The sequence below is a fragment of the Novosphingobium ovatum genome (assembly GCF_009909235.1).
In the GTDB taxonomy this organism is placed as follows: domain Bacteria; phylum Pseudomonadota; class Alphaproteobacteria; order Sphingomonadales; family Sphingomonadaceae; genus Novosphingobium; species Novosphingobium ovatum.
Genome location: NZ_JAAAPO010000004.1, coordinates 57672 through 114991, shown reverse-complemented (window position 1 = coordinate 114991; position 57320 = coordinate 57672). Strand labels below are relative to the sequence as shown.

Below are 57320 nucleotides of genomic sequence, written 5' to 3'. Positions count from 1 at the left end.
TGCCGGGCTCTATTCGCTGGTGGCCTTTGCCGCGATGGGGGCGATGGTGGTGGCGTTCCGCGCGGTGGGTCCGGGCGGGGCGATGCTGTGGGATGGCACCGGACCGGCGGTCTGGGCGCTGGCCAGCGGGCTGACGCTGGTGGGGATCACGCTGGTGCTGGGGTCGCTGCGCGGCAATCCGGCGCTGCCCAATACGCCGGTCGAAACGGTGGCGCAGGCCCGCGCCGCCGGAGTCTATGCCGTGACGCGCCACCCGATGATGTGGGGCATCGCGTTATGGGCGGCCGCGCATGTGCTGGTGGCGCCCACGCCGCGGGTGATCGTGCTGATGGGCGCGATGGCGGTGCTGGCGCTGGTGGGCGCGGCGTTGCAGGACCGCAAAAAGGCCGCGCTGATGGGGCAGGCGTGGGCGGCGTGGGCGGCCCGCACCACCTATGGCCTGAAACTCGCCCGGCTGACGCAGGTCTCGCCCATGCTGTGGGGGATTGCGCTGCTGGTGTGGCTGGCGGCGACCTATGGCCATATCCATGCCAACCACATTCTGGCGGGCGTCTGGCGCTGGGTGCTGTGAATCAGACCTGCGCCCAGCGCCGCAACAGGTTGTGATAGACAAAGGTCAGCCGGTCGATATCCGCATCGTCGCGCGCCCGGCCCACCGATAACGCCTGAATCGACTGGTCCAGATCATACAGGATCGAGCGCTGGCCCTCGTCGGGCACGAGACTTTGCAGCCAAAAGAACGAGGCGATCCGCCGCCCGCGCGTCACCGGCGTCACCTGATGCAGGCTGGTCGAGGGATAGAGCACCATGTCGCCCGCAGGCAATTTCACCGCCTGCGCGCCAAACGGGCCCTCGATGGTCAATTCGCCGCCGTCATAGTCGTCAGGATCGTTCAGGAACAGCGTGGCCGACAGATCGGTGCGCAACGTCACATCCGCCCCCGGCACCCGCATCACCGCCGCATCGACATGCACGCCATAATGGCCGCCGTCCTGATACAGGTTGAACTTGGGCGGATAGATCTTCTCGGCCAGCGCGGCCGAGATGAATTGCGGATGCCCGCCAATGCGGCGCAGGATGCGGTTGCCCAGATCGATGGCGATGGGCGCGTCCTCGGGCATTTGCAGGTTCTGTTTCACCGCGATCGAGCGGCTCCCCGCCGTGCGCGCGCCATCCTCCCACGCGGCCGACAGCAGCGCTTCGCGCATTTCGGCCACTTCGTCGGGGGTAAAGAGGTTTTCGATCACGATCAGCATGGTCGCCCTTTCACACAGGCATCAGCGCGGCGGGCGTGATGCTGGCGATGGTCGGGCATCCGGCCAGCACCATGGTCAGCTCCAGCTCCTCGCGCAGCAATTTCAACATATGGGCCACGCCCAGCGATCCCCCCACCGCCAGCGCATGCAGCTGCGGGCGGCCAATCATTACCGCATTGGCGCCCAGCGCCAGCGCGCAAAACACATCGGCCCCGGTGCGGATGGCACCGTCCAGCAGGATCGGCACGTCCGGCCCCAGCGCGGCACGCATCGCGGGCAACAGGCGCAAGGGCGCGGCCACCGCCGCCAGTGCCCGCCCGCCATGGGTGGACAGCGCCACCGCGTCCCAGCCCAGGTCGATCAGCCGCCTTGCATCATCGGGATGGGCCACGCCCTTGGCGATCAGCGGCAGGTCGGTCACTTCGCGCAGCCAGCGGGCGTCATCCCATGTCGGCGCGGCGGCGGTCAGGGGGTTGAGCACCGGATTGTACCAATGCCCCGCCACCGGCGCTGGCGCGGTGATGCCGTCCAGATGCACCGCCCGCACGCCCTGCGGCATGGCAAAGCCCGCGCGCATCGCCGACAGGCCCGCCGGCTGTACCGGCGTGTCAAGCGTCACCATCAGCGCGCCGCAGCCGGCCGCCTCTGCCCGGCGGATCAGGGCCAGCGTGTCCCCGCGCGAAGGTTGGGTGTATAATTGAAACCACACAGGCCCTTCGGCCACGTGGGCGATATCCTCGACCGGGCGGGAGGCCATGGTGGACACCGTCAGCACCGTATCCAGCGCGCCTGCCGCCGTGGCCAGTTCGCCCTGTGGATGGACCAGCGCGTGATAGCCCACCGGGGCCAGAATCACCGGATGCGCCAGATCATGGCCCAACAGCCGCAGCCGCGTTGATCCGCCCGCCGCATCAGCCAGCACGCGCGGCACGATTGCGTGGGCGGCCAGTGCCTCGGCCTCGCGCTTGCGGGCGCTCAGGTCACCGCTGCCACCCTCCAACCATGCCCAAACCCCCGCCTCTACCCGGCTTTTTGCCCCTTGCGCATAATCGTCAAGGCATAGCATGTGGCCGGGCAGGACGGGGGATTGGGTCATGTCAGTCTTTCCTTGGGCCGGGATCGCCCGGCCCGCCCATCAGGCTCAGAACTTGCCCGACAGGGTAAAGGTCACGCGGCGCTTGTCACCGATATAGACAAAGGTGCCGCTGCGATAGGCCGCCAGATAATAGTCGGTGTTGCCGACATTCTGGACGTTCACCCGCGCCTCGAAATGGCTGTTGACCTTGTACGTGGCGAAGGCGTCAAAGGTGGTATAGGCGGGCAACTGATAGCTGTAGGTGCCAAGCGTGGTCGAATAGACCGCCGCCGTGTCGGGCTGACCTGCCGCCATGCTGGAACGGTGGTTGACGTTGCCGCCAATGCCCAGCTTGTCGGTCAGCTGGTACTTCAGCTGCGCGTTGATCTGCACATTGGCAAAGTTCGACAGCTTCTTGCCCACCTCGGCCGCCGTGGTCGAGGCCAGCACGCGGCTGCGCAGGAAACTCATGCCGATCTGGGTCGACAGGCGGGGGGTGATGTTGCCCACCGCGCCCAGTTCGATGCCTTCAACCTTGTACCGCCCGGTGTTCAGCGTGCCCGAGGTCGAATAGCTGTCACCCGTCGCGGTCTGGAACACGCCATCCTTGTACAGCTTGAACGCGGCCGCCGTCAGCATCAGCGTATGCTTGAAGATTTCCCACTTGGTGCCGATTTCAAAATTGGTCGTCTTGACCGGGCTGCCGTAATAATTGGTGCCCGACACGGTGCAGAACCCGCCATAGCCACAGCTGGTGCCCACATCCGATTCACCGCCATTGATGTTGGTCGCGGTGCCAAAGCTGAAATAGAACTGGCCGTCATGCACCGGCTTGACCGACAGGCCTCCGTGGAAGTTCCACAGATTGCCCGAATAGCTGTAGGGCGTCTGGGTCGTGCCGCTTTGCGTCACCAGCTTGTAATCGTAATTGTCCAGACGCGCGCCGCCAAACAGCGTCAGCCACTTGGTCAGGTCCACCGTGTCCATCAGATAGACCGAGCGCGTGTCCACCTGCCAGTCGACGTTCCATGCGCCCTGCACATAGGACTTGCCCTGCACGGTATCGATGTTGGCAACGCCATTGCCCACGCACCACGCGTTCAGCGTCGTGGAGGTGCCGGTGGCGCAGTTATACGCACCCGAACGGGTGAGCGTATAGGTGCCGTTCAGTACCTTGTTGTGCGAAAGTTCGCCGCCGATCAGAAAGCTGTGCTTCATCCCCAGCAGCTTGGCATCGGCAAACAGGTTCAGCTGATCAACCAGATATTCGATCCGCTGCCAGCCCTGATGGCCGGTGTCCAGCACCGTATCGACCGCCCCCGGCGCCGTGGGGTCAGAGGCCGAACGGGTGGCCAGACGCGCGCCAGTGTTGACGAAGCCGTTGTGCGCCGTGCCATAGCGCGCCGCGTTTTCCAGACGGAAGCCGTCGGCGATGTTCCACTTGATCTTGGCCGTCAGCGTGTTGACCGATGAGCGGACGAAATCGCCCTGCTGGGTATAGACCGGCACATTCTTGACCGGGGTGCCACCGGCCGCGCTGAAATAGGTGCCCAGATCGGGGTAGTCATTGGCGGTCAGGTGGTAATAATCGACCGTCATGCTGAAATTATGCGCCGGCTTCATCAGCGCCGAGAGCGAGGTGCCAAAACGCTTGCGGTTGGCCGGGCTGCGCTCGGGCACGTCCTCGCGGCTGTAGAGCACGTTGCCGCGCAGGGCAAAGCTGTCGGACAGCTTGATATTGGCATCGGTGGTCAGGCGGGCATATTCGTCCGTGCCGCCGGTGACATCGGCGTTGACGAAGTTGTATTCTGTGCTGGCCTGTTTGGTGATTGCGTTGACCGCGCCGCCCGACGACCCACGACCTGCAAAGGTCGAGGAGGGCCCCTTGGTCAGTTCCACCTGCTCGACGTTGAAGCTTTCGCGGATGGTCATGCCCGGATCGCGCAGGCCGTCGACAAACACGTCGCTCTTCAGTTCCTGCCCGCGCAGGACATAGCGGTCGCCAAACTTGTTGCCGTTTTCGCCCGTGCCCACGGTCACGCCCGGCTGCAACGCCAGGATCGAGCGCAGATCGGTGCGGCCCGATTCCTTGATCTGGGTTTCGGTGATGACGGTGATGGTCTGCGGCGTTTCAGCCAGGGGGCGGGTGCGGCGGCTGTCGCCCGACACGCGGGCCTTGTACGGCGCGCCTTCCTGCGCATAGGGGTTCACGTCAGCCGTGCGACCCTGAATCTTCAGCGTGTCCAGCTGCACTTCCTGCTCGTCAGCGGGGGCGGGCTGAGCGGCAGTCTGGGCAATGGCGGGGGTGGCGATGGCAGCGGCCGCGCTCAGGCCGGCGGCAAGAGCAGCGCTGCGCTGACGCAGGCTGGCGGGGCGGATGATGCCGCGATTGGTTCGCATTAGCAATTCCCTGTTAAAGCAAACACCTGTTTCCACAGGCATTCTTATTTGGAGGTGAGAGAATATTCGATCGGCAAAGACAGCGTGATGCTGTCGCGCCGCATGTCGCGGGGGATCGGCGGAACCGGCGAGACCCGGCGCAGCAGCGCCAAAGTCGCGCTATCCAGCACGGCAAAACCACTGCCGCGCTTGATCGTTTCGCCCGAAATATTGCCATTCTGGTCGATGGTGAAACGCACTGTGACCACGCCCTGCTGACGTGCCTGACGCGCTTCAGCGGGGTAGTCCTTGCGCCGAGCCAGATAGGCCATCAGTTGCTGGTAATAATTGGCCTGCGCCTTTTGCGCCCGCGGATCATCCCCGATCGAGGGCGAAGGCACACTGGCCTGCGCCACGGCGGGCGGCGCCGGAGGGGCGGGCACGGGCGCGGGGGCAGGCGCGGGTTGCGCCACCGGGGCGGGCTGGGGCGCGGGCTGCACCTGCGGCTGGGGCGCGACCTTGGGCGGGACGGTCACGGCATCGGCCGGCAAAGGCATGGCGATGCGCGGTGCCTCGACCGGGGTGGACTCGGGCTGATCGGGCGGCGTCTGCGGGGCAACGGCCTGCGCCTGTGCCACGGCCTGCGCCATGGCGGGCGGCAACGGCGGCAGCTCGACCAGGATGGCCGGCTCCTCGGGCTTGGGCGCGGCGTGATAGCCCAGCCACAACACCCCCGCCAAAGCCACCGCATGGCCCGCCGCCGCCATGCCCAGCGCGCCGCCCCAGCGGGTTGGCACCGGATCAGAGGCCAGCGCTGCGCTCACTGTGCCGCCCCGCCTTCAAGGCCCACCAGCGCGATCTGCAAATAGCCCGCAGCGCGCAAGGCATTCATCGCCTCGATGATCTTTTCATACGGCACCTTGCGGTCGGCGCGCAGGAACACGCGCTGACCATCGGGGCTGGACAATCCGGTCACCTGACGCACCTGCGCGCCAATCGCCGCCACTGGCACCACCTGCTCGTTCACCAGCGTCGAACCATCCTCGCGGATGGTCAGGTACACCGGCTTGTCCGGGCGGGGCGCGGGTTGGGCATTGGCCACCGGCAGGTCAACCTTGATGTCGACCGTCGCCAAAGGCGCGGCCACCATGAAGATGATCAGCAACACCAGCATGACGTCGATAAAGGGCGTGACGTTGATGTCGTGATTGACCGGCAGATCGCCGTCATCGCTGGCGTTGAAACGAAAGGCCATGGCGGATTACTCGGCCACCTGGACCAGACGGGCGGCATTGCCCGCCGCGCCACGCGACAAATCGCGCGAGACCAGATTCATCACATTGGCCGCCACATCGCCCAACAGCGCGCGGACATGCGCCACCTTGCGCGAAAAGTGGTTGTAGATCACCACCGCCGGGATCGCCGCGATCAGACCGACAGCCGTGGCCAGCAGCGCCTCGGCAATGCCGGGGGCGACAACGGCCAGATTGGTCGTCTGCTTTTCCGCGATGCCGACAAAGGCGTTCATGATGCCCCACACCGTGCCGAACAGCCCGACAAACGGGGCGGTCGCGCCGATCGTGGCCAGCAGGTTGACGCCCTTGGTCAGGTTGCGGGCGGTCTCTGCCTCGATGCGGGAAAAGCGGGTGGCGATGCGTTCCTTGACGCCATCGGTGTCGTGCAGCGCATCGCTGGACAGGCGCAGTTCGGTCAGCGCCGCATCCAGCAACGGCGAGGCCAGTTCTGCATGGCCGCGCACCGTCTCCAGCCCGCGCGCCTGTGCCAGCGTGTCGCGCAGCGCGGTATATTGCGCGGCGGCGCGGGCCAGTTCGCGGCGCTTGGCCCCGAACACTGTCCATGTGGCCACCGATGCCGCGCCCAGCCCGGCCATCACCACCTTGACCACCCAATCGGCGTTCAGGAACATTTCGGCGACCGACAATTTGGCCGGAACAACGGGGGCCGCGGCCTGCGCCAAAGCAGGGCTGGCCACACCCAGAGCAAGGACAGTGGCAGCGGTAAGCTTGGCAAACGAGACGCGCATGGGAGGCCCCTTGATTCGTGATCGATGAGGTCCTGCTAACGCTAATGAGAACTGTTCGCAATTGATTTGTGTCAAACATGCGTCTTTTTTGATGCAGAGGCCTGCGCCCCCGCATCGTAAACACACATCCATGAACGCAATCCGCCCCCGGCGTTCACCCGCCGTACAGCGCCCTATCCCCGGTACAGCGCGTCCAGACGCTCGCCATAGCGCTCTTTCAGCTTGTGGCGGCGGATCTTCAGGCTGGGGGTCATTTCGGCATTGTCGATGCTGAACGCCTCGTCGGCAAAGGCGAACTGGCGCACCTTCTCGATCACGGAAAGATCGACGTTCACCCGGTCCACTGCCGCGCGCACCGCCGCGCGAAACGCGGGCAGCGCGCAAAGATCGGCCCATTCGCCCGACACGCCCTGCGCCCGCGCCCAATCGCGCATCCATTCGGCGTCCGGCACGATCAGCCCCACGACATAGGGCCGCCGATCGCCCATCACCATCGCCTGCGCGATCTCGGGTTGCAGCGTCAGCATCCCCTCAACCTTCTGGGGCGAGATATTGTCGCCCTTGTCGTTGACGATCATGTCCTTCTTGCGGTCGGTAATCAGCAAGCGGCCCACAGCGTCCAGATGGCCGATGTCTCCGGTATACAGCCACACCCTGCCACCCGCATCGGGGATCAGCACCTTGGCCGTCTCGGCCTCGTTGCGCCAATAGCCGTGCATCACCAATTCGCCCGCGATCAGGATCTCGCCATCCTCGGCAATTTTCAGATCGACGTGACGCATCGGCGGGCCAACCGTTTCCATCCGCACGCCGGCGCTGGGCCGGTTGACGCAGGCGATCGGCGCGCATTCGGTCTGGCCATAGCCCTGCAACAGCGTCAGTCCCATCGCCTGAAAGAACAGCCCAACGTCCGGCGTCAGCGGCGCCCCACCCGACACCAGCGCCTTGACCCGACCGCCGAAACGGGCGCGGATCTTGGGTCGCAACAGTTTTTCCAGCAACAGGTCCAGCGGATAGTCCAGCAAGCGCAGGCCGCCCGCCATCCGCCGCCCCTCCAGCGCGATGGCCTGTTCCATCATCCAGACAGCCGCGCCGCCCTGTTTCTCGATCTGCTTGATGATCCGGCTGCGCAAAACCTCGAACAGGCGGGGGACGACGACCATGATCGTCGGGCGCGTGTCCTCGATATTGCCGGCCAGTTTGTCCAGACCTTCGGCGTAATAGATCTGCGCGCCCATGCCGATCGGCAGGAACTGGCCCGCCGTATGCTCATAGGCGTGGGACAGCGGCAGGAACGAGAGAAACACCTCCTCGCCCCAGCCGAAATCCTCGACCACGACATGCGCCGCGCCACCCACATTGTGCAACAGCGCGCCATGGTGTTGCATCACGCCGCGCGGCGCGCCGCCCGTGCCGCTGGTATAAATGATGCAGGCCGTATCGCCCCGCCCGATGCCCGCCCGGCGCGCATCCACCGCCGCACGAGCCGCCACCGGATCGCCGGTCAGCAGGTCATCCCAATCGTGATATTCCACCGCGCCCGCCTGCGCCATGCCCAGCGGTTCGATGCCGATGACATGCGCCGCCACGCCCGATCGGATCACCGCAGGCAGCAATGGCTTGGCCAATTTGGCATTGGAGACGATCACCCCGCGCGCGCCGGAATTCTCCAGCACATGGGTGTGATCGCGTTCGGTGTTGGTGGTATAGGCCGGCACCGTGACACAGCCCGCCGCCATGATCGCCATATCGGCAATCAGCCATTCGGGGCGGTTTTCCGATACCAGCAGGATCCGGTCGCCCGGCGCAAAGCCCAGCCGCACCAGCGATTGCGCCAACAGGCATACCCGCGCCGCCACCTGCGACCAACTTTGCGATTCCCACGCCCCGTCCTGCTTGGCCCACAAAAACGGCACATCGCCGCGTTCATCGGCGCGGGCCAGGAACAGGTCGATCAGGTTTGCACAAGTGTCGAAATCAGAAAGCTGCACGCCGTTGTCCCCTGCCCCCGGTCAGCCGTTGCGACGGTCATGTCTGCCGCCCGGCTCCCCCCAGAGCGCCAGTTTAGGCCCGCCCGGCCAGCGCGGCAAGCGCCGACATCTTTACGCGTCCACGCCCACCGCATCGGCCACTTGGGCAAAACCATCGCGCGCCAGCAATGCGTCCAGCCCATCGGCGATGGCGCGGGCGATGCCGGGGCCTTCGTACACCATGGCCGAATAGACCTGCACCAGATTGGCGCCGGCGCGGATGCGGGCATAGGCATCATCGGCATTGGCAATCCCGCCCACCCCGATCAGCGGGATGTCACCGCGCGTCTCGCGATAGAAATCACCGATGCGCCGCTGTGCCAGATCGCGCAAAGGCGCCCCCGACAGCCCGCCGGTTTCCCCGCCATGCGCACTGGCCAGCGGCGGGCGGCTGATGGTGGTGTTGCTGACGATGATGCCATCGATCCCGTGGCGGCGCACGGCGGCCACGATGCGGGCGGGGGCCTCGTCATCCAGATCGGGCGCGACCTTGAGGAAGATCGGTGGATCGCCCGCCGCACGCGCGGCGGCCACGGCGCTCAACAATGCCTCCAACTCGGCATCGCCCTGAAGGTCGCGCAGGCCCGGCGTATTGGGGGACGAGATGTTGATGGTGATATAGTCGGCCAGCCCCTTCATCGTGGCGATGCCGGTGACGTAATCCCCCACGCGGTCGGCGGTTTCCTTGTTCGCACCAACGTTGATGCCCACAACGCCACGCCGCGCCCGCGCCGCCAGCCGCATATGCGCCGCCTGCAAACCGCCATTGTTGAACCCCATGCGGTTGATCACCGCGCGGTCCTCTACCAGACGGAACAGGCGCGGTTTCGGGTTGCCCGCCTGTGGCAAGGGGGTGATCGTCCCCACCTCGGCAAAGCCAAAGCCAAGGCCGAGCAGCGCGTCAGGCACCTCGCCATCCTTGTCAAAGCCGGCGGCCATGCCCACCGGATTGGCAAAGGTGATCCCCGCCACGGTGGACACCAACCGCCCGGTTGCGGGCACGGCAGGCGCGGCCCCACCCCACAGCTTTAGCCCGGCGATCGCCAGCCCATGGGCGGTTTCGGCGTCGAATCGATACAGGAACGGCTTGATCAGGTCGTACAGCATGGCGATCCGCCTATGGCATCGGCCCGGCAATGTCGACCTTTGCCGCAGTGATTCGCCCAGGCCGGACGCGACGGTCAGGTCCCGCGGTTATGCAATCGTTCTGCATGGCAACATGGCTTTACGACACTTGTCCCACCCGTGCCCAAAGTTACGCATTTTCCCGCGAAAAGCGTCTTTTGCTGCGCCGCGGTGGCGAATCTCTACAATTTTTATGCCGCCTTGCTGCGTAAGAGATCCCTGCGACCCGAAGGGCTCTAGGCTGATGTCTAAGAGTTCTGGAAACTCAGGCGGTGCCCTCCCAATGGGGCACCGCCTTTTTTAACGCCCGCGCCGCCGGTCGGTTTTCGCCCCCCCAACAGGCGTGCTTTTGCCCTGTCAGGCGATTGCCATTCTTGCGCAATCAGCCTAGAGGGCCAAATCAGAAGAAATTGATCTGATTTGTCGCCAACCCCGTTTTTCCCACCGCTGATCCTTTTGGGAGCCGCCCGCCTTGCGATTGTCGAGTATGGCCGATTACGCCGTCGTCACGATGATCGCCGCCGCAAGCCATTGCGGGGGCACGCCCAACTATGCGCTGGAAGGGCGGCGGTTGACGTTGAACGCGGGACTGTTGGCGCGTGAGACCGGGCTGCCCACGCCCACCGTGCAAAAGCTGGTCAGCCGGCTGGTGGGCGCGGGGCTGTTGCACAGCGCGCGCGGCATTGGTGGTGGATTGCGGCTGGCGCGCCCGGCCGCCGCGATCAGCCTGGCTGACATTGTCGAGGCGGTGGAGGGGCCAATCGCGCTGACCACCTGTAGCGACAAATCGGGCGATGATTGCGCGCTGGGCGCGTGCTGTTCGATGCGGTCGCACTGGCCGATGGTGAATGAGGCGCTGCGCAAGGCGCTGGCCGAGGTCAGCCTGAGCGCGCTGGCCGCCAATGGTCGCCCGGCGACCCCTGCCCTGCCGTTAAGCGCGGGCGGTGACGAGATGATGGAAGCAATGCAATGAGCGACGATATCGAGATCAAGGATCAGGCCGCCCGTGACGCCGCCGCAAAGGTGGCGGAATACGAGCATGGCTGGGTGGCCGATATCGAGCAGGAATATGGCCCCAAGGGCCTGTCCGAGGATACCGTCCGGTTCATCAGCGCCAAGAAGGACGAGCCGGAATGGATGCTGGAATGGCGGCTGAAGGCCTATCGCCACTGGCTGACCATGCCCATGCCCGACTGGGCCAAGCTGAACGTGCCGCCGATCGACTATCAGGAAGCCTATTACTGGGCCGCGCCCAAGAAGAAGGACGGGCCCAAGAGCCTCGACGAGGTCGATCCCGAAATCCTGCGCGTGTACGAGAAGCTGGGCATCCCGCTGTCGGAACAGGCAGTGCTGGCCGGTGTCGAGGGCGCGCGCAAGGTGGCCGTGGACGCGGTATTCGACTCGGTTTCGGTCGCCACCACCTTCCGCAAGGAGCTGGAGGCGGCAGGCGTCATCTTCCGCTCGATCTCCGAGGCGATCCGCGAATACCCCGATCTGGTCAAGCGCTGGCTGGGCCGGGTGGTGCCAATGCACGACAACTATTTCGCGGCGTTGAATTGCGCGGTGTTTTCGGACGGAACGTTCGTTTACGTGCCCGAAGGCGTGCGCTGCCCGATGGAGCTGAGCACCTATTTCCGCATCAATGCCGAGAACACCGGCCAGTTCGAACGCACGCTGATCGTCTGTGACAAGGGCGCCTATGTCTCGTACCTGGAGGGCTGCACCGCCCCGCAGCGCGACGAGAACCAATTGCACGCCGCCGTGGTCGAACTGGTCGCGCTGGACGATGCCGAGATCAAATATTCCACCGTCCAGAACTGGTATCCCGGCGACGCGCAGGGCAAAGGCGGCATCTACAACTTTGTGACCAAGCGGGCGCTGTGTCAGGGCAAGCGGTCGAAGGTGTCGTGGACGCAGGTGGAAACCGGCTCTGCCATCACGTGGAAGTACCCCTCTTGCGTGCTCAATGGCGAGGACTCGGTGGGTGAGTTCTACTCGGTCGCGGTGACCAACAATTATCAGCAGGCCGATACCGGCACCAAGATGATCCACAATGGCAAGGGATCGCGCAGCACCATCATCAGCAAGGGTATCAGCGCGGGCCACAGCCAGAACACCTATCGCGGCCTTGTCCGCGTGGGGGCGAATGCCGATGGCGTGCGCAACTTTACCCAGTGCGACAGCCTGCTGCTGGGCAAGACCTGCGGCGCGCATACCGTCCCCTATATCGAGGTGCGCAACCCCACCGCCACCATCGAGCATGAGGCCACCACCAGCAAGATCAGCGACGACCAGCTGTTCTACGCCATGCAGCGCGGGCTGGATCAGGAAGCGGCGGTGGCGCTGATCGTCAACGGTTTCGCCAAGGAGGTCTTGCAGCAACTGCCGATGGAATTCGCGGTGGAAGCGCAGAAGCTGCTGGGGATTAGCTTGGAAGGGAGCGTGGGGTGAGCATCGATTTTTATGCCATTTTAGCTCACGACACTTGGCCAACCACCATAGCTGTCGAGAAATGTCTCGCAAATCAGCATTTTCCTGTTTTGATTAAGCGATTCCCGGTCTTTGCGCCCGCAAAGGTCGTCACCAATGGCGCCTTAGTAACGGTTGATGGCAAGGACGCCTATCTTGAGGGCGAATTGTATCCAGCGTCGCTGGCACCTGCGGATGTGGCCGATATCAATGAGCGTATCGGCAATGCTGGCGGCACTTTTCGCATTGCCCCCAATGATATCGTGATCTCGATGCGAACGCGAACGCCTGCTGAAGCGCGTGCCGCCACCTATACAATCGCAAGCCTGATCATTTGTTTTGATGCCTACGGATTTGAGCCGCAGGGCAACACCCATGGTCGTGGCCATTTTGCCAAATCTCTCGTTGCCGGCGCAGAAACGCTCAAGGGCCTTTAAATTATGCTCACCATTGAAAACCTCCACGCCTCCGTCGCGGATAAGCCGATCCTCAAGGGTCTGAACCTCACCATCAACGCGGGCGAAATCCACGCGATCATGGGGCCGAACGGCGCGGGCAAGTCGACCACCGGCTATGTGCTGGGCGGGCGTCCGGGCTATGACGTGACCGAGGGGACCGCGACCTTTGACGGGCAGGACCTCTTCGCCCTCGAACCGCATGAGCGCGCCGCCGCTGGCCTGTTCCTTGGCTTTCAATATCCGGTGGAAATCCCCGGCGTGTCGAACCTGCAATTCCTGCGCGAGGCGCTGAACAGCCAGCGCAAGGCGCGTGGTGAGGAACCCCTGTCGGGCGGCGAATTCCTGAAGCTGGCGCGCGAGAAATCGGCCCTGCTGAAGATGGACATGGAGATGCTGAAGCGTCCCGTGAACGTCGGTTTCAGCGGCGGCGAAAAGAAGCGCGCCGAGATGGTGCAGATGGGCATCCTCAACCCCAAGCTGGCGATTCTGGACGAAACCGACAGCGGCCTCGACATCGACGCGCTGCGCATCTGTGGTGAGGGCATCAACGCCATCATGCGCGCCCCCGACAAGGCGGTGCTGCTGATCACCCACTATCAGCGCCTGCTGGATTACGTGAAGCCCGACTTTGTCCATGTTCTGGCGGGCGGCCGCATCGTCAAATCGGGCGGCCCCGAACTGGCGCTGGAGCTGGAAGAGGGCGGTTACGAGGGCGTCGCGGCGTGAGCACGCAGACCCTTGCCCCCACCTCCAAGGCGGAGGATTGGCGCTATGCCGATCAGGCGGCGGTGGCGCAGCTGTGGCCGGTCGCGGCCGAACAGATCGCCGTGGCCAGCGGTGACAGCCGCGCCCTGTCGATCATCGCGCGTGAGGGCGAACACCACGCCCGCGAAATCGCCATTGACCTTGCCGATTACGCCACGATGGACCTGCGCATCCTGAATGCGGGCGGGGCCTATGGCCGGGTGGCGGTGTCGGTGCGGCTGGGTCGCGGGGCCAGCTTTACGCTGGGCGCGGCGCAGGTCGCGGGGGCTGGCGCCACGCTGGAGATCGTCACCACCGTGACCCACACCGCGCCTGACGCCATCAGCCGCCAGTTGATCCGCAGCGTGGCAGGGGCTGGCGCCACGGTGAGCTATCTGGGCCGTGTGGCGGTGGAGCAGGGCGCCGATGGCACCGATGGCGAACAATCCGTGCGCGCCATGTTGCTGGACCGCAGCGCACAGGCCAACGCCCGGCCCGAGCTGGAGATTTACGCCGACGACGTGAAATGCGCCCATGGCTGTGCGGTGGGTGAACTGGACGCCAACGCATTGTTCTATCTGGCCCAGCGCGGCTTGCCGCCTGCCGCCGCCAAGGCGCTGATGCTGCAGGCCTTTGTCGCGGAAGCCTTTGACGGCGCGCAGGACGAGGACCAGTTGCGCGCATTGGCGCAGGCGGCGCTGGAGGCAGTCCTGTGACCACTGCCGCCATCACTGCCACGCTGGACACCGCCGCGATCCGCGCCGATTTTCCCGGCCTGCAGACGGGCGATGGCGCGCCGTGGCATTATCTGGACAGCGGCGCCACCGCGCAAAAGCCGCAATCGGTGATCGACGCCACCGTGCGCGCGATGGGGGCCGATTACGCCACCGTGCATCGCGGCGTCTATGCCCGCAGCGCCGACATGACCACAGCGTTCGAGGCCGCCCGCCGCCGCGTGGCGTCCTTCATCGGCGGGGCCGAAGCCGAGATCGTCTTTACCCGCGGCGCGACCGAGGCGATCAATCTGGTGGCCCACAGCTGGGGCAACACCCATCTGCGCGCGGGCGACCGCATCCTGATCTCCACGCTGGAGCACCATTCGAACATCGTGCCGTGGCAATTGCTGCGCGACCGAGTGGGCGTGGAGATCGATGTCTGCCCGCTGACCGCAGATGGCCAGATCGATCTGGATGCCGCCGAACGCATGCTGACGCCCGCGCACAAACTGGTGGCGCTGGCCCATGTGTCCAATGTGCTGGGCAGCGTGCTGGACGCCCCGCGCGCGGTGGCGCTGGCGCATGGGGTGGGGGCCAAAATCCTGCTGGACGGGTGCCAGGCGGTGCCGCGTCTGGCGGTGGATGTGGCGGCGCTGGGCTGCGACTTCTATGCGTTCAGCGCGCATAAGCTGTATGGCCCGACGGGCATCGGCGCCCTGTGGGCGCGGGCCGATATTCTGGACGGCATGGCCCCGTGGATGGGCGGCGGCGCGATGATCGACCGCGTGACCTTTGACCGCACCACCTATGCCCCCGCGCCCCAGCGGTTCGAGGCCGGCACGCCCCAGATCATCGAGGCGATCGGTCTGGCCGCCGCGATTGACTATGTGGAGGCCATCGGCCTGCCCGCCATCCACGCGCATGAGGCGGCTTTGGTCCGCCAATTGCGTGACGCGCTGCGCGGCATGAACGATGTGCGCCTGTTCGGGCCAGAGGACAGCGCGGGGATCGTCTCCTTTGCGCTGGAGGGCATCCACCCCCACGATCTGGGCACCATTCTGGACGAGGCCAATGTCGCCATCCGCGCTGGCCACCATTGCGCTCAGCCGTTGATGGACCATCTGGGTGTGCCCGCCACCGCCCGCGCCAGTTTTGGCCTGTATAGTGATGACACCGATATTGCCGCGCTGATCGCCGGCATCGAACGTACCAAGAGGATCTTCGGATGAGTGACGAGACGCCCCGTTTCACCGTCGAGGAAGTGAGCGACGCCCCCACGCCGCCACGCGCCCGCGTTGACCTGTCGGCCGCCCCGGCGGTGGAGGAAAGCGCCGCCGACAAGCTGGAGCGCAAGAAGGACTATCTGGACGGCTTTCTGGCGCAGCAGCCCACGGGGCTGGACCCCAACGGCCCCGGCGGCACACTGTATGAGGCGGTGATTGCCGCCCTGCGTGAGATTTACGACCCCGAAATCCCGGTCAACCTGTATGATCTGGGGCTGATCTATGGCGTGGACATCACGCCCGAAGGTGCAGCCACGATCACCATGACGCTGACCACGCCGCATTGCCCGGTGGCCGAATCCATGCCCGGCGAGGTGGAGATGCGCGTCTCGGCCGTCCCCGGCATCCGCGAGGCCGAGGTGACGCTGGTATGGGATCCGCCATGGGATCCGGCCAAGATGAGCGATGAAGCGCGCCTTGAACTGGGAATGCTGTAATGGCCGATGGTGACACCAAACCCGCGCGCAAACCCCGCCCCGCCGCCGTTGTCCTGACCGACAGCGCGCAGGCGCGTGTGGCGCATCTGATGGCCACCGCGCCAGCCGATGCCATCGGGGTAAAGCTGTCGACGCCGCGCCGGGGCTGTTCGGGACTGGCCTATTCGGTGGATTACGTCACCGCCGCCAACCCGATGGACGAACGGATCGAAACGCCCGGCGGCGTGTTCTTTATCGACAGCGCCAGCGTGCTGTACCTGATCGGCAGCACGATGGACTGGGTGGAGGATGACTTCACCGCCGGTTTCGTCTTTGCCAACCCCAATGCCAAGGGCACCTGCGGCTGCGGCGAAAGCTTTACCGTCTGACCTGACCCCGGCGCGCCCTCATTCCGGCGCCCGCTATCCCCGACGCAGGGCGGCGACACAGGCCGCGCGATCCACTTCGCGCGCGTCGGTCGCCCGGCGCGCCTCGACATAGGTGGCGCGCGGGGCGGCCCCGGCCTGTGGCGGGTACAAATAGATGTCCAGCACGCAAGCACTGCCGCCAAATTGCAGCTTGCGCGCGTCGCCCTCGGTCACGTCCAGACGGGGGACGCCAAACTGGCGGATCAGATCCTCGGTCCCCGCCCCGATCACCCCTTCCAGCCCCGGCGCGCTAAGCACACGCGGCGCGGGCGGCGGCGTGACGCGCACCGGCGGCACGACATGCGGGCGCGGCTGAGGATGCGGTTGGGGCCGTGGCGTCGAGCCCGGCCCGCCGCCATCCCCCGCACAGGCCGAGAGCAACAACGCCCCCCCCAGCGCGAACAGGCAGGCAGGCAGGCGAAGCGGTCGGGTGTGGCGGCTCATCCCGCCATCGATTGCCCGCCCAACGGCCGCTGTCAACGCCCGCCCCGCCATTCCGGCGCAGCTTTGGCCCGGTGTGTCGTGCCCGCTCTCTTGCCGGGCCGGGCGCGCAAGGCTAGGGACGGCCATCCCATTCCTGCTGTGAAAGGCCGCCCGTTTCATGACCCAGCCCACCACCGATGTCATCGCCATCGGCAATGCCATCGTCGATGTGATGTCGCCTTGCCAAGACGCCCTGATCGATACGCTGGGCATGACCAAGGGGGGGATGATGCTGATCGACACCGATCAGGCGCATGGGCTGTATGGCGCGATGGGCCCCGCGCGTGAGATTTCGGGCGGCAGCGCGGCCAACACGCTGGCGGGTCTGGCGGCGCTGGGGGCCAAATGCGCCTTCATCGGTCAGGTGGCCGACGATCAGCTGGGTGAAGTGTTCGCCCATGACATCCGCGCGGGCGGCATTGATTTTTCCACCCCGGCGCGCGCGGGCAATCCGCCCACGGCGCGCTGCCTGATCTTTGTCACGCCCGATGGTCAGCGCACGATGAACACCTTCCTGGGGGCCTCACAGTTCCTGCCGGCAGAGGCATTGGACGAGGCTGCCATCGCCAACGCCCAGGTGCTGTACCTCGAAGGCTATCTGTGGGACCCCGAGGAACCCCGCCGTGCCATGCGCCGCGCGATCGATGCCGCGCGCAATGCCGGGCGCAAGGTGGCTTTTACCCTGTCCGACGGCTTTGTCATTGCCCGCCATGGCGATGATTTCCGCGCGCTGATCGATGCGGGGCAAATCGACATCCTGTTCGCCAACGAGCATGAGCTGGCCGCGCTGACCGGGCAGGACGATTTTGACGCCGGGCTGGCGCAGGTCGCCGCCAAGGTGCCGACCGTGGTCGTTACCCGCAGCGAAAAAGGCGCGCATGCCATCAGCAACGGCGAACACGCCCATGTCCCGGCCGAGCCGGTCGAGGCCGTGATCGACACCACGGGCGCGGGCGATCTGTTTGCCGCCGGTTTCCTGTTTGGCCATGTGCGCGGCATGGGCCTGACGCAAAGCCTGCGTCTGGGCGCGATTTGCGCGGCCGAGATCATCAGCCATTACGGCGCCCGCCCCGAAGCGGACCTGAAGGCATTGATCGCCCAAAAGCTGGGCTGAACCGCCCACGTCACGAAAAAAGCAAAGGCCGGCCCTTAAACAGGCCGGCCTTTTTCCGTCCTGTCGTATGCGCGCCAAAGAGCCGCGCCACACACAGGACATGTGCCATGACCGCAGGAGTATCGCCAGTGTCGCCCGTGACCAAGGGCACCCCGGCTTCGCGCACGCAGTATGAGGCGACCCCCGTCACCCCCGCCGTGACCAAGGCCACCGCCGAGCCCAAGGCCGAGCCGCCCAGCCGTTACGACCCCAATGTCGCCACACCCCGCCCGGCCAACAATGGTCTGGACGGATTCAACATCTACGCCTGAAAGGACAAACCATGGGAATGACCGTTTCAGCCGCCCCCGCCGTGCAGGCGAATGCGGCGGCCAACGCCGCGCTGGCCGCATCGATGCAGGCGATTGCTTCGGGCGCGACCGGCGGCACCAGCCCGGCCGAAAACACCCCCACGCCTTCGTCGGGGGGGCATGGGTCGGGACCATCGGGGAATGGATCGACCTATAGCGTCTATGCCTGACGCAAATGCCTGACAGAAAATACCCCTGGCGCGATCACCTTGCGCCGGGGGTATCAGGCGATCAGCCGCGCTCGCGGGCAACCTCGCGCCAGCCGATGTCGCGGCGGCAGAACAATTGGTCGCAGGAAATCGCGTCCACCGCCGCATAGGCCCCGGCCTGCGCCGCCGTGACATTGGCGCCCAGCGCCGTGACGTTCAGCACGCGCCCGCCATTGACCACAATCGCGTCGTCCTTGGCCGCTGTGCCCGCATGGAACACCTTGGCCCCGGTGGCTTCGGCCGCGTCGATCCCTGTGATCACCGCGCCCTTGTCCGGGGTGCCCGGATAGCCCGTGCCCGCCATCACCACCGTCAGCGCCGTTTCGGAGGCAAATTTGGGCGCGGCCATCGTCGCCAGCCGGTTTTCCGCGCAAGCCAGCAACAGCTCGCCCAGATCCGATTGCAGGCGGGCCATCATCACCTGCGTTTCAGGATCACCAAAACGGGCGTTATATTCGATCAGCTTGGGCCCTTCGCTGGTCAGCATCAGCCCGGCAAACAGCACGCCCGAATAGGGGATGCCCTCATTGGCCAGCGTCTTGACCGTGGGAGCGATGATCTTGGTCATCACCTCGGCCTCCAGCTCGGCCGTCAGGACGGGGGCGGGGGAATAGGCGCCCATGCCGCCGGTGTTCGGCCCGGTGTCGCCATCGCCCACCCGCTTGTGGTCCTGCGCGCTGGCAAAGGCCATGATCGTCGCGCCATCGGTCAGGGCGAAAAAGCTCGCCTCCTCGCCGGTCATGAATTCCTCGATCACCGCCTCGGCGCTGCCCTCGCCAAAACGCCCGGCAAAAATGTCGCGCACGGCTTCTTCAGCCTCGGCCATGGTCATGGCCACCGTCACGCCCTTGCCGGCGGCCAGACCATCGGCCTTGACCACCACCGGCGCGCCAAATTCGCCCAGCACCGCCATCGCCTGTTCCAGCGAGGTGACACGTTGATAACCCGCCGTCGGGATATTGGCGCGCTGGCACAGATCCTTGGTAAAGCCCTTGGAGCCTTCGAGTTGCGCGGGCGCCTTGTTCGGCCCGAACACCGCGATGCCCTCACCGCGCAACGTATCGCCCAGACCATCGACCAGCGGCGCCTCTGGCCCGACCACCACAAAGCCGATGCGGTTGGCATCACAGAACGCCACCACGGCGGCATGATCGGTCACATCCAGCGCGACACATTCGGCCACTTGCGCGATGCCCGGATTGCCGGGGGCCGCATACAGCTTTCCACCGTTTGCCAGCAGCGAGGATTGCGATAGACGCCACGCCAGAGCATGTTCACGCCCGCCCGAACCCAGCAAAAGGATATTCATGCCTGCCTCTTTCGATTCCGATGATCTGAACTCTGGCGGGCTGGTAGCGAAGAGCGCGCCCGGCGACAACGCGGAACCCCTCTCGATCACCGAGATTTCCGCGCTTTTGAAGCGAACGGTCGAGGACCGCTTCGGATTTGTACGTGTGCGGGGCGAATTGTCGGGGGTCAAGCGGGCCGCGTCAGGCCATCTCTACCTGGCGCTGAAGGATGAGGGCGCGCGGCTGGACGGCGTGATGTGGAAGGGCAATGTCGCCCGGCTGAACTTTCGCCCCGAAGACGGGCTGGAAGTCATCGCCACCGGCAAGCTGACCACCTATCCGGGCCGATCGAACTATCAGATCGTCATCGAACGCATGGAAATCGCGGGCGAAGGCGCGCTTCTGGCCCTGCTGGAGCGGACCAAGGCGCGGCTGGAGGCCGAGGGGCTGTTCGATCCCCGCCGCAAACGCCGCCTGCCCTATCTGCCGCGCGTGATCGGCGTGGTCACCAGCCCGACAGGCGCCGTCATCCGCGACATCCTGCACCGCTTGGCCGATCGTTTTCCCAGCCATGTGATCCTGTGGCCGGTGCTGGTGCAGGGTCAGGGTGCGGCTGAGCAGATCGCGGCCGCCGTGCGCGGCTTTTCCGCGCTGGCGCCGGGGGGCGACATCCCCCGCCCCGACTTGTTGATCGTCGGGCGCGGCGGCGGCAGCATCGAGGATCTGTGGTCGTTCAACGAGGAAATCGTTGTGCGCGCCATTGCCGAATGCTCCATCCCCGTAATCAGCGCCGTGGGCCATGAAACGGACACCACGCTGGCCGATTTTGCCGCCGACTGCCGCGCCCCCACCCCCACGGCGGCGGCCGAAATGGCGGTCCCGGTGCGTGAGGAGCTGAACGCCGCGCTGGCCGAGTTGGCCTTGCGTCAGCGCCGCGCCGTGGTGCGTCTGGCCGCGCTGGGGCGGGAACGGCTGGAGGTGCGGGCGCAACGCCTGCCCTCGCCCGACACGCTGATCGCGCAAAAGGCGCAAGGGCTGGACGATGCCGCCGACCGGCTGCGGCGCGGGCTGTCGGGCCGGGCACAGGTGGCGCAAGGCCAGTTGCAGCGTGTCGCGGGGCGGTTGTCGCTGCCCCTGCTCTCGGCCCGGCTGGAGCGGGCGCGGATGCGGCTGGAGGCGGCCCGGTTGACGCCCGGCCTGATCACCCAGCGCATCACCCAAGGCCGCCGCCATCTGGACGCAACCACCCGCATCATGGCCAGCCTGAACCCGGACGCGGTGCTGGCGCGCGGCTATGTGCGGGTGACCGGGGCCGATGGCCGCACGCTGGTGTCGCAAAGCGCGGCCGCCGGGCAAAACCATCTGACGCTGCATTTCCGCGATGGCTTGTTGCAGGTGGTGCCCGATGGCGCGCCCGAGCCGTCTCCGGCCATGCCGCCTGCCGCCGCAAAACCGGCGCGGCCCAAATCGCCCCCGACGAAACCGGCCGTACAACAGGATGACCTGTTCGGCTGATGCTGTTATAAGGCGCCCATGCTGATGAACTCTCCCGACCGTGCGGCCATGCTGCGTTACGAACCCAACGGCTTTGTGATGCTGTCACGGGGCAACCATGTGGTTTGCGCCGTGTCCGGTGAAAAAATCCCGCTCGAGGCGCTGCGTTACTGGAGCGTCGATCGGCAGGAGGCCTATGCCACCCCGGAGATCGCCACCAAGCGCCTGCTGGGCCAATGATCCTGTCGCGCCGGGCGGCTTTGGGCGCGATGGGCTGTGGCCTGATCGCCCCCATGACCGCGCGGGCAATCAATATCGATGTCACGCCGCTGTCATTCCCGCGCGGGCAAACGACTCAGGGCGGCTGGGCGCAGGGCCAGGCGCCCGCCGGGTGGAGCGTCACACTGGACGGGGCATTGATCCCGACCGATGCGCAGGGGCGCTTTTTTGTCGGGTTTGACCGGGACGCCGCCAAGGGCGCAACGCTGATCGGCACCGCGCCCGATGGCACACAGGCGCAGGCCGCGCTGACCATCACGCCGCGCGCCTGGCGGATCGAGCAGGTGAACGCCCCGTTCCGCCCGCCCGCCCTGCCCGACGCCGAATTCACCCGCATCCGCAGCGCCGAACTGGCCCGCATCACCGCCGCCCGCGCGCTGGCCAGTGCCTCGGATGGCTGGCGACAGGATTTTGTCTGGCCGGCAAAGGGACGGATCTCGGGCCTGTTCGGGGCACAGCGCGTCTATCAGGGCGCACCCGGCAGCTATCACGGTGGCACCGATGTCGCCCTGCCCACCGGCACGCCCTATGTCGCGCCAGCCGATGGGGTGGTGGTGCTGGCCGTGGCCGACACGCCCTTTACGCAGGAGGGCCATCTGTTGATGGTCGATCACGGCATGGGGCTGGTCAGCGCGTTTCTGCATTCCAGCGCCCTGTTGGTGCGCGAAGGCGACCGCGTGACGCAGGGACAACCCATCGGCAAGGTGGGGATGACCGGGCGCGCCTCTGGCCCGCATCTGCATTGGGGCCTGCGCTGGCGCGAGGCGCGGCTGGACCCGCTGTTGATCGCTCCGGCGCTGTCGGCGGGCTGATTCACCCCCCTTTATTCCCGCCATTTTGACCCGCGTCAGGCCTGCTGCGCGGGTTTTGCCCTTTGGTTCATGCAAACGTTGACACAAATCAACGGCAATCGCCCCATCCTGCGACAAAGACGGCGGCGGCACCACATTGCCATTTTGTTGCACGGCCTATCGACAGCCTTGTCAGGAAATTGCGAGTGACCGGCAGTCGGAGCATTTTTCCTTTCAAAATTGTCAGCAGTAAGGCTTTTCCCTAGGGCGGATGATTAGCCCTGAATTGTGACATTGCTGCAACATTGGCAACATTTCTGACTGACATATGTGTCAGCGCCTTTACCCCGGTGCGGCTTATCCGCCACAGTTGGTACATTGCAACCACGCGCGCCCGGTTCGGCATGGGGTCCTTTTTGGGAGGGTCGGATCAGGCGTCTGGAACGCAGTGCTAGTCACCGTCACCCGGTCACCACCCCGTGACGGCCCAAGACAGGGGTACAGAATGAAACTTTCGATGACAGCCGCACTGAAATGCGGCGTGGCGCCAATGATCGGCGCGGTCATGCTGGCCACACCAGCCATGGCCCAGACCGCCCCCGACGTGACGCAACAGGGCGGCGCCGTCAGCGCTCAGCCGGCCGCCGATCAGACCATCGTCGTCACCGGCACCCGCATCGTCAATCCGAACCTGCGTTCGGCCGCTCCCATCACCACCGTCACCGCGATGGACATCAAGACCGCCGGCACCAGCCGCGTCGAGGACTTGCTGAACCAGTTGCCGCAGGTGTTCGCGGCGCAGTCCTCGACGCTGTCGAACGGCGCATCGGGTACGGCGGAAATCGACCTTCGCGGTCTGGGCCCCAAGCGCACGCTGGTGCTGCTGAACGGCCGCCGTCTGGTCCCCGGTGACCCCAGCCCGACCAGCTCGTCGGCAGCGGACGTCAACTTCGTGCCCGCCGCACTGCTCAAGCGCGTGGACGTGCTGACGGGCGGCGCTTCGGCCACCTATGGCGCGGACGCGGTCGCGGGCGTTGTCAACTTTGTCATCGACAAGGATTTTGACGGCCTGCGCGTCGAGCTGAACGACGGTATCTATCAGCACAACAACGGCAGCACCATGGTGCAGGGCCTGTTGAACGCCCGCTCGGCCGCTGGCCTGTCGGGCTACAGCTATCCCACCGGCAACCGTTTCGACGGCAACGGCTTTGACGCGACGATCGCGTTTGGCACGCATTTCGCCGATGGCAAGGGTCACCTGATGACCTATTTCGGCTATCGCAAGCAAAACGCGATGCTGCAGTCGACGCGCGACTTCTCGTCCTGCACCATCCAGAACCGTTCGCGTAACCGCACGGGCCTGCAGTGCGGTGGTTCGGCCACCTCGGCCAATGGCAATGCGTTCTACTTCACGCCCGCCAGCGGCTCGTCCTCGACGGTGGGCACGCTGGGCAATGGCACCTTCACCAATGGCGCGCTGACCCGCTACAACTTTGCGCCCAGCAACTATTACCAGCGCCCCGACGATCGCTACACCGCCGGCCTTTTCGCCGATTACGAGGTGAGCAGCGCGGTCCATCCGTACATGGAATTCATGTTCATGGACGATCGCACCGTGGCCCAGATCGCGCCTTCGGGCGATTTTGGCAACACGATGACGATCAACTGCGACAACCCGCTGATGAGCGCGGCGCAGAAGGCCGAGATCTGCAATTCGGCCAATATCGTGAAGTACTATCTGGGCACGTTCCCGCTGGTGCAGTCTGTATATGACGCGCTGCCCGCCGCCAGCCAGGCGATCACCACCGCCGCGCCCAACGCCAGCACCGCCTATTTCCAGCTGCTGCGCCGCAACGTCGAAGGCGGTTTCCGTCAGAGCGACCTGAAGCACCAGGCGTTCCGCACGGTCGTGGGCACCAAGGGCGAACTGGGCCATGGGTGGAAGTATGACGCCTATTTCCAGTATGGCCGCACCAACTACTCGCAGGTCTACTCGAACGAGTTCAGCGCCTCGCGTCTGGCGCTGGCGCTGGATGTGGTGGCTGATCCCAGCACCGGCGCGCCGGTCTGCCGCATCAAGCTGAGCTACCCCAGCTCGAACTGCGTGCCCTACAACATCTGGTCGGGTTCGCCCTCGGCGGCCTCGCTGTCCTATCTGGCGGGCACCGGTTTCCAGAATGGCGCCACCACCGAAACGATCCTGTCGGGTTCGTTGACGGGCGATCTGGGCACCTATGGCATCAAGTCGCCGTGGGCGGCCGATGGCGTGAACATCGCGCTGGGCATCGAACGCCGCACGGAAAAGCTGTATCTGAAGACCGACGATTCGTTCAGCACCGGCGACCTGACCGGTCAGGGTGGTCCGACCCTGCCGATCTCGGGCAGCTATCACGTGACCGAAGTGCTGGGCGAAGTCGCCGTGCCGATCATCGATCGCATGCTGACCTTCAACGGCGGCTATCGTTACTCGTCCTATGGCGTGTCGAACGGTCAGAAGTACAACACCAACACCTACAAGCTGGAGCTGGACTTCACCCCGATCGAGGACGTGCGTCTGCGCGCCAGCCTGAACCGCGCCGTGCGCGCGCCCAACATTCAGGAACTGTTCGCGGCCAACTATGTGGCGCTCGACGGTTCGACCGATCCGTGCTCGGGCAAGACGATCACGGCGGCCGACACGGGCTGCTTGCTGCAGGGCCTGCGCGTGGGGCAATATGTGTCGCCCAACCCGGCCTCGCAGTACAACGGCTATCTGGGCGGCACCGCCACCCTGCGTCCCGAAGTCGCCACGACCAAGACGCTGGGCATGGTGATCCAGCCGCACACGATCCCGGGCTTCTCGGTCAGCGTCGATTACTTTGACATCAAGGTGAACAACGCCATCCAGTCGTTCGGCGCGGACGCCATTCTGTCGGCCTGCACCACCGGCCTGAACGCGCTGGCCTGCTCGCTGATCCACCGCAACGCGGCCGGTTCGCTGTGGCTGACCTCGGGCGGCTATGTCACCGACCTGAACACCAACATCGGCTGGACCAAGACCAGCGGTCTGGAGTTCAACATCGGTTACAACCGCAATCTGGGCAGCGCGGGCCGCGTGGTGTTCAGCCTGACCGGCACGATGCTGGATCAAAAGTCGACCTATAACGGGTTGACCGATGCCTATGACTGCGCCGGCTATTACGGCGTGACCTGCGGCGGTCCGGCGCCCAAGTGGCGCCACAAGGCCCGCCTGATGTGGCAGACGCCCAAGAACATCGATGTCGCGCTGACCTGGCGCTATATCGGCGGCGTGGACGTCGACTACACCAACCCCAGCGCGACGCTGGCTGACGCCTCGTACAGCCTGTACAACAGCCACCTCAAGGCCGTCAGCTATTTCGACCTGATGGTTCAGGGCAAGATCGGTCGTCTGGCCTCGATCCGTCTGGGCGTGAACAACCTGCTGGACAAGGATCCGCCGCTGGTCAGCTCGGGCGGCACGGGCGTTGCCAGCGCCTGCCAGGGCACGTTCTGCAACGGCAACACCTATCCGGGCACCTATGACGCCCTGGGTCGTTACCTGTTCGTGGGCGCGACCTTCAACTTCTGATGCGGGTCTGACCCACATCATTCCGGCGGCGGCCTTCCCCATGGGGAGGGTCGCCGTTGGCGTTTGCGGCCCCTCGCGCCCCGCGCGACAGGTCGTTTGACGCGCCAGAGAAACGGGCGCAGGCTCCCGCCTCTCCCCCCCTTTTTGACAGAGTGCCGCATGTACCCCGCGCAACAGGACGACCTGCAACAGATCATCGGCTTGGCCCGGACGGGGCGGATGGCGCAGGCGGCGCAGGCGGTGGCCGCGGCGCGGGCGCGCGGCGCGTCAGGCGCGGTGTTCTGGGCGGTCGAGGGCGCGATTGCCTGCGCGACAGGCCGGTTTGACGCGGCAGTGCCTCCTTTGCAGGCCGCGCTGCGCGACAGCCCGCAGGATATCACGGTGCGCGCCAATCTGGCCGACGCGCTGTATCACACACAGGATCACGCGGGCGCTCTGGCGCTGTGCACGCCTCAGGCGGCACAGGCCGACCGCAGCCTGCGTCTGGCGCGGCTGGGTGGCCATCTGGCGCAGGACGCGGGCGAATTTGCCACGGCGGTGGCGCTGTACCGCATCGTCGTTGCGGGGGATCCGCGCGATTGGGCGGCGTGGAACAATCTGGGCAATGCCCTGACCGAGATGGATGACCATACCGGCGCGGTGCAGGCTTTGGGCCGGGCCGCCGCGCTGGCGCCTGATTCGGCGCCGATCCATCTGAACCTTGCCCGCGCCTTGATCGAGGCGGGCGATCTGGATCAGGCCGAACCGATCCTGACCGCGCTGGCCGCCGCCCTGCCGGACGAGGCCGAGGTGCATTACGCCCGTTTTGCCCTGTTGCGCGCGCGCGGCAGCGCCGAGGCCGCGCATGAGGCATTGGCCCGCGCGGGCGCATTGGCCCCCACCCATCCGCTGATCCAGCTGGATCTGGGCCAGCACGCGGCCATGCTGGCGCGGTTCGATCAGGTCGAGGCGCCCTTGCGCGCGGCATTGGCCGCCGATCCGACGATGGCACAGGGCTGGGTCGGGCTGGCCAGCCTGCTGGAACGGCTGAACCGCGAGGACGAGCTGGACCTGCTGCGTGACACCGCCGCCGGGCATGGCATCGCGCCGGGCGCGCTGTCGTTCATCGACGCGCTGCGCCACAAACGCGCGCACCGCTATGATGCAGCGCTGGCGGCGCTGGACGCGGCGGACGAGGACGTGGTCGACCCCGCCCAGCGCCAGCATCTGCGCGGCGTATTGCTCGACCGGCTGGGCCGCGCTGACGCTGCCTTTGCCAGTTTTGCCGCGATGAACGCCGCCTTTGCCGCCGATATCAGCGACCCGCGCGCGCGCGGCGCGCAATATCGCGCCGATATCGCCGCCAACACCGCGCTGATGACGCCGCAATGGGCCGCCGCATGGGGGCCGCCCGCCCCGGCGCTAGGCCGCCCCGCGCCGATCTTTGTGCTGGGCTTTCCCCGGTCGGGCACGACATTGCTGGACACGATGCTGATGGCCGAACCGCGCGTGCGCGTGCTGGAAGAGGAATCGCTGATCAGCGACCTGTTGGCCGAACTGGGCGGAGTGGCCGCGCTGCCCGGCCTGACGCCAGACCAGATCGCGGCGGCACAGGCGCGCTATTTCGCCCGCGCGGCTACGCTTACCGATCTGCGCCCCGACACCATTCTGGTCGACAAACACCCAATGCATCTGGGCCATGCCCATGTCATCGCTCGCCTGTTCCCCGACAGCCGTTTCGTGCTGGCGCTGCGCCATCCGTGTGACGTGGTGCTGTCCTGCTGGCTGACGAATTTCCGACCCAACAATGCCATGGCCAGCTTTCTGGACCTGAACGATGCGGCCGATCTGTACGAACAAGCCTTTGCCCAATGGACCCACGCCTGTGGCCTGTTGCACCTGCCGGTGGGCACGGTGGTGTATGAAAGGCTGGTGGCCGACAGCGCGGGCGAACTGGCACCGCTGTTTGGCTGGCTGGGGCTGGACTGGCCCGATGGCGGGGCCGACCACACCGCCGCCGCCCGCGCGCGCGGCACCGTCATCACCGCCAGCTATGCTCAGGTCACCGAGCCGATCTATACCCGCGCCGCCGGACGCTGGCGGCGCTACGCCCAGCCATTGGCCCCCATCGCCACCCGGTTGCAGCCGTGGATCGCCGCGCTGGGCTATGCCGATGATGCCATTCCCGCCCGGCCCGCGACCCATCCGGTCGCGCCGATCCCCCATCCCCATCCCTGAACGGAAGAGGTCCGATGTCCAAACGCCCCCTGCTTGCTGTTGCCGTTTCCGCGCTGGCCCTGATGCCGGCGGTGTCCTCTGTCGCGCAACAGGCGCCCGCCGCGCCTGCGGCCCCGGTGCCAGCCCCCGGCCCGTTTGACGCGCCCAGCACGCTGCCGTTTTTCGCGCCCGATTTCGCCCGCATCAAGGACGCCGATTACAAGCCCGCCATCCTGCGCGGCATCGCCCTGAAACGCGCCGAGATCGAGGCTATCGCTGGCAATCCCGACGCCCCCACCTTTGCCAACACGATCGAGGCGATGGAGCGTTCGGGCCAGATGCTGGACCGGGTGATGGACGTGTTTTCGGGCGTGGTGTCGGCCAACACCAATGACACGCTGGACGCGATCGACACGGAAATGAGCCCCAAGCTGGCGGCGCTGAACGATTCGATCCTGCTGAACGCCCGGCTGTTTGCCCGCGTGCAATCGCTGTATGACCGCATCGACACGCTGGGGCTGGAGCCTGACCAGCGGCAGGTGCTGAAAGTCACCTATCAGGCCTTTGCCCAGAATGGCGCGCGCCTGTCGGACGCTGACAAGGCAAAGCTGGCCGATATCAACCAACAGCTTGCCTCGCTTTCCACCAGCTTTGGCCAGAAGCTGACCGCCGCGACCAAGGATGGCGCCCTGACGGTGGATGACGCGCGCCAATTGTCCGGCCTGACGCAGGCCGAGATCGCCGCCACCGCCGCCGCCGCCAAGGAGCGCGGGTTGCAGGCGGGCAAGCATGTGATCGTGCTGCAAAACACCACGCAGCAGCCGCTGCTGGGCAGCCTGAACGACCGCGCCACGCGCCAGGCCCTGTACAACGCCAGCATCACCCGCACCCAGCGCGGCAACGCCAATGACACGCGCGAACTGGCGGTGAAGATCGCCCGTCTGCGCGCGGACAAGGCGCGCCTTTTGGGCTTTGCCAATTATTCGGCCTATGCCCTGTCGGACCAGATGGCCCAGACCCCGGAAAAGGCGATGGGTTTCATGCAGGCGATGGTGCCCGCATTGGCCGCGCAGGCCCGGCGCGAGGCCGCCGACATCAACGCCCTGATCGCCCGCGATGGCGGCAAGTTCAAGGTCCAGCCGTGGGACTGGGACCGCTATGCCGGGCGCGTGCGCAAGGCCAAGCTGAAGTTCGACGAGGCGCAAGCCAAGCCCTATTTCGAGATCACCCGCGTGCTGGAGGATGGCGTGTTCTATGCCGCCAACCAGCTTTATGGCCTGACCTTTGAAAAGCGGACCGATCTGCCGGTCTATCACCCCGATGTCACCGTCTATACCGTGCGGGACAAGGACGGGCGCGAACTGGCGCTGTTCTATTTCGACCCGTGGAAGCGCGACAACAAGCAGGGCGGCGCATGGATGAGCAATTTCGTCCGCCAGTCCACCCTGCTGGGCCAAAAGCCGGTGATCTATAACGTCGAGAATTACACCAAGCCTGCCGCTGGTCAGCCCGCGCTGATCAGCTTTGACGATGTGATCACCACCTTCCACGAATTTGGCCATGCGCTGCACGGGATGCTGTCAAATCAGCGCTATCCCTCGATCGCGGGCACCAACACGGCGCGCGATTTCGTGGAATTCCCCAGCCAGTTCAACGAGAATTGGGCCACCCACCCGCAGGTGATCGCCCGCTATGCCCGCCATTGGCAAACCGGCGCGCCGATGCCCGCCGCGATGGTGGCCAAGCTGAAGGAGCTGCGCCGGGTCGATCAGGGCTATGCCATGGGCGAAGTGGTGGCCGCCGCCATGCTGGACATGTCGTGGCACATGCAAAAGCCCGGCGCGACGCCCACCGATGTCGATGCCTTCGAAGCGCAGGCGCTGAAAAGCACCGGCCTTGCCACCGATCTGGTCCCGCCGCGTTACCGCACCAGCTATTTCCGCCATATCTGGGCCAATGGCTATGCCTCGGCCTATTACGCCTATCTGTGGACCGAGATGCTGGATCATGACGCCTATGCGTGGTTTGTGCAGAACGGCGGCATGACCCGCGCCAATGGCCAACGTTTCCGCGACATGATCCTGAGCCAAGGATATGCCCGCGATTACAGCGTGATGTACCGCAATTTCGCCGGGCGCGACCCGTCCGTCCAGCCGATGCTGGAGGCGCGCGGACTGGCCGCGCCCAAGCCTGCCCCGGCCAAGAAGGGAGCCAAGAAGTGAGCCGTTCGCTGTTCCTGATCGCAAGCGTTGGCGCGGCGGCGCTGGCCGCTGGCGTGGCGATTGCCGCGCCTTCCGCCCCGCGCCTGGACGTGCCGCTGATGCAGCGCACGGTCGAAACGCTGGCCTCTGACGCCTATGAGGGCCGCGCCCCCTCCACCCCGGTCGAGGCCAAGGTCCTGAAATACCTGATCGCCCAGATGAAAGCCGTGGGGCTGAAGCCCGGCGGCGAAAAGGGCGGATGGCTGCACACCGTCCCCACGGTCGAACTGACATCGGGCAAACATACGCCGATCACCGTGGGCGGGCTGTCACTGAACTATGGCGATGACTATGTCGCCGTCACCTTCCGCGAAGTGCCCAAGACGCAGATCACCGACGCCCCGATGGTGTTCGTGGGCTATGGCATCAACGCCCCCGAACTGGGGTGGAATGACTATGCCGGGGTCGACATGCGCGGCAAGGTGGCGGTCATCCTGATCAATGACGCCGACTGGATGGCGCAGGATGAGACCGGCACCTTCAAGGGCCGCCGCATGACCTATTACGGCCGCTGGACCTACAAGTTCGAAGAGGCCGCCCGCCAAGGAGCCACAGGCGCCCTGATCATCCATGACACCTTCCCCGCCGCCTATGGCTGGAACGTGGTCAAAAGCAGCTGGAGTGGCGCCCAATATGCTGTCAGTGACAACAAAAAGGGCATGGATAATGCCCAGTCTGTTGGCTGGATCAGCCAATCCGCCGCCCAGCGCCTGTTCGCCACCGCCGGCAAGGATTACCCCGCTCTGGTCGAAGCAGCCCGCCACAAGGGCTTTGCCCCGGTGCCATTGGGGGTAAAGGCCTCGTGGTCGTTTGACACGGCCATCCGCCGCTCGACCTCGCACAATGTGGTGGGGATTCTGCCGGGCAAGGTCGCGCCCAAGGAATATGTCCTGTATTCAGCCCATTGGGACCATCTGGGCCTGTGCGCGCCAGAGGCCAAGGGCAGCGATCGCTTCTGCCATGGCGCGGTGGACAACGCGACAGGAGTCGCCGCTCTGCTGGCGCTGGCCAAGGCCAACGTACAGGCCGGCCCCGCCGCGCGCAGTCAGGTGTTCGTCGCGCTGACACTGGAGGAATCGGGTCTGCTGGGCAGCGAATATTACGCCCGCCACCCGCTATACCCGCTGGCGCAGACGGTGGGCGGGGTGAACATGGACGCCCTGTTGCCCGGCGGCGCATCGCGCGATTACGCCATGGTGGGCGGCGACAAGAGCGAACTGAGCGACATTTTCCGCAATGTTCTGAACGAACAAGGCCTGCGCGAAGGGCCGGAGGAACATGTCGAGCGCGGCCACTACTACCGCTCGGACCACTTTAGTCTGGCCAAGCGCGGCGTGCCGATGTTCGACATCAGCCGGGGCAGCGATCTGGTTGCCGGTGGCCGCGCCGCGGGTGAAGCGGCCGCCCGTGACTATAACGAAATCCGCTACCACCAACCCTCGGACGCCTATGCGCCCGATTGGGACTGGAGCGGCATCAGTCAGGACGTGCGCCTATATTACCGGTTGGGCCGGGTATTGGCCGATGGGCGGATGTGGCCCAATTGGCGCCCCGGTGACGAATTCCGCGCCATCCGCGACGCCAGCCGCAAACCACGCAAATAAGGCTCAAAACGCGCCCTGTGTTCTCAGACGGGCACAGGGCGCGATAGCCAAGGCTACCCCGGCGCGCGCCGATCATACACCACACACGCGAAAAAGCCCGGCGGGAATCCCACCGGGCCTTTTTCGTCGTACCAACCGCCCGCAATCAGGCGGTCAGCCCGGATCAGGCAGCCGCAGCAGCCTTCTTGGCCAGCTCACGCTTCACCTTGACGGCGCGCGGGCTCAACTTCGTGTCCGAAGTCTTCAGCAGCCAGTTGTCCAGACCGCCATTGTGCTCGACCGAGCGCAGACCGTGGGTCGACACGCGGAACTTGAAGCTGCGGTCCAGACCTTCCGACAGCAGCGTGACGTTCTGCAGGTTGGGCAGGAACACGCGCTTGGTCTTGTTGTTGGCGTGGCTGACGTTCTGGCCAACCTGACGGCCCTTACCGGTCAGTTCGCAAATACGGGACATGGGTGTTACTCGCTCAAATAGAATCTGGTGCCCGCAACAACGGGTGAGCGGCGCGCTTAGCGATTCGTGTGGAAAAGGTCAAGTTGCACGCGACCATCCCCTTGCCTAAAGAAGGAATATGACCCGTTGGCCACTTCCTGCCCCCATGGCCGCCGCCCTGCAACAGGCGCGGATGGCCGCCGATGCGGGCGAAGTGCCGATTGGCGCGGTGATCGTCAAGGACGGACAGATCATCGCGGCCGCCCACAACGCCCCGCGCGCCCAATGCGATCCCACGGCCCATGCCGAGATATTGGCGATTCGCGCTGCGGCCGCCGCATTGGGCAATGAACGGCTGAGCAATTGCGAATTATGGGTGACGCTGGAACCCTGCCCGATGTGCGCGGGCGCCATTGCCCATGCCCGCATCGCGCGCCTGTATTACGCCGCCTCTGACCCCAAGGGCGGCGCGGTGGAGCATGGGGCACAGGTGTTTGACCACCCGCAATGCCTGCATGCCCCACAGGTCTACGCTGGCATGGGCGAGGCCAAAGCGGCAGCCCTGCTGCGCGATTTCTTCCAGGCGCGGCGTTAGGTCAGCGCCCGGCGGGCACCGGCTGAATGCGAATCGCGTCATCGTCCCACGCACCCTGTGCCGCGCCGCGACAGGCAATGAAGCGATATTGTGGGTCCAGACAGAACGTCACCTCGCGCAGGGACATCCGGTCGCCTGCCGTCTTGATCCCGATGCCAAAGCGCTTGCCGCGCGGGCTGTCATATTGCGTCGCCCGCAGCGCCGGATTGCCCGCCACCAACGCATTGCGCAAAGCCCCCGCCGTCAGCCCGCCACGCGCTGCCAATGCCGCCATATTGGGCATCCGCAACCCGGCGAACAAGGCCCGCTCCTTGGCATAGTAATCGGCCGGGCGGGCAAAGGCGCAACTGCCATGCTTCAACCACTCATGCGTCAGCGTCCATGATGACGGCGTGGTGCACATCGCCCCCTGCATGTCGGCAATGGCGGGCGATTGGCTGCTGCACCAGCGCGGCCCTTCTGGCCACAACCCATGCACGACAAAGCCGAAACGGTTGCCGCCCCCGCACTGAAACGCGGTGTCCACCTGCTTGGCATTATCGGCGCAGAACTGCGGGCTCCACGTCAGGGCAAAGGTATAGCTGGTGATCGGTTGCTGTTGCGGCGTGATGGTCGAGGCATCGGGCCGGATCGACCATTGCCGCACAGCCGCGCCCGCCACGTTGCAACTGTTGCCCTGTGCCATGGCCGTGACCGGCGCGATCAAGGCCAGCGCGGCGGCAATCATCAACGGCAGTCTGGTCATCGGCGGCCCCCTGAATGGATCGCGCCGCAACCCGCCGCGCGTTACGGGTTCATGCCTAACGCCGGAACCGGCGGCGGGGCAAGCCCCTCTGCACCGTGCGACGTGGGCGCAGGACGCCCCCACCTGCCGCCACGCACCAGCGCCCATGCCGCCACCAGCCGCAGCGCCAGATCGGCCACCGACAGCCCCTGCACCAGACGCGAGACGCCATCATACCGCGCCAATTCCCCCGGCAAGGTCAGCGCATGCAACCCCACCAGCGCGACAAACAGCCATCGCGCCAGCACACCCCCGCGCAAGTTCAGCACCAGCCACAGCGCCAGATCGATCAACAGCCCGTTGACCAGATTGAACAACAGCATGTCCAGCACAAAGCCGGGCGCGAATGACGGGATCGGCAGGCCGCTGGCGTGGCCCGGTTCCTGCACCAGTTGCACGGCGGCCTGCGCGATAAAACTGGCGATGACGCCAACGACCATCGCGGCCAGATGGCACCGGGCATAGACCCTCAACCCCAGCGGGCGGCGGTCAGCGGCGGGATGATCCTGCGCGGCAGGCGTGCGAAAACCAAAGGCAAGCGGACGCATTGACAGCCCTCCATGTCAGCGGCGATGCTTCTGACATGCAGGCTATCTGTTGGCGCATGATGACGCTTGCCCGGATAAGACCGGGATGGCGTCATCCCCGCAAGGATGCGCTCACAATGGTGCGAAATCCAATCCGATGTCGGCGGCAGGTGCGCTTTGCGTCAAACGCCCGACCGAGACATAGTCCACGCCGGACGCCGCGATCGCCCCGATGGTGTCCAGCCGCACGCCGCCGCTGGCCTCTGCGGGAACGCGCCCCGCGATGATCGCCACCGCCTGCGCCAGCAGGTCCGGTCCCATATTGTCCAGCAACAGATGCGTTGCCCCCGCCGCCAGCGCCGGTTCGATCTGCGTCAGCGTGTCGACCTCGCAGATGATGTCGCGCACGCCCGCCGCCTTGGCCCGCGCCACCGCCGGGCCAACGCCGCCCGCCACCGCCACATGGTTGTCCTTGATCATCGCCGCATCCCACAGGCCCATGCGGTGATTCTTGGCCCCGCCCATGCGGGTGGCGTATTTTTCCACCATGCGCAGGCCGGGGATCGTCTTGCGCGTGTCCAGCAGGCGGGCGGCCGTATCGCCCATCGCATCGACATATTCGCGCGTCATGGTGGCGATGCCCGACAGATGCTGCACGGTGTTCAGCGCGCTGCGCTCCGCCGTCAGCATGGCGCGGGCATTGCCGGTAATGCGCATCAGATGGGTTCCGGGGGCCACGCGGTCACCATCAGCCACCAACAGCTCGATCTGTGCGTCCGGGTCCAGCGCGCGGAAAAACGCCGCCGCGATCGGCAATCCCGCCACGGTGATCGCGTCGCGGCTGTCCATCACGCCGGCAAAGCGGGCATCAGCCGGGATCACGCTGTCGCTGGTCACATCCTGCCCGCCGCCGGGCAGGCCAACGCCCAGATCCTCGTCCAGGGTGTTGCGAACATAGGCGGCGAGGTCGAACCCCGGAAGTGCGAAGTCAGTCATGCCGCCGCCCATAACGCGGATCAGTGGACGAATCGAGCCACCACATCACGATAGGAGCGCGACACCTTGACCTGTGCGCCCGATTCCAGAACCAGAAAGCATTCGCCATTGGTATGCGGCTTGACCTGACGCACCTGATTCAGGTTGACGATGGTGGAACGGTGCACGCGCTGGAACACGCGCGGGTCCAGACGGCGTTCCAGATCCTTCATCGTTTCGCGCAGGATCAGGCTGTTGTCAGCGGTGCGGATGCACATGTAATCGCCCGCCGCCTCGATATGCTCGATACTGTCGACATCGATGCGGAAAATCTGGCCGCGATCCTTGATGTTCAACATCTTTTCAAAGCGGCCCGCGGCAGGGTCCACCGGCTCGTCCTCGATCTGTTCGATCGCGTCGGGGGCCACCTCGGCCAATACCGTCTTCAGCTTTTCGGCTTCCTCGGCGGCGCGCTTTTCAGCCAGACGCAGCCGCACCCGCTCCAGCGTGTCAGCCAGCCTGTCCTCGTCCACCGGCTTCATCAGGTAATTGACGGCGTTCGCCTCAAACGCGCGGACGGCGTGTTCCTGATAGGCGGTGACAAACACGATCAATGGCGGCTCGATGTCCATCACGCCCTTGACCACCGAGAACCCGTCGAATCCCGGCATCTGGATATCCAGAAACACCAGATCGGGCTTTTCGGTCTTGATCTTGCGGATGGCTTCGCGGCCATTGTTGCAGGTGTCGATGATCTCGACATCGGGGAATTTTTCGAGACGCAGCTGCAGCCCCTGAATGGCCAGCTTCTCGTCATCGACAAGGATCGTGCGAATGGTCATGGGCGTGGTCCGGTCAACAGGGTTAAGCAAAGGGGCATTCAGCGCATCCCGCCTGAACGCTGGCTGAGTGCCTGCATTGCGGGGGTAACGGGGGGGCGTTTTTCAAACGGAATCTCGATCGTCACGGCAAAGCCCCCCTCGGGCGGCTCATAGGTTTCAAAGCGGTGCTGCGTGCCATAGGCCTGTGCCAGCCGGTCGCGAATATTGGCCAGCCCAACGCCGGTCGACACCGGCTCTCCTCCGTCAAAGCTCATGCCCGACAATCTGTGGTCGCCCCCCATGCCCTGCAACCCCGGCCCCGTATCGGATACGGTGATCCGAAGGTTTTGGCCGACCATCTGCGCGGCAATGGTGATCTCGGCGCCGGTCTCGGACGGGGTGACGGCATATTTGATCGCGTTTTCAACCAGCGGTTGCAGCAACAGCGAAGGCAGCAGCCCCTCCTCGCAGCCATCGTCGATGCGGAAAGTGGTGCGCAGCCGTTCCTCGAACCGCATCAGCTCGATCCCCAGATAAAGCTTGAGCGTCTCAACCTCCTGCGCGACCGTGACGCGCGAGGAGGGCTGATTGACCAGCGTATAGCGCAGGAACGAGGACAGCCGCGTCAGCATGGCATTGGCCGGCTCGGTCTGTTTGAGCAGCACCAAGGTCGAGATCGAATTCAACGTGTTGAACAGGAAATGCGGGTTGAGCTGATAGCGCAGCATCGCCAGTTGCGCGCTGGTCGCCTGATTTTCCAGCCGCATCAGCTGGTCGTTCTGCTCCTCGACCCTCAGGTAGAAGTTGATCGCGTAATACAGCGCCGACCACGCCCCCAGCAGCGTCGCGTCCAGGTAGAACACACCGATAAACAACTGCGCGAAATTGGCCGCCCCGTCGGCGCGGTACAGCATGATCACCCAGCCATCCATGAACGCCCACAGCGACACCGCCAAAGGCAGCACCACCGCCGTGACGCCCCATGTGATCAACGGGCGCTGACCGATCAATTGGTGATAGATCACCGCCAATATCAACGAGATCGAGAACCCCGTGATCGTCGCGATCAGCACCAGCACCAGAAAGCTGGCGGGCTGATTGGCCAGACTGGACATCGAGCGCATCAACAACGCGCCGGTCCAGCCCAGCACTTGCAATCGCCAGAACGCCTTGTTCTTGTTGGCGAAAAACGGGGTGGGGCGAAAAGGGAGAACGGCCATCACGCGCCTATCCTAGCGCAGAATGCCGCGCCATGCGATGCTCGTGTTGCCAGATCGGATCATTGTTTCTGCGCCGCGATCGCCTTGGCCAGCTCGTCATGGCCCACCGCGCCGCCCAGCACCGCCCCGCCGATGATCCAGCTGGGTGTGCCATTCAGCCCCAGCTTGCGCGCCAGATCCAGATTGCGCTCGATCTCGGCCTGGATGTCGGGGCGGGCGATGGTGGCCTGCGCGCGGGTGATGTCCAGCCCGGCCACCTTGGCCGCTGCCGCGATGCCGGCAGCATCGGGACGGCCCGCCTGATACATCGCATGGTGGAATGCGGCATATTTGCCCTGCTCGGCCGCGGCCAGCGCCCATTTGGCGGCATCCGTGCTTTCGGGCGAGAGGATCGGCAATTGGCGCAGAACCACCTTGAGCTGCGGGTTGGCGGCAATCAGGCGGGCGACATCCTCCTCGCTCTTGCGGCAATAGCCACAGGCAAAGTCCATGAATTCCACCAAAACCTGCTTGCCCTGCGGATTGCCCAGAACGGCGCCGGGAAAGGCTTTTTCCACCTCGGGACGGACGGCGGCGATGGCCTTGTCGGCCTCGGCATTGCGCAGCTTGTCGACCGCTTCGGGCAGGATTTCGGGGTGCGAGAGGATATAATCGCGCACCGCCTGATCCGCCCCCGCGCGCGGCAGCGGCAATGGCACCGCCTGCAACAGCGCCGCGCCCACCACGCCGCCCACCAACCCGACCAGGCCGACCTGCCACAAGGGGCGCGCAACGGGGGTGGGCTGGGTCATGTTGATCAATGCCTTATGCTGGAAAACAGGGGAATGGGCGGGGCCTTACCGGCGCTTCTTCTGCTTGGCCAGAGCCGAGCGGGCCTCCATGGCGATATCCTCGGCCCGCAGGTAATCGGACGATCCCACCGGCAGCCCCGCCATGGCCGCGCTGGCGCTGGCCATCGCCTCGGCCCAGCGGCCAGAGAGCGATTGCTGTTCGGCACTGGCCAGACGGGCGCGGGCATGGTCGCCCAGCCGCTCATATGTCACGCCCAGCACATACCATGCGAAAGGGTTCTCGCGGTCGCGCCCAACCGCGGCCTTGAGGATGCGCTGCGCCTCGGCCAGATGCTCGGTCGAGGCCACGCGCTCGTCCGCCGACAACAGCGCATGGCCAAAAGTGGTGGCGATCAGGGGTTGCGCGCCGGTCATCTCGGTCGCGCGGCGCAAGGGGGCAATGGCCTCGGCCGGATGGCCTGCCTCCAGCAGGATCTGTCCCTTCAGCTCCAGAAAATAGGGGTCGTTGGGGGCGGTCAGTAACAACGCGTCCACCTCGGCCAGCGCGCGGGGCAACAGGCCATCCTTGTGAAAGGCATAGGCCCGCGCGTAACGCGCCGGGACCGACAGATTGGCCTCGGGATAGGCCTTGAGCGTATCGGCAGGCTGCGCCAGATAGCCATAGAGCTTGGCCTTGACCCGCGCGAAACGGGCCTCCAACGCCCGATCGCTGGGGCGCGTCCACGCCGGGTCCTTTTGGTACACATCGGTCAGATAGGCGATGCGATCATCTGTCATCGGGTGGGTGGAATAGAAGGCAACATCATCGCTGCGGGTGAAACCATGGCGGTTTTCCAGCACCAACAGCTTGTGAAAGAACTCGACCGAACCTTTACCCGAAATGCCGGCGGTGGACAGGAAACGCGCGCCAGCCGAATCGGCGGCCTGCTCCTCGCCACGGGTATAGGCCAGGAATTGCCCCATCGCCGCCTGTTGCCCGGCCATGAAAATGCCCATGGCCGCCTCTGCCCCGCCGGCCGCCGCCGCCGCCGCGCCCAGCAACAGCGAGAGGATCGAGATATTGCCCGCCTTTTTCGCGCCGCGATCGTCAATCGCGTGGCCACCGACCACATGGCCCAACTCGTGGGCGATGACGCCCTGCACCTCGTTGGCGGAGTCGGCCTCGTTTATCAGGCCCGAATGGATATAGACCGCCTGCCCCCCCGCAACAAAGGCGTTCACATCGGGATCGTTGACCAGCACGATATCGACATTCTTGGGGTCCAGCCCCGATGCCTTGACCAGCGGGGCCGACATCTCGCGGAACAGGGCCTCGGTTTCGGCGTCGCGCAGGATCGATTGGGCATAGGCGGGCTGGACCGCCAACAGCACACCAGCCAAAGCGGTCAGGCAACGGGCCACGGGCCGGGCGAAGGAAGAGCGCAGGATCGGCATTGGCCGGCAGGCGTATCATGCCTGCCTGAACCTGTGCTGAAAATTTTCGGCGCCCTTTGCCGGGGCTCAGGCCACCCGGCGCGCCAGATCGGCCAACAGGCGCGGGTCCTCCAGCGTCTGGCCCACCACCACGATCCGCCCATCGGGCAAACGGCGCAGCACCGCCACGGCATATTCGCCATCCAGCGCCAGTTGCGCCGGAGCGCAGGTGGGTGCACCCGCCAGATCGTCGAGCGGAAAGGCCGGTTCCATGGCGCGCGGGGGCCGCTCACCACTCAGGCGCAAACGGCGCTCCTCGGTAATGATGCCCTTGAGCCCGCCCGGTGCAACCGTCAGATAGGCGGTCAATTCGCCCTGCCCCAGACCCAGCCGTTGCGCATGGGTCAGGACGGTGGCGTATTCGGTCAGGCGCGTTTTGTCATAGGCCGCGCCAAACACCAGCTTGACCAGCGGAATCAGCGGCGCGCGCGCCTGTGCGGTCAGCCCGGCCTGCGCGATCAGATCGGCCAAGGCATGGGGCACATCCTGTGCCGCCAGCGCAAAGTCATGCGCGCCCCCAATCGCTGCATACAGCGCATGGCGATTACGCTCACCCCCGCTGCCCGCCGCCCGCGCCAAAGCCCGCGCCACATCCAGCAATTCGCCCAGCGCCTGCGCCGGATCGGGCGTGGCATCGACCATCGCCCCGATATCGGCCAGCGGCCCATCGGCCCATAATTCCAGCGGCACCTCGGGCGTCAGATCCCGCTCGACAGGCAGATCCAGCGCAAAGGCGCCGCCGATCTCGCGCAGCAATTGCGCGCTCAGGCCAGCATCGGCCACTTCCTTCCAGTTGGCAACGCACAGCGCATGGGCAATCCGCCCGGCCGCATCGGCAAATGGCAACAGGATACCGCGATACATGATCGTCGCGCCGCGCTGGTTGACGCATTCGCCCTCAAACCCCACCGGCGCGTGGTTGATCAGCACTTGCCGGTAATGCGTCCCGATCCGCGCCGTCAGCGATTGGCCCGGCACATCGGCCAGCCGTGTCACGGCCAAGCGGTCCACACCCGATTCCAGCGCCAGCTTGGCCCCCAGCCAGCTGATGCCCGGATCCGCCTCGTCAGCGCTCAGATCCAGCAGCACGGCGTTGATCGCGATGTCGGGCACATGGTCCAATTTCAGCGCCGCGATCGGTGGCACCGCGCCATCCCCCAACAGCCCGGCCCAATGGTTATAGGCGCGCACCTGCATCCGGCGCTCGTCCTGCCCGACCGTGGGCAGCACTTCCTCGCCGATGTCATCATCGTCCCAGTCCGCGGGCTGAACGCGGTCCTGATACTGGCTGTGGTTGATATCCATGCTGTGCGCCCCGATTCCCTGTTGGGCGCAATTTGGCGCAACTGGGTAAACGGACCCTTAAAGTTGCGCCAAATTCCTGGCGATCAGCCCGTCCGGGCCGGCGGGCGATGACTGTCGGGGACCGGACACCACCAGCGCATCACCACCAGCCCGACCAGCAGATACAGCGCCGCCACCTGCAAAGCCTGTACCGCGCCAACCCAGTCGGCCACCAGCCCCCACGCCCACGACCCCAACGCCATCGCTCCGAACGTCACTGATTGATACAGCGACATGCAGCGGCCCAGAATGTCTTCACGCGCATGGGATTGCATGACGATGTTCAGCGTGGTCATGCCCACGATCCAACCCATTCCCGCAATCAGCGAAGCCGCCGCCGCCAGCCCCAGGCCGCCCCAGCCCGGCGCCAGCGCCATCAGCATCAGCCCCAGCACAAAGGCCAGCGTGGCAAAGCTGACCGCCCAGCGCGATCCCCATTTGCGCCGCAGCGGCGTCACCACCAGCCCGGCCAACACCGATCCAATGCCAAACAGCCCCAGCGCCACGCCAAAGCTGACCTCGGTGCCATGCAGGCCTTCGCGCACGATCATCGGCAGCAACGCCTGAAACGCGATGATGCCAAACCCCATCGTCAGCCCCCGGCCCAGCACGCGGCGGATCGGCTGCGATCCCGCGCAATAGCGCAAACCTTCGGCCATGGCGGGCAGCATCGGGCGGCGCACGCGCGGCGGCGCATCCGGCCGCCAGCGCAACAGTACCCACAACAGCCCAACAAACGACAACGCATTGAGTGCAAAGGCCCAGCCCACATGCGCCATGGTCAGCAACAGCCCGCCCATCGCCGGGCCCAGACAGCGCGCCACGTTGAACGAGACGGCGTTCAACGACACCGCCTGCGGGACTTCGTCGCGCGGCACCTGCATGCGGACCGATGCCTGCCATGCAGGCTGGTTCATCGCGGTACAGGCCCCCACGCCCATCGTCATGGCCAGCAACAGCCAGGGCGAGATGTCGCCCCGCAACGTCACCACCGCCAGCACCGCCGAGACGATCAACATCCCCAGCTGCGCCCAGATCATCACCCGGCGGCGGTCGTAATTGTCGGCAATCGCGCCCGAGATGATCCCCAGCACCAGCACCGGCGCCACCGAGGATGTCTGGACCATCGCCACCCATTGATGCGAATGGGTCAGCCCCGCCATCAGCCATGCGGCCGCGACCGTCTGGATCATCGACCCGGTGTTCGACACCAGATTGGCCGTCCAGATCGCCCGATAGGCCGGGTAACGAAATGGCGAGAAAGTCCCTTTGTCGGTATCGGGCAGATAGGTTGGTGGGGTGGGGCTGGCTGACACGGGGCATTGCCTAGGCCGCCGACCGCCCCATGACAAGCCACGCGCGCCGGGATTATCGGCTGGCGAATGTCAGGACGGCGCGCTTCAGTCCAATCGTCCCAACCCTTTGTCTGTGCGGCACAACCGGTCCCAGAACCGGAAATACAACCCGTAATTGCACAGATACAGGTCATGGTGGCGCTGATGGTGGCTGGCGGTGATCAGCCAATTGCCCAGCCGCGAATGCACCACCCAGCGCGGAAACATCTCCCAGCCCATGTGGTTGGTCACGCCCATCACCGTCATCACCGTCAACACCACACCCAAGGCGCCAACATGAATCGGCACGACAAACACCAAGGCGGGGATGACCAGCGCCTGCGTCAATGCCTCGGTCGGGTGGAACGACATGGCGGCCCAAGCCGTGGGCGGGCGACTGGCGTGATGCACCGCATGGGCCACGCGGAAAACGGCCGGACGGTGCATCCAGCGGTGCGTCCAATAGAACCACGTATCATGTACGGCCAAATAGATCAGGATCGAGACCGGCCACCACCACAGCGGCATCGCCCCCGCATCGGTATAGATCCGCGTCCAGCCATGCGTTTTCCATCCCCAGGCGACGATCCCCGCCGGCAGGCCAAAGATCACGCAAGACACCAATGACCAGCCGATCTCCATCCGGATTTGGCGCGTCATCGGCCCATACAGCCCCGGCTTTTTCACATGGGTGGCCCAGGCAAAGCCGCCGCTGGCCAGCACATAGCGCAACGCCACAATCGCCGTCATGGCCAAAGCGGAAAGGATCGCGGCGATCAGGGTGGGCTGGTCCATGGCGCGATTATGGCGCGGCGCGGGGGCGGGCGCAAATGGACAAAAGGCCATCGCGCCTGATCAAAATGCACGCTTGCCGATAGGCTGATGCCGCGCCACACAGCGCGCGATGATCGACCCGCCATCCCCCTGCAACCGCGTATGCCGGATTGATACTGCCACCGGCTGGTGCATCGGTTGCCGCCGCAGCATGGACGAAATCGCCGCTTGGCCCACCATGGCCCCACAGGCCAAGGCCGAAGTGCTGGCGCGGATCCAGACCCGTCCGGCCTCCGCCCCTTAACGCACCTCCCTAACGCAACCCGGCCGTATCTCCCAGCACCGAGAGGCGCCGCATCGCCGCGCGAGCCAGCCGCTCCACCTCCACCTTGCGGCGGGCCGCGGCAAGGGGCTGCAACGGCGCGGGGCGCAGGATTTCCGCGTCATAGCCATCAGCCACGATCAACCCGCAACTGTCGGGGCGAAACGCCTCTGTCTGCATACAACTGTGGTCCAGATGCGCGGCCAGCCCCCAGAAAAACCGGTCGCAATGGTCCAGATAGTCGGTCCATTTGCCATCGCCCAACAGATCGGCGCGCGACACCTTGATCTCGACGATGATCACCTGCCCTTTGGCGTCCACCCCCATCAGATCGGCCCGCCGCCCATTGCGCAGCGGCATTTCAGGCAGGCACCAGATATCGTTGCGGGCAAACAGCCGCGAAATCCCGCGCGCCACCGCCGCCGCGTCAACGGCGCCGGGCGTCAGGGGATCAACCGGACAGGGCGAATCGGGCAGCAGAGCGTTCATGCCCCGCATCATAGGAACATAAAGAGAACTTGCAACCCGCCCAAAAGGGCGATTGCGGTCAGCCGTTCAGACGCGGTCGCAATTGTCGGCAGCCGGCGCGGCCAACATCACCAGTGCCTGACGCGCGGCGACAAATTCCTGCCACAACGCCAAGGCCGGGGCTTGCGCGCAAACCCCACGCGCATGCACCTCGAGCAAAGCCTTGAGCCCCGGTTCCATTACGGCAACCAGATCGCCGATCGTCTGGCTGATCAGCACCTGACGGCGCTGTGACGCGCCGGTCAACCCCGCCGGGATCTGCACACATTCATCCGCCTGCCGCGCCACGTTGGGCCCTGCCAAAGCGGCAATCGCGCTGGCCGCCTTGGCCAAGGCGCGCCACTGCGCCAACAGCGTCGCATCAGCCTGCGGAGCGGCAATCTGGGCGTGGAATTCGGGCGGCATGGCGTTCATGCTCTTGGTCCTAGCACACGGCCTCTTTCCAAAACCCTAAACCGGGCGAACGCAAGCCAATGCAAAGTTTTGCCGCAAAAGGATGTGAAAGGGGCTGGCACTGAACGCAAAGCGCTGCTAACCGGGCCAGCATCCAGCGCACCCGTAGCTCAGCTGGATAGAGTACTGCCCTCCGAAGGCAGGGGTCACAGGTTCGAATCCTGTCGGGTGCGCCAATCTTTTCAAACATTTCGCGTATCAAGACTCGCGCCGTACCGAATGGGTAGGGAAAAGCGGGCTCACCCCGATTGCGCGCCGCCCCAAGCCTGCCACCTTTCGCCGGTGACCGTAAATCGCACGCAATGATGGCCCTCAGTCACCTTTGATCAGCGGGCCGCGCGGACGCGATTGTGTTGTTGCAACCTGCGCCGCCGCCATGCCGACAATGGCAAAAAGCGCGCTGATCTATTTGCCCAACCAATCGGTTGTAATCTCGCCCCTATGCCCTTCGGGCGCCAGCGCGGCGCGCATGGCTTCCAGCAGGGGCGGCAGGGCCTGCGTGAAGGCATAGGGCGGATTGACGATGAACAGACCCGCACCATTATAGATGCCGGGCTGATCGCTGTCGTACAGCCAATGCTCCACGTTCAGGAATTTCGGAATGCCCAGCTTGCGCAACTGGTGCTTCCACTGGGCATGGGTGGAGCGCTCTTTCAGCGGATACCAGATCACGGTCACGCCATGCGCCCATTTGCGATGCGCCGCGGCAAGGGTGGCTGTGATCGTCGCGCGTTCGTCCGTCTGCTCATACGGCGGGTCGACCACCACCACACCGCGCGGCGTGCGGGGCGGCACCATCGCCAGCCAAAGCTCATAGGCGTCGCGCTGATGCACCGCCGCGGGCGTGCCGCGCATGACGCCGCGCAGGGTATAGGCGTCCTCGGGATGCTTTTCGTTCAGGATCAGGGCGTCCTGCGGGCGCAGCAACTGCGCCAGAACCTTGGGCGAGCCAGGATAGAGCTGTGGCCCCTCTCCGGCATCAGCCCCGACATTTACCGCCTGCACAGCGGCACGGTAATCGTCCAGCAAAGGGTCCCGATCGGCAAAGACCCGCAGCACACCTTGCGTGCACTCGCCGGTGCGCCCGGCTTCCTCACCGTTCAGGTCATACAGCCCGCAACCAGCATGGGTGTCGATCAGGGTCAGCGCGCTGTCTTTGTGCTGCAAAGCCCGCACAAGCGCGATCAGCAACCCGTGCTTCACAACATCGGCACTATTGCCAGCATGGAAGGAATGGCGATAATTCATTGCAATTCAAAAACCTGTCGATCTGCCCTTATACAGGCTGGCGGTCGCGCAAAGCCGCGCAAGTGGCGATGGAAAAAACCAATCCAGCCTCCATAGAGAATCGCAGGCAAAACGTTAAAGCACTTTTGCGCGCGGCCTCGAGCCCGCGTTAGCGAGCATCGCCAAAGGTGGAAAGACAGGGCCACAGATTGGCGGCAAACGCTGGCCCGGTAGCTGGAACCGTGGTTGAGCAGCCGATGCGATCGAACAGGCGCAAAAGGGCAACGGATGGACCCGATTCGCCCGCAAGCAGCGCATGTTTGCAAAATTGCCTGCGTGATTGCCCAAACCCGCCGCGCGCCAGATTTTCTGGAATTGCCCCCCGGAATGGGCGATCAAACTGAATTTGCAACGGATTGCATCTTGATGGACGGCCCCGCATTCGGCAAGCGGTAGTGGCAGCAAGGACCCGCCCGTTTTCCAAAGGTGGATATTCGGCAGCATCATGGCTACCACCGGCCCTCTTACCCCTAAACGAGCCTGCTTTGTCCGAATTCGCCCCCTTCTCCTCATCGTATGCGCCATCCCCCAGCGCCGACAATCCCCCCCTGCCCGGGTTGCGGATTGTGCTGGCCTTCAATCCCACGTCGGGCAGCTTTTGCCCCGACCTGCTGGCGCAATTGCGCAAGGCCCTGATGGCGCAGGGCCATGACGTGCGCGTGGAAAACAGCCGGACGTTTCGCATTTCGTCCGAAGACCGGGTGGATCTGATCTGCGCCTATGGCGGCGATGGCACAGCGCGCACGGTGATCGATCTGAACGGCGAAGCGGCCAGCAGGGCGGCCTATTGCACCTATCCTTCGGGCACGATCAACCTGCTGGCCAGAGAAGGGCGCTATCCGGCCAATCCCAGACGCTTTGCCGGGCTTGTCTCCACACGAAAGCCACAGCCCAGCCATTTCGGCCTGATCAATGATGAGGCCTTTTTGTGCTGTGCCTCGGTAGGGCCCGATGCCGAAGTCGTCGCGCGCGTCTCGCCTTGGCTGAAACGGCGGATCGGGCGGCTGGCTTATGGAGTGGCGGCGCTGGGCATGCTCTGGCGTTGGCCTCGGCACAGTTTCCGCTTCAAGGTGGACGGGCAAAGTGTCGAGGGCGAGGCGATGTTCGTGTGCAAGGGCCGGTTTTATGCCGGACCGTGGATGATCGACCGCCGGGCCAGCACGCGCAATGACAGCTTTCAGGTGCTGATCCTGCCCCGCGCCGGACGGCGCAATCTGCTGCGTCTGGCCTTGGCCGCGATTGTGCACCCCGCACTGGGCAGTCGGCTGTGGCACCGGCAAAGCGCCCGGACAATCACTGTCGATGCCGCGCCCGGCATTCCGATCCAGGCTGATGGCGACATTATCGCCGCAACACCGTCACATATTCACCTTGCACCTTTTCCCTTGAACTTTTTGTGACAAGCCAACAAGGACGCGCCAATCTTCGGGCGCCCCCACCCTCTGACCCAAGATAGCCCAGCCCTCGGATATTCAGGCTTTTGCCCCAAGAGAACGCCTACCCATGACCATACAACCCATTGGCCTTGTTGGGCAAACCCCTGAAACCCTGTCCTTGCGCCCAGACCGGCCAGGCATTCCGCTGCGCTGGCTGGCGATGGCCTTGATGGGCAGTGGTGCGGTCGTGGCCGGGTTGATGGTGCAAAACGGGCTGGGCATCAATTGGCGCGACGGGTCATTTGGGCTGTTTGTCGGGATCATCGCGGCGCTGGGGCTGGCCCGTTTCCTGACCCATCCAGGCCTGACGCCGGCACAACGCCGCACCCGCGATTTTTCCGAATATGCAATGCTGATGATCTGCGCCAGCGCCATCGGCGGGGTCGCTTCCTATGCCGCGGCCAGCGACACGCAGGGCTTTGTCGATCCCTTTCTGGCCGGACTTGACGCCAAACTGCATTTCAACTGGCTGACCTGGTATCAAACCGTCATCCACCACCCGATCCTGCAACATCTGGGCGCGGCGGCATATGGGTCGATCTATGTCTCGCCGGTCATTCTGCTGGGGGCGATCGCATGGTCGGGCAACCGATCGGCCGCGCAGCGCTTTTTGTTCACCTATTGGTTGGGCGCGGCGATGACGCTGGCACTGTTCCCGCTGTTTCCGGCCAAAGGCGCGCTGGAATATCTGTGGCATGGGCCGATCCCCTATATGCCCACCACCAACCTGTATCAGGGCAGCATCATCCCGGCCCTGCGCCAACACACATTCGGCGAAATCAATCTGGGCGCGCTGCGCGGACTGGTCTGCGCCCCCAGTTTTCACACCGTGTGTGCCACGCTGTATATCGTCACGGCATGGCCCATGCGGCGGCTGCGCTATGTGCTGGTGCCGCTGAATGTGGCGATGCTGCTGTCCACGCCGGTCGAAGGCACACATTACCTGTCGGACATGCTGATGGGCTTTGCTCTGGCGCTAACCGCCCTGATGCTGGAGCGCGCGCTGTCGGCCTATTTCTGCACACCGCGGCGCGAGACGGGCACATTGACCTGCCGGGCATCCGGCCAGCCGCGATGACGCCTGTGTGCAGCGCCCCTTATTGCTGCACGGCATAGGCCCGCAAGAAGGTGTCGACCGCCCGCTCGGCGGCTTCCTCCAGCGGCAATTCGGGTTCGGCGCCATATAGCAACGGCTGGATATAGCCTGCCTCCAGCATGCCGCGCAGTTGCAGTGCGGCGGGCATCGCCTCGGTCTGGCGCAACAGGCCGCGCGCCATCACCTGCGCGATATATTGCGCCACCTCGCGCCAGCCCTTTTGCGGGCCCAGCCGGTACAATGCCTTGCCCAACTCGCCCTCGCCGCCATTAGCGATGCAGGTGCGCACACAGTTCAACCCTTCGGGGCGGCTGAGGAAATGCAGATAGGCCCGCGCGAACCGTCCCAGCACCAGCGGCACATCCGCCTCGTCCGGGTCCAGCAGGCCCAGCATCTTGTGCCCCTCCTCCTGCATGGCGTCGACCATCGCCTCGGCAAACAGCTCCTCTTTCGAGGCAAAGTAACTGTAGAGCGTCGCCTTGGACCCGCCCGCACGGGCGGAAATCTGGGCCATGCTGACCCGGTCAAAGCCGATGTCGCGAAACAGCTGGATCGCGGCATCCAATATGCAGCGCCTGCGGCTGTCGCATTTTACCCGCATGCTCTCCACTCCTTTTCTAAACCGAACTGTACAGTTTTTGCTTGACGGCGCAAGGGGAATGGATAACTGAACCGTTCAGTATGGTTTTAAAGGTGATCCGCGTGAGTCGTCCCCCCATTGGCCGCGCCGTGCTGGCAGGCATGCTTTTGATGCTGCCCCCGCCCGTGGCGGCCCAAACCGCGCCTGCCGCCATACCTGCCGCCGCGACCGCCACTTGGCCCGCCGACCAGTGGTGGACAGGCTATGCCGATCCGCAACTGGCCGCGCTGATTACCGAAGGGTTGAAGGGCGCGACCGACCTGCGCGTAGCCGATGCCCGCTATCGCGCCGCCGCTGCCCAAGGCAGCGCCGCCCATGCCGATCTGTTTCCCACGCTGGGCGCATCAGGATCGGCTGGCTACGCCAAGCAAAGCTATAACTATCTGTTCCCCGCCGCCTTTGCGCCCAAGGGCTGGCTGCAAACCGGCCAGGTGGGGCTGAATCTGGATTGGCAGATCGATTTCTGGGGCCGCAACCGCGCCGCCTTGGCCGCCGCCCGCGCCGATCAGGCCGCCGCCGGAGCCGAAGCGGCCGCCGCGCGTCTGGCGGTCTCGACGGGGATCGCGGCCGCCTATGCCGACATGGCCGCGCTATATGCCGAACAGGACGCTGCCCAAGACGCGGTCAAGGTGCGCGCGGCCACGCTGGACCTGATCACCCGCCGTCAGGCCGAAGGGCTGGAAAACACCGGAGCAGTCGCCCGTGCCCGCGCGGGTCTGGCCAGCGCCCGCGCCGAACAGGCCGCCATTGCCGAACTGATCGAACTGGCCCGCAACCGTCTGGCCGCGTTGATCGGCGCCGGGCCAGAGCGGGGGCAGGCGATCACCCGCCCCGCCGTCAGCGTGACCGCGCCCGCCGATCTGCCTGCCAATCTACCCGCTGATCTGGTGGGACGCCGTCCCGACATTGCCGCCGCCCGCGCCCGCGCGCTGGCCGCATCGGCCCGCATCCGTGTGGCCAAGGCTGCTTTCTATCCCAACGTCAACCTGTCGGCGATGGTGGGGCTACAGGCGCTGGGGCTGGACCGGGTGTTCAACGCGGGATCAGACATGGGCTCGGTCGGGCCGGCGATTACCCTGCCGATTTTTGACGCGGGCCGCCTGACCGCGCGCAAACATGGCGCGCAGGCCGAATATGACGCGGCCGTCGCCCAATATGACGGCGCGCTGATCAACGCCCTGCGCGAAGTGGCCGATGCCACCGCCAGCCGCCGGGCGCTCTCCACCCGTCTGGCCGAGACACAGGCCGCACAGGCCGCCGCACAGGCCGCCTATACTGTGGCCAGCAACCGCTATCGCGGCGGACTGGCGACCTATCTGGATGTGTTGACCGCACAAGACGCGCTGATCGCCGCGCGCCGCGCCACCGCCACTCTTCAGACCCGTGCCTTTGCCCTGGATGTCGCGCTGATCCGCGCGCTGGGCGGCGGCTATCGCGCATAAAGGACACCCCCGATGTCAAGCACCCCGCAATCCAAGATCGCCCTGATCCACGCCGAGGAAGCCGCCGCACAGGAAGCCGCGCAGGACTCCGCCCGCGCCGACAAGCGCAAGGGGCTGTTCCTGCGCTTTGGTCTGGGCGTAGCGGTCGCGGCGCTGGCCTATGGCGGCTATGACTATTTTGTCGCCAGCCGCCATGTCGAAACCGACAACGCCTATGTCGGGGCCGATGTGGCGCAAATCAGCGCCCAGATCAGCGCGCCGGTGCAACAGGTTCTGGTGCAAGACACCGCCACGGTGCGCGCGGGCGATGTGCTTATCCGGCTGGAGGATACCGATGCCCGTCTGGCGCTGGCCCGCGCACAGGCCGATCTGGCGCTGACTTTGCGGCGGGTGCGCGGGTTGTCCGCCACCGACATGGGGCTGGGCGCGCAAGTGGCCGCCCGCGCCGCCGATCAGGCCCGCGCCGATGCCGCATTGATCGCCGCGCGGGCTGACGCGGATCGCGCCGCCATCGACCTGAAACGGCGGGAAGCGCTGGCCGCTTCTGGTTCCGTTTCAGGCGAGGAATTGAGCAGCGCCCGCAATGCCGCCGCCACCGCACAGGCCAATCTGCGCAGCGCGCAGGCCGCCGTGGCGCTGGCCGCCGCCAACCGCGACGCCGCCGCCGGCACGCGTGAAGCCAACCGCGTGTTGATCGATGGCACCGCGCCTGACACTCACCCCGAAGTGCTGGCCGCCCGCGCCGCGCTGGAACAGGCCCGCGTCAATCTGGAGCGCACCGTGATCCGCGCGCCATTTGATGGCGTGGTGACGCGCCGCACCGCGCAGGTGGGCCAACGCGCCGAACCGGGCAAGGCGCTGATGGTGGTCGTTCCCGTGCAGACCGCCTATGTCGATGCCAATTTCAAGGAAGTGCAACTGACCAAGGTACGCGCCGGGCAAAAGGTGACGCTGACCAGCGACCTGTATGGTTCGGGCGTGGTCTATCACGGGACCGTGGTGGGCTTTTCGGGCGGGACGGGGGCGGCCTTTGCCGTGGTCCCGGCACAGAATGCCACCGGCAACTGGATCAAGGTGGTGCAGCGCCTGCCGGTGCGCATCGCGCTGGAGCCAAAGGAACTGGCCGCCCACCCCTTGCGCGTTGGCCTGTCGATGACGGCTGATATCGATATCGCCCGATGAGCACTGGCCAAACCGCACCGCTGAGCGGCGCGCGGCTGGTGCTGGCCGCAGCCCTGATCGGGATGGGCAATCTGCTGGTGGTGCTCGACACCACGATCGCCAATGTCTCGGTGCCGACGATTGCCGGGTCGCTGGGCGTGTCGGCATCACAAGGGACGTGGGTGATCACCTCCTATGCCGTGGCCGAGGCGATCACCGTGCCGCTGACCGGATGGCTGGCCAACCGGTTTGGCGCGCAACGGGTGTTTCTGGCCTGCTACTTTGCCTTTGGCGTATTCTCGCTGCTGTGCGGGCTGTCGACCTCGCTGGGGATGCTGGTGGGGTTCCGCGTCGTGCTGGGCCTGTGCGGCGGGCCGATCATGCCATTGGCCCAAACGCTGTTGATGCGCCTGTTGCCGCCCGAAAAGCAGACATTGGGCACGGTGATGTGGGCCATGACCACGCTGATCGGGCCGATCATCGGCCCGGTGCTGGGCGGGACATTGTGCGACACGGTGGGCTGGTCGTGGATCTTTTTCATCGGCGTGCCGGCGGCGCTGGGCGGCGGGCTGTTGTTGATGACGCTGTTGCGCGGCCAACCCGATCCCACGCAAAGCGCGCGCATCGACACGGTGGGGCTGGGGTTGCTGATCGTCTGGGTCGGCGCTTTGCAGATCCTGCTGGACGAAGGGCGCCAGCATGACTGGTTCGCCTCGACCGAGATGTGCGTGCTGGCGGTGGTGGCCGCGCTGGGCTTTGGCGCGTTCCTGATCTGGGAACTGACCGAAAAGCACCCCATCGTCGATCTGCGGGTGTTCCGCCATCGCGGCTTTGCGGCGGCGGCGGGGACCTATTCGCTGGGCTTTGCCGCGTTTTTTGCCAGCATCGTGATCCTGCCTTTGTGGCTGCAACAGAACCTGGGCTATACGGCGACTTGGGCGGGCTATGCCACCGGGCTGATGGGCGTGTTCGCCGTGCTGTCAGCCCCCATCGTGGGCAAAATGGCCGAAACCGTCGATCCGCGCCGGTTGATCAGCATCGGCATTCTGGGGTTGGCGGGCGTCACGGCATGGCGCACATGGTTTTCGACTGACGTCACCTTTTGGCAGATGGCCATTCCCACGCTGTTGACGGGGCCGTGCATGGTTCTGTTCTTTGTGCCGGTCACGGGTCTGGCGATGGCCACTGTCGCCCCGGGCGAGGAAGCCACCGCAGCCGGCCTGTCCAATTTTGCCCGGACGCTGGCGGGGGCGTTTGCGACCTCGATCGTGCAGACACAATGGGCCAATGACGCCAGTGCCAACCAGACCGAGATCGCTGGCGCCATGGCCCGTCAAGGCACCGCCACGATTGAGGCCATGCAGGATGGCGGGTTCAGCCATGAAGGCGCGGTGGGGATGCTGGACGCGCTGGTGCAGGGGCAGAGCGTGATGCTGGCCAGCATCCATGTCTTTGCCGAGATTGCCGCGCTGTTTGTGCTGGCCGCCGCAGTGATCTGGCTGGCGCCCAAGCCCAAGGGGCCAATCGACACCAGCGGCGCGCATTGATCGCATCGCCCCCTGTTGCCGCCGTGGATGGGGCGCAACGGGGGGCTTGATCCGCTCCGGGGTTGGAACATAATATGAACATATGCGAATCGCCCCATCCCCCACCCCCGATTCTCCCGCCCCTTGGGCCAGCGGCGTTGCGCCTTTGGATGCGGCGCTACATGGCGGTATGGCGCGCGGCTGCGTGCATGAGGTGTATGCCGCTGATGCTGCTGATGTGGCGGCGGCCACCGGCTTTGCCCTGGGTGTGGCGACGGGGTTTTGCGCGCCTGCGGGCGGGCTGTTGTGGTTGCGCACACGGCGGGCGGTACGCGGCGCGGGCGTGTTGCAGGCCCCAGGCTGGGCCGAGATGGGCGGCATGCCCGGCCCGGCGCTGGTGGGCGTGGTGGGCGATGACTTGGCGCTGTTGCGCGCGGCGGTCGATGGTCTGCGCTGTGCGGCACTGAGCGCGGTGGTGGTGGAAAGCTGGGGCGCGATGAAGGCGCTGGACCTGACCGCCAGCCGCCGTCTGGTGCTGGCGGCGGAGCGTTCGGGCGTGCCGCTGTTGCTGTTGCGCAGCGATGCTTCCCCCGTGCCCAGCGCCGCGCGCACCCGCTGGCAGGTGGCCGCCGCCACCTCGGCCGGGCTGGAGGCGCGGGCGCCGGGCGCGCCAACCTTTGACGTAACCTTGCTGCGCCAGCGGTCTGGCCCTTGCGGACAAAGCTGGCGGGTGGAGTGGGATCGTGACCAACGCATGTTCCGGGAGGCGCCGCTATCTGGCGCTGTGGTTTCCGTTCCTGCCGACCGACCGGCTGCACAGCCACCTGTCCCCCTGTTCCCCCAACGCCACGCCGCCTGACGCGCCCATGGCGCTGGTGGAACGGATGCGCGGCGCCTTGCGGCTAAGCGCGGTGAATGCGGCCGCGCTGGCGATGGGCATCGCACCGGGGATGGCGCTGGCCGATGCGCGGGCATTGTTGCCCGACCTGTACGTGGCCGACGCCGATCCGGCCGGTGACGCGCATGGGCTGGCGCAACTGGCACAGCGCTGTCTGGAATGGTCGCCACTGGTGACGCCGCTGCCGCCCGATGTCATCACGCTGGACATCACCGGGACCGATCACCTGTTTGGAGGCGAGGCCGCGCTGAGCGCGCAGGTCGAGGACGCCTTTGCCGCGCTGGGGCTGACGCTGCGCCACGCGCTGGCCACCACGCCAGAGGCGGCGCAGGCGCTGGCCCGGCACGCCACCACGCCCGCCCCCGATGAGCGCGCCGCCATCGCCCGCCTGCCCGTCACCGCGCTGGGACTGGACTCAGAGGCCACGCTGGCGCTGCAACGGGCGGGGCTGACCGATATCGGCGCCTTGCTGACGCGCCCCATGGCCAGCATCGCCGCCCGCTTTGGCGCCGATGCCGTTACTGCCCTGCGCCGGTTGAGTGGTGAGGCGCAGGCCCCCATCGCCGCGTTGGCCCCCGTTGCGCCCTTGCGCTTTACCCGGCGTTTTGCCGAGCCCATAGGCCTGCAGAGCACCATCGCGGCCAGCTTTGCCGCGCTGTTGCATCAGGCCGCCGCGGTGCTGATGGCGCGTGATCTGGGCGGGCGCGCCTTTGTCCTGACGCTGTATCGCAGCGATGGCGCCCGCCACCGCCTGATGATCGAAACCGGCCAGCCCACCCGCGATCCCGCGCTGGTGCTGCGCCTGTTCGATGAACGCATCGCTGCGCTGGCTGATCCGCTGGACCCCGGCTTTGGCTATGACCAGATCCGGCTGAGCGTGCCGCACACCGAACCCTTGCGCGCGGTCCAGCCCGATCTGGATGGGGCGGGGCAGGCCTCCGACGCGCTGGCCGAACTGATCGACCGGCTCAGCACGCGGCTGGGGCCGGACGCTCTGCGCCGCCTGGTGCCCTATGACAGCCACCTGCCCGAACAGGCCCAGCGCGCCATTCCGGCACAGGGCAACACCCCCGCCCCTTGGCCCGCGCCACCCGCCGCCGAACCGCCGCTGCGCCCGCTGTTCCTGTTCGATCCGCCCCAGCCGGTAGAGGTGATCGCCGAGGTGCCAGATGGCCCCCCGCAACGTTTCCGTTGGCGCCGCCAATTGCACGAGGTGCGCCTGTTCGAAGGCCCCGAGCGCATCGCCGCGCCATGGTGGCTGCATGGCGACGCACCGGGCCTGACGCGCGACTATTACCGGATCGAGGACAAGGCGGGCCGCCGTTACTGGATCTTTCGCCACGGGCTGTATGAGGAAAAGCCCGACCCGCGCTGGTACATCCACGGGCAATTCGCATGACCACGCCGCCCTTTGCCGAGCTGATCGCGGCCAGCAATTACAGTTTCCTGCGCGGGGCATCGCACCCGGCCGAACTGGTCGCGCGGGCGCATCATCTGGGGATGGCGGGGCTGGGGCTGGCCGATCGCAACAGCGTGGCGGGCGTGGTGCGCGCCCATGCCGCGTGGAAGGCCATCGGGCGCGAGGCCAGCGGATTGCGGCTGGTGGTGGGCGCGCGGCTGGTATTTGCCGATGGCAGTGACGACATCATCGCCTATCCCGCGACGCGATATGGCTGGGGGCGGCTGACGCGGCTGCTGACTTTGGGCAATCGCCGCGCCACCAAAGGCGACTGCACGCTGTATCTGGCCGATCTGTTGGCGCATGCGCAGGATCTGTTGCTGATCGCCACGGGGCGGGACCGCGCGGTGCTGGATGCCCTGCGCGAGGCCTGCCCTGACCGGGTGTGGATGGCCGCCACCATGCACCGCAGCGGAACCGATGCGCGCCGTCTGGCACAAGCGCAGGCTTTGTCCAATGCCACCGGCGTGCCACTGGTCGCCAGCAATGACGCGCTGTATGCCGCGCCGGACGCGCGGCCCTTGCACGATATCCTGACCTGTATCCGCACCGGCACCACCATCCATGCCGCCGGGCGCGCTTTGGCCGCCAATGCCGAGCGGCATCTGAAAGCCCCCGCCGAAATGGCCCGCCTGTTCCGCGCCTGCCCACAGGCGGTGGCGGCCACCGGCGACCTGCTGGGGCGCATCAGCTTTACGCTGGACGAATTGCGGTACGAATACCCGCATGAGGCGGTGCCTGATGGCTGGCAGCCGCAGGACTGGCTGGAGCATCTGGTGGCCGAGGGCGGACGGGCGCGTTTCCCCATGGGCCTGCCGCTGGACTATCAAGCGGTATTGGATCAGGAATTCGGCCTGATCCGGCGGATGAATTACGCCTATTACTTTCTGACGGTATACGACATCGTCCGCTACGCCCGCCAACTGGACCCGCCAATCCTGTGTCAGGGGCGGGGCAGCGCGGCCAATTCGCTGGTATGCTATTTCCTGGGCATCACCCCGATCGACCCGGTGCAGAACAAGCTGTTGTTCAGCCGCTTCCTGTCCGAGGCGCGTGACGAACCACCCGACATCGACGTGGATTTCGAGCATGAGCGCCGCGAGGAGGTGATGCAGTACATCTATGCCCGCTATGGCCGCGACCGGGCGGGGATTGCCGCCACCGTGATCCACTATCGCCCGCGCAGCACCCTGCGCGAAGTGGGCAAGGCGATGGGGTTGAGCGAGGATGTGACCAACCGCCTGTCCTCCACCATCTGGGGCAGTTGGGGGCATGATCTGCCCGATGCGCGGGTGGAACAGGCGGGCTTTTCGCTGGCCAATCCGGTGATCGCGCAGGTCAAGGCGCTGACCGATCAACTTCTGGGTCATCCCCGGCATTTGTCGCAACACGTCGGCGGCTTTGTCCTGACGCAGGGCCGGCTGGACGAAATGGTGCCGATCCATAACGCCGCCATGCCGGACCGCACCTTTATCGAATGGGACAAGGACGACATCGAGGCCTTGGGCCTGATGAAGGTGGATGTGCTGGCACTGGGGATGCTGACCTGTATCCGCCGCAGTTTCGATCTGATGCGCGGCGCGGGGCTGGCCGACATGACGCTGGCCACCGTCCCGCGAGAGGATCCGGCAGTGTACCGGATGCTGGCAACAGGCGATTCCATCGGCACGTTTCAGGTGGAAAGCCGGGCGCAGATCGCCATGTTGCCCCGGATGAAGCCGATGTGCCTGTATGATCTGGTGATTCAGGTGGCGATTGTGCGGCCGGGGCCGATTCAGGGCGGCATGGTTCACCCCTATTTGCGCCGCCGCAATGGTGAGGAAGCGGTGGCCTATCCCAGCCCGGCGTTGCGCGATCTGCTGGGGCGCACCTTGGGCGTGCCACTGTTTCAGGAACAGGCGATGAAACTGGCCATCGTC

54 protein-coding genes and 1 tRNA gene (2 of these 55 cut by a window edge) are annotated in these 57320 nt (G+C 65.6%); 30 read left to right on the top strand and 25 right to left on the bottom strand.

Going from position 1 to position 57320, the window contains the following annotated elements:
- Positions 1–571 carry the 3' portion of an NnrU family protein gene (locus GTZ99_RS10680; protein ID WP_161718714.1) on the top strand. The gene continues 104 nt to the left of window position 1, outside the view, so 571 of the gene's 675 nt are visible here — the last part of the coding sequence; the start codon falls outside the window, past its left edge; the stop codon is at positions 569–571.
- Position 572: 1 nt separating this feature from the next.
- Here the strand turns inward: GTZ99_RS10680 and GTZ99_RS10675 are convergent, their stop codons facing one another.
- From GTZ99_RS10675 to GTZ99_RS10640, 8 genes are all read right to left on the bottom strand, one after another.
- Positions 573–1256 carry a Fe2+-dependent dioxygenase gene (locus GTZ99_RS10675; protein WP_161718712.1) on the bottom strand — a complete coding sequence of 228 codons (684 nt, stop codon included), beginning with the start codon at positions 1254–1256 and terminating at the stop codon, positions 573–575.
- Between the two features lie 10 nt (positions 1257–1266).
- Positions 1267–2352 (bottom strand): alpha-hydroxy acid oxidase, encoded by a 1086-nt coding sequence (locus tag GTZ99_RS10670; RefSeq protein ID WP_161718710.1) that lies wholly within the window; start codon positions 2350–2352, stop codon positions 1267–1269.
- Positions 2353–2397: 45 nt separating this feature from the next.
- Positions 2398–4731: a TonB-dependent receptor gene (locus GTZ99_RS10665; protein ID WP_161718708.1), complete on the bottom strand. Its 2334-nt coding sequence runs from the start codon at positions 4729–4731 to the stop codon at positions 2398–2400.
- A gap of 44 nt (positions 4732–4775) precedes the next feature.
- On the bottom strand, positions 4776–5534 hold the full coding sequence (locus GTZ99_RS17020; protein WP_161718706.1) for an energy transducer TonB: 759 nt from the start codon (positions 5532–5534) through the stop codon (positions 4776–4778).
- On the bottom strand, positions 5531–5965 hold the full coding sequence (gene exbD, locus GTZ99_RS10655) for a TonB system transport protein ExbD (RefSeq protein ID WP_161718704.1): 435 nt from the start codon (positions 5963–5965) through the stop codon (positions 5531–5533). Before exbD ends, GTZ99_RS17020 begins: the two co-directional genes overlap by 4 nt.
- Before the next feature lie 6 nt (positions 5966–5971).
- Positions 5972–6754, bottom strand: a complete 783-nt coding sequence (exbB, locus tag GTZ99_RS10650; RefSeq protein ID WP_201742489.1) for a tonB-system energizer ExbB — start codon at positions 6752–6754, stop codon at positions 5972–5974.
- 173 nt (positions 6755–6927) lie between these two features.
- A complete protein-coding gene (locus tag GTZ99_RS10645) occupies positions 6928–8745 on the bottom strand; it encodes an AMP-dependent synthetase/ligase (protein WP_161718700.1) in 1818 nt (605 codons plus the stop codon).
- Positions 8746–8856: 111 nt separating this feature from the next.
- The gene (locus GTZ99_RS10640) at positions 8857–9891 is read right to left on the bottom strand and encodes a quinone-dependent dihydroorotate dehydrogenase (RefSeq protein ID WP_161718698.1); all 1035 of its coding nucleotides are present in this window, start codon (positions 9889–9891) and stop codon (positions 8857–8859) included.
- A gap of 490 nt (positions 9892–10381) precedes the next feature.
- On the opposite strand from GTZ99_RS10640, the gene GTZ99_RS10635 reads away from it, so the two are divergent.
- From GTZ99_RS10635 to GTZ99_RS10600, 8 genes are read left to right on the top strand one after another with little or no spacing between them, the layout of a single operon-like run.
- Positions 10382–10882, top strand: coding sequence for an RrF2 family transcriptional regulator (locus GTZ99_RS10635; protein WP_161718696.1), 501 nt, complete (start codon positions 10382–10384; stop codon positions 10880–10882).
- Positions 10879–12360, top strand: a complete 1482-nt coding sequence (sufB, locus tag GTZ99_RS10630) for a Fe-S cluster assembly protein SufB (RefSeq protein WP_161718694.1) — start codon at positions 10879–10881, stop codon at positions 12358–12360. The genes GTZ99_RS10635 and sufB overlap by 4 nt, the downstream gene beginning before the upstream one ends.
- The gene (locus GTZ99_RS10625) at positions 12357–12815 is read left to right on the top strand and encodes a hypothetical protein (protein WP_161718692.1); all 459 of its coding nucleotides are present in this window, start codon (positions 12357–12359) and stop codon (positions 12813–12815) included. The genes sufB and GTZ99_RS10625 overlap by 4 nt, the downstream gene beginning before the upstream one ends.
- A gap of 3 nt (positions 12816–12818) precedes the next feature.
- Entirely contained in the window at positions 12819–13562 is a 744-nt protein-coding gene (gene sufC / locus GTZ99_RS10620; RefSeq protein ID WP_161718690.1) for a Fe-S cluster assembly ATPase SufC, read from the top strand.
- Positions 13559–14296 (top strand): SufD family Fe-S cluster assembly protein, encoded by a 738-nt coding sequence (locus tag GTZ99_RS10615; protein WP_161718688.1) that lies wholly within the window; start codon positions 13559–13561, stop codon positions 14294–14296. The genes sufC and GTZ99_RS10615 overlap by 4 nt, the downstream gene beginning before the upstream one ends.
- Positions 14293–15525, top strand: a complete 1233-nt coding sequence (locus GTZ99_RS10610) for an aminotransferase class V-fold PLP-dependent enzyme (protein ID WP_406818591.1) — start codon at positions 14293–14295, stop codon at positions 15523–15525. The genes GTZ99_RS10615 and GTZ99_RS10610 overlap by 4 nt, the downstream gene beginning before the upstream one ends.
- Positions 15522–16016 (top strand): SUF system Fe-S cluster assembly protein, encoded by a 495-nt coding sequence (locus GTZ99_RS10605; RefSeq protein WP_161718686.1) that lies wholly within the window; start codon positions 15522–15524, stop codon positions 16014–16016. The genes GTZ99_RS10610 and GTZ99_RS10605 overlap by 4 nt, the downstream gene beginning before the upstream one ends.
- A complete protein-coding gene (locus GTZ99_RS10600) occupies positions 16016–16384 on the top strand; it encodes a HesB/IscA family protein (protein ID WP_161718684.1) in 369 nt (122 codons plus the stop codon). Before GTZ99_RS10605 ends, GTZ99_RS10600 begins: the two co-directional genes overlap by 1 nt.
- 33 nt (positions 16385–16417) lie before the next feature.
- Here GTZ99_RS10600 and GTZ99_RS10595 read toward each other — a convergent pair whose 3' ends face one another.
- Positions 16418–16867: a hypothetical protein gene (locus GTZ99_RS10595; RefSeq protein ID WP_161718682.1), complete on the bottom strand. Its 450-nt coding sequence runs from the start codon at positions 16865–16867 to the stop codon at positions 16418–16420.
- A gap of 157 nt (positions 16868–17024) precedes the next feature.
- On the opposite strand from GTZ99_RS10595, the gene GTZ99_RS10590 reads away from it, so the two are divergent.
- From GTZ99_RS10590 to GTZ99_RS10580, 3 genes are all read left to right on the top strand, one after another.
- Complete coding sequence (locus GTZ99_RS10590; protein WP_161718680.1) at positions 17025–18020, top strand: adenosine kinase; 996 nt, start codon at positions 17025–17027, stop codon at positions 18018–18020.
- Between the two features lie 107 nt (positions 18021–18127).
- Positions 18128–18331, top strand: coding sequence for a hypothetical protein (locus tag GTZ99_RS10585; RefSeq protein WP_161718678.1), 204 nt, complete (start codon positions 18128–18130; stop codon positions 18329–18331).
- Between the two features lie 17 nt (positions 18332–18348).
- Positions 18349–18540: a hypothetical protein gene (locus tag GTZ99_RS10580; RefSeq protein WP_161718676.1), complete on the top strand. Its 192-nt coding sequence runs from the start codon at positions 18349–18351 to the stop codon at positions 18538–18540.
- 61 nt (positions 18541–18601) lie between these two features.
- On the opposite strand, the gene purD is transcribed toward GTZ99_RS10580, so the two are convergent.
- Positions 18602–19888, bottom strand: coding sequence for a phosphoribosylamine--glycine ligase (gene purD / locus GTZ99_RS10575; protein ID WP_161718674.1), 1287 nt, complete (start codon positions 19886–19888; stop codon positions 18602–18604).
- Between purD and xseA the strand changes: the two genes are divergently transcribed.
- The 7 genes from xseA (at position 19887) to GTZ99_RS10540 (ending at position 32082) form a co-directional block, all read left to right on the top strand.
- Positions 19887–21383, top strand: a complete 1497-nt coding sequence (gene xseA, locus GTZ99_RS10570) for an exodeoxyribonuclease VII large subunit (protein WP_201742488.1) — start codon at positions 19887–19889, stop codon at positions 21381–21383. The genes purD and xseA overlap by 2 nt on opposite strands.
- A gap of 18 nt (positions 21384–21401) precedes the next feature.
- A complete protein-coding gene (locus GTZ99_RS10565) occupies positions 21402–21602 on the top strand; it encodes a DUF2093 domain-containing protein (RefSeq protein WP_161718672.1) in 201 nt (66 codons plus the stop codon).
- Positions 21599–22453 carry a M23 family metallopeptidase gene (locus GTZ99_RS10560; protein WP_227711262.1) on the top strand — a complete coding sequence of 285 codons (855 nt, stop codon included), beginning with the start codon at positions 21599–21601 and terminating at the stop codon, positions 22451–22453. The genes GTZ99_RS10565 and GTZ99_RS10560 overlap by 4 nt, the downstream gene beginning before the upstream one ends.
- A 496-nt stretch (positions 22454–22949) precedes the next feature.
- A complete protein-coding gene (locus GTZ99_RS10555) occupies positions 22950–26021 on the top strand; it encodes a TonB-dependent receptor domain-containing protein (protein WP_227711261.1) in 3072 nt (1023 codons plus the stop codon).
- Between the two features lie 159 nt (positions 26022–26180).
- On the top strand, positions 26181–28238 hold the full coding sequence (locus GTZ99_RS10550; protein ID WP_161718669.1) for a tetratricopeptide repeat-containing sulfotransferase family protein: 2058 nt from the start codon (positions 26181–26183) through the stop codon (positions 28236–28238).
- Positions 28239–28252: 14 nt separating this feature from the next.
- Positions 28253–30439, top strand: a complete 2187-nt coding sequence (locus GTZ99_RS10545; RefSeq protein ID WP_161718667.1) for a M3 family metallopeptidase — start codon at positions 28253–28255, stop codon at positions 30437–30439.
- Positions 30436–32082, top strand: a complete 1647-nt coding sequence (locus GTZ99_RS10540; protein WP_320076671.1) for a M28 family metallopeptidase — start codon at positions 30436–30438, stop codon at positions 32080–32082. Before GTZ99_RS10545 ends, GTZ99_RS10540 begins: the two co-directional genes overlap by 4 nt.
- A 163-nt stretch (positions 32083–32245) precedes the next feature.
- Here GTZ99_RS10540 and rpmB read toward each other — a convergent pair whose 3' ends face one another.
- Positions 32246–32536 (bottom strand): 50S ribosomal protein L28, encoded by a 291-nt coding sequence (rpmB, locus tag GTZ99_RS10535; protein WP_161718665.1) that lies wholly within the window; start codon positions 32534–32536, stop codon positions 32246–32248.
- A gap of 118 nt (positions 32537–32654) precedes the next feature.
- On the opposite strand from rpmB, the gene GTZ99_RS10530 reads away from it, so the two are divergent.
- Complete coding sequence (locus GTZ99_RS10530; protein ID WP_161718663.1) at positions 32655–33110, top strand: nucleoside deaminase; 456 nt, start codon at positions 32655–32657, stop codon at positions 33108–33110.
- 1 nt (position 33111) lies between these two features.
- Here GTZ99_RS10530 and GTZ99_RS10525 read toward each other — a convergent pair whose 3' ends face one another.
- From GTZ99_RS10525 to GTZ99_RS10480, 10 genes are all read right to left on the bottom strand, one after another.
- The gene (locus tag GTZ99_RS10525) at positions 33112–33855 is read right to left on the bottom strand and encodes a ribonuclease T2 family protein (protein ID WP_161718661.1); all 744 of its coding nucleotides are present in this window, start codon (positions 33853–33855) and stop codon (positions 33112–33114) included.
- A gap of 41 nt (positions 33856–33896) precedes the next feature.
- On the bottom strand, positions 33897–34442 hold the full coding sequence (locus GTZ99_RS10520; RefSeq protein ID WP_161718659.1) for a hypothetical protein: 546 nt from the start codon (positions 34440–34442) through the stop codon (positions 33897–33899).
- A 111-nt stretch (positions 34443–34553) separates the two neighbouring features.
- Positions 34554–35417 carry a carboxylating nicotinate-nucleotide diphosphorylase gene (nadC, locus tag GTZ99_RS10515; protein ID WP_201742487.1) on the bottom strand — a complete coding sequence of 288 codons (864 nt, stop codon included), beginning with the start codon at positions 35415–35417 and terminating at the stop codon, positions 34554–34556.
- Positions 35418–35437: 20 nt separating this feature from the next.
- Positions 35438–36238, bottom strand: coding sequence for a LytR/AlgR family response regulator transcription factor (locus GTZ99_RS10510; RefSeq protein ID WP_161718655.1), 801 nt, complete (start codon positions 36236–36238; stop codon positions 35438–35440).
- 38 nt (positions 36239–36276) lie between these two features.
- The gene (locus tag GTZ99_RS10505; RefSeq protein ID WP_161718652.1) at positions 36277–37437 is read right to left on the bottom strand and encodes a sensor histidine kinase; all 1161 of its coding nucleotides are present in this window, start codon (positions 37435–37437) and stop codon (positions 36277–36279) included.
- 59 nt (positions 37438–37496) lie between these two features.
- Complete coding sequence (locus GTZ99_RS10500; RefSeq protein ID WP_161718650.1) at positions 37497–38228, bottom strand: DsbA family protein; 732 nt, start codon at positions 38226–38228, stop codon at positions 37497–37499.
- A gap of 45 nt (positions 38229–38273) precedes the next feature.
- Entirely contained in the window at positions 38274–39662 is a 1389-nt protein-coding gene (locus tag GTZ99_RS10495; RefSeq protein ID WP_161718648.1) for a M48 family metalloprotease, read from the bottom strand.
- 66 nt (positions 39663–39728) lie between these two features.
- Positions 39729–41006 (bottom strand): PAS domain-containing protein, encoded by a 1278-nt coding sequence (locus tag GTZ99_RS10490; RefSeq protein WP_161718646.1) that lies wholly within the window; start codon positions 41004–41006, stop codon positions 39729–39731.
- An 83-nt stretch (positions 41007–41089) separates the two neighbouring features.
- Entirely contained in the window at positions 41090–42361 is a 1272-nt protein-coding gene (locus tag GTZ99_RS10485; RefSeq protein WP_320076669.1) for an MFS transporter, read from the bottom strand.
- A gap of 84 nt (positions 42362–42445) precedes the next feature.
- A complete protein-coding gene (locus GTZ99_RS10480) occupies positions 42446–43159 on the bottom strand; it encodes a sterol desaturase family protein (protein ID WP_161719191.1) in 714 nt (237 codons plus the stop codon).
- A gap of 124 nt (positions 43160–43283) precedes the next feature.
- On the opposite strand from GTZ99_RS10480, the gene GTZ99_RS10475 reads away from it, so the two are divergent.
- Entirely contained in the window at positions 43284–43457 is a 174-nt protein-coding gene (locus GTZ99_RS10475) for a DUF1289 domain-containing protein (RefSeq protein WP_161718644.1), read from the top strand.
- A gap of 9 nt (positions 43458–43466) precedes the next feature.
- On the opposite strand, the gene GTZ99_RS10470 is transcribed toward GTZ99_RS10475, so the two are convergent.
- Positions 43467–43964, bottom strand: coding sequence for an MmcB family DNA repair protein (locus GTZ99_RS10470; RefSeq protein ID WP_161718642.1), 498 nt, complete (start codon positions 43962–43964; stop codon positions 43467–43469).
- Between the two features lie 66 nt (positions 43965–44030).
- Positions 44031–44417, bottom strand: a complete 387-nt coding sequence (locus tag GTZ99_RS10465; RefSeq protein WP_161718640.1) for a hypothetical protein — start codon at positions 44415–44417, stop codon at positions 44031–44033.
- A gap of 138 nt (positions 44418–44555) precedes the next feature.
- Between GTZ99_RS10465 and GTZ99_RS10460 the strand changes: the two genes are divergently transcribed.
- A tRNA-Arg gene (locus tag GTZ99_RS10460) sits at positions 44556–44632 on the top strand.
- A 229-nt stretch (positions 44633–44861) separates the two neighbouring features.
- Here the strand turns inward: GTZ99_RS10460 and GTZ99_RS10455 are convergent.
- The gene (locus GTZ99_RS10455) at positions 44862–45704 is read right to left on the bottom strand and encodes a 23S rRNA (adenine(2030)-N(6))-methyltransferase RlmJ (RefSeq protein ID WP_161718638.1); all 843 of its coding nucleotides are present in this window, start codon (positions 45702–45704) and stop codon (positions 44862–44864) included.
- A 605-nt stretch (positions 45705–46309) separates the two neighbouring features.
- Between GTZ99_RS10455 and GTZ99_RS10450 the strand changes: the two genes are divergently transcribed.
- Both GTZ99_RS10450 and GTZ99_RS10445 read left to right on the top strand, forming a co-directional pair.
- Positions 46310–47143: a diacylglycerol/lipid kinase family protein gene (locus tag GTZ99_RS10450; protein ID WP_161718636.1), complete on the top strand. Its 834-nt coding sequence runs from the start codon at positions 46310–46312 to the stop codon at positions 47141–47143.
- A gap of 103 nt (positions 47144–47246) precedes the next feature.
- On the top strand, positions 47247–48257 hold the full coding sequence (locus GTZ99_RS10445; protein ID WP_161718634.1) for a phosphatase PAP2 family protein: 1011 nt from the start codon (positions 47247–47249) through the stop codon (positions 48255–48257).
- Positions 48258–48276: 19 nt separating this feature from the next.
- Here GTZ99_RS10445 and GTZ99_RS10440 read toward each other — a convergent pair whose 3' ends face one another.
- Entirely contained in the window at positions 48277–48876 is a 600-nt protein-coding gene (locus tag GTZ99_RS10440) for a TetR/AcrR family transcriptional regulator (RefSeq protein ID WP_161718632.1), read from the bottom strand.
- Positions 48877–48977: 101 nt separating this feature from the next.
- Between GTZ99_RS10440 and GTZ99_RS10435 the strand changes: the two genes are divergently transcribed.
- The 6 genes from GTZ99_RS10435 to GTZ99_RS10410 form a co-directional block, all read left to right on the top strand.
- The gene (locus GTZ99_RS10435; RefSeq protein WP_320076668.1) at positions 48978–50357 is read left to right on the top strand and encodes an efflux transporter outer membrane subunit; all 1380 of its coding nucleotides are present in this window, start codon (positions 48978–48980) and stop codon (positions 50355–50357) included.
- A gap of 12 nt (positions 50358–50369) precedes the next feature.
- Positions 50370–51539 carry an HlyD family secretion protein gene (locus GTZ99_RS10430; RefSeq protein ID WP_161718628.1) on the top strand — a complete coding sequence of 390 codons (1170 nt, stop codon included), beginning with the start codon at positions 50370–50372 and terminating at the stop codon, positions 51537–51539.
- Complete coding sequence (locus GTZ99_RS10425; protein WP_161718626.1) at positions 51536–53065, top strand: DHA2 family efflux MFS transporter permease subunit; 1530 nt, start codon at positions 51536–51538, stop codon at positions 53063–53065. The genes GTZ99_RS10430 and GTZ99_RS10425 overlap by 4 nt, the downstream gene beginning before the upstream one ends.
- Before the next feature lie 82 nt (positions 53066–53147).
- Entirely contained in the window at positions 53148–53903 is a 756-nt protein-coding gene (locus GTZ99_RS16815) for an ImuA family protein (RefSeq protein ID WP_161718624.1), read from the top strand.
- 7 nt (positions 53904–53910) lie between these two features.
- A complete protein-coding gene (locus GTZ99_RS10415; RefSeq protein ID WP_227711306.1) occupies positions 53911–55341 on the top strand; it encodes a Y-family DNA polymerase in 1431 nt (476 codons plus the stop codon).
- On the top strand, positions 55338–57320 hold the 5' portion of the coding sequence (locus GTZ99_RS10410; RefSeq protein WP_161718620.1) for an error-prone DNA polymerase. The gene runs 1209 nt beyond the window's last position; the window shows 1983 of its 3192 coding nt (coding positions 1–1983); the start codon lies at positions 55338–55340; its stop codon lies beyond the right edge, outside the window. Before GTZ99_RS10415 ends, GTZ99_RS10410 begins: the two co-directional genes overlap by 4 nt.

Bases quoted from the DNA above. Each gene is read 5' to 3' on its own strand.
- GTZ99_RS10580 (WP_161718676.1), top strand. From the start codon at position 18,349: ATGACCGTTTCAGCCGCCCCCGCCGTGCAGGCGAATGCGGCGGCCAAC.
- GTZ99_RS10605 (WP_161718686.1), top strand. From the start codon at position 15,522: ATGAGTGACGAGACGCCCCGTTTCACCGTCGAGGAAGTGAGCGACGCC.
- GTZ99_RS10565 (WP_161718672.1), top strand. From the start codon at position 21,402: ATGCTGATGAACTCTCCCGACCGTGCGGCCATGCTGCGTTACGAACCC.
- GTZ99_RS10585 (WP_161718678.1), top strand. From the start codon at position 18,128: ATGACCGCAGGAGTATCGCCAGTGTCGCCCGTGACCAAGGGCACCCCG.
- GTZ99_RS10415 (WP_227711306.1), top strand. From the start codon at position 53,911: ATGGCGCTGGTGGAACGGATGCGCGGCGCCTTGCGGCTAAGCGCGGTG.
- GTZ99_RS10470 (WP_161718642.1), bottom strand. From the start codon at position 43,964: ATGAACGCTCTGCTGCCCGATTCGCCCTGTCCGGTTGATCCCCTGACG.
- rpmB (WP_161718665.1), bottom strand. From the start codon at position 32,536: ATGTCCCGTATTTGCGAACTGACCGGTAAGGGCCGTCAGGTTGGCCAG.
- GTZ99_RS10595 (WP_161718682.1), bottom strand. From the start codon at position 16,867: ATGAGCCGCCACACCCGACCGCTTCGCCTGCCTGCCTGCCTGTTCGCG.
- GTZ99_RS10675 (WP_161718712.1), bottom strand. From the start codon at position 1,256: ATGCTGATCGTGATCGAAAACCTCTTTACCCCCGACGAAGTGGCCGAA.
- GTZ99_RS10430 (WP_161718628.1), top strand. From the start codon at position 50,370: ATGTCAAGCACCCCGCAATCCAAGATCGCCCTGATCCACGCCGAGGAA.
- GTZ99_RS10550 (WP_161718669.1), top strand. From the start codon at position 26,181: ATGTACCCCGCGCAACAGGACGACCTGCAACAGATCATCGGCTTGGCC.
- GTZ99_RS10500 (WP_161718650.1), bottom strand. From the start codon at position 38,228: ATGACCCAGCCCACCCCCGTTGCGCGCCCCTTGTGGCAGGTCGGCCTG.
- GTZ99_RS10425 (WP_161718626.1), top strand. From the start codon at position 51,536: ATGAGCACTGGCCAAACCGCACCGCTGAGCGGCGCGCGGCTGGTGCTG.
- GTZ99_RS10590 (WP_161718680.1), top strand. From the start codon at position 17,025: ATGACCCAGCCCACCACCGATGTCATCGCCATCGGCAATGCCATCGTC.
- GTZ99_RS10525 (WP_161718661.1), bottom strand. From the start codon at position 33,855: ATGACCAGACTGCCGTTGATGATTGCCGCCGCGCTGGCCTTGATCGCG.
- purD (WP_161718674.1), bottom strand. From the start codon at position 19,888: ATGAATATCCTTTTGCTGGGTTCGGGCGGGCGTGAACATGCTCTGGCG.
- GTZ99_RS10440 (WP_161718632.1), bottom strand. From the start codon at position 48,876: ATGCGGGTAAAATGCGACAGCCGCAGGCGCTGCATATTGGATGCCGCG.
- GTZ99_RS10490 (WP_161718646.1), bottom strand. From the start codon at position 41,006: ATGGATATCAACCACAGCCAGTATCAGGACCGCGTTCAGCCCGCGGAC.
- xseA (WP_201742488.1), top strand. From the start codon at position 19,887: ATGCCTGCCTCTTTCGATTCCGATGATCTGAACTCTGGCGGGCTGGTA.
- GTZ99_RS10555 (WP_227711261.1), top strand. From the start codon at position 22,950: ATGACAGCCGCACTGAAATGCGGCGTGGCGCCAATGATCGGCGCGGTC.
- GTZ99_RS10510 (WP_161718655.1), bottom strand. From the start codon at position 36,238: ATGACCATTCGCACGATCCTTGTCGATGACGAGAAGCTGGCCATTCAG.
- GTZ99_RS10445 (WP_161718634.1), top strand. From the start codon at position 47,247: ATGACCATACAACCCATTGGCCTTGTTGGGCAAACCCCTGAAACCCTG.
- GTZ99_RS10600 (WP_161718684.1), top strand. From the start codon at position 16,016: ATGGCCGATGGTGACACCAAACCCGCGCGCAAACCCCGCCCCGCCGCC.
- GTZ99_RS10545 (WP_161718667.1), top strand. From the start codon at position 28,253: ATGTCCAAACGCCCCCTGCTTGCTGTTGCCGTTTCCGCGCTGGCCCTG.
- exbD (WP_161718704.1), bottom strand. From the start codon at position 5,965: ATGGCCTTTCGTTTCAACGCCAGCGATGACGGCGATCTGCCGGTCAAT.
- GTZ99_RS10530 (WP_161718663.1), top strand. From the start codon at position 32,655: ATGACCCGTTGGCCACTTCCTGCCCCCATGGCCGCCGCCCTGCAACAG.
- GTZ99_RS10520 (WP_161718659.1), bottom strand. From the start codon at position 34,442: ATGCGTCCGCTTGCCTTTGGTTTTCGCACGCCTGCCGCGCAGGATCAT.
- GTZ99_RS10455 (WP_161718638.1), bottom strand. From the start codon at position 45,704: ATGAATTATCGCCATTCCTTCCATGCTGGCAATAGTGCCGATGTTGTG.
- GTZ99_RS10475 (WP_161718644.1), top strand. From the start codon at position 43,284: ATGATCGACCCGCCATCCCCCTGCAACCGCGTATGCCGGATTGATACT.
- GTZ99_RS16815 (WP_161718624.1), top strand. From the start codon at position 53,148: ATGCGAATCGCCCCATCCCCCACCCCCGATTCTCCCGCCCCTTGGGCC.
- GTZ99_RS10670 (WP_161718710.1), bottom strand. From the start codon at position 2,352: ATGACCCAATCCCCCGTCCTGCCCGGCCACATGCTATGCCTTGACGAT.
- GTZ99_RS10495 (WP_161718648.1), bottom strand. From the start codon at position 39,662: ATGCCGATCCTGCGCTCTTCCTTCGCCCGGCCCGTGGCCCGTTGCCTG.
- sufC (WP_161718690.1), top strand. From the start codon at position 12,819: ATGCTCACCATTGAAAACCTCCACGCCTCCGTCGCGGATAAGCCGATC.
- GTZ99_RS10560 (WP_227711262.1), top strand. From the start codon at position 21,599: ATGATCCTGTCGCGCCGGGCGGCTTTGGGCGCGATGGGCTGTGGCCTG.
- GTZ99_RS10505 (WP_161718652.1), bottom strand. From the start codon at position 37,437: ATGGCCGTTCTCCCTTTTCGCCCCACCCCGTTTTTCGCCAACAAGAAC.
- sufB (WP_161718694.1), top strand. From the start codon at position 10,879: ATGAGCGACGATATCGAGATCAAGGATCAGGCCGCCCGTGACGCCGCC.
- GTZ99_RS10665 (WP_161718708.1), bottom strand. From the start codon at position 4,731: ATGCGAACCAATCGCGGCATCATCCGCCCCGCCAGCCTGCGTCAGCGC.
- GTZ99_RS10640 (WP_161718698.1), bottom strand. From the start codon at position 9,891: ATGCTGTACGACCTGATCAAGCCGTTCCTGTATCGATTCGACGCCGAA.
- nadC (WP_201742487.1), bottom strand. From the start codon at position 35,417: ATGACTGACTTCGCACTTCCGGGGTTCGACCTCGCCGCCTATGTTCGC.
- exbB (WP_201742489.1), bottom strand. From the start codon at position 6,754: ATGCGCGTCTCGTTTGCCAAGCTTACCGCTGCCACTGTCCTTGCTCTG.
- GTZ99_RS10465 (WP_161718640.1), bottom strand. From the start codon at position 44,417: ATGAACGCCATGCCGCCCGAATTCCACGCCCAGATTGCCGCTCCGCAG.